Origin of the sequence: Actinoplanes missouriensis 431, assembly GCF_000284295.1 — a bacterium.
GTDB classification, from domain to species: Bacteria; Actinomycetota; Actinomycetes; order Mycobacteriales; family Micromonosporaceae; genus Actinoplanes; species Actinoplanes missouriensis.
Map to the genome: position 1 here is coordinate 1136356 of NC_017093.1, position 56314 is coordinate 1192669.

The 56314-nt window shown below is 70.8% G+C and carries 55 protein-coding genes and 3 tRNA genes (2 of these 58 running past the window's edge); 36 read left to right on the forward strand and 22 right to left on the reverse strand.

The features are described from left to right. On the reverse strand, positions 1-1122 hold the 5' portion of the coding sequence (gene serA / locus AMIS_RS05370; RefSeq protein ID WP_014441184.1) for a phosphoglycerate dehydrogenase. Its footprint begins 108 nt before the window's first position; 1122 of the gene's 1230 nt are visible here — the first part of the coding sequence; its start codon is at positions 1120-1122; the stop codon falls past the left edge of the window. A gap of 149 nt (positions 1123-1271) precedes the next feature. Beyond that, positions 1272-2216 (reverse strand): phosphotransferase, encoded by a 945-nt coding sequence (locus tag AMIS_RS05375; RefSeq protein ID WP_014441185.1) that lies wholly within the window; start codon positions 2214-2216, stop codon positions 1272-1274. 120 nt (positions 2217-2336) lie between these two features. Between AMIS_RS05375 and AMIS_RS05380 the strand changes: the two genes are divergently transcribed. Beyond that, positions 2337-3287 carry a DMT family transporter gene (locus tag AMIS_RS05380; protein WP_014441186.1) on the forward strand — a complete coding sequence of 317 codons (951 nt, stop codon included), beginning with the start codon at positions 2337-2339 and terminating at the stop codon, positions 3285-3287. Between the two features lie 571 nt (positions 3288-3858). Here AMIS_RS05380 and AMIS_RS05385 read toward each other — a convergent pair. Together AMIS_RS05385 and AMIS_RS05390 are read right to left on the reverse strand one after the other, a co-directional pair. Further along, a tRNA-Arg gene (locus tag AMIS_RS05385) sits at positions 3859-3931 on the reverse strand. 13 nt (positions 3932-3944) lie between these two features. Continuing rightward, on the reverse strand, positions 3945-5027 hold the full coding sequence (locus AMIS_RS05390) for an alpha/beta hydrolase (protein WP_083888786.1): 1083 nt from the start codon (positions 5025-5027) through the stop codon (positions 3945-3947). Between the two features lie 177 nt (positions 5028-5204). Here AMIS_RS05390 and AMIS_RS05395 point away from each other — a divergent pair, with 177 nt between their 5' ends. The 3 genes from AMIS_RS05395 to AMIS_RS05405 all read left to right on the forward strand — a co-directional run bounded on the left by AMIS_RS05395 (position 5205) and on the right by AMIS_RS05405 (position 7621). After that, complete coding sequence (locus tag AMIS_RS05395; protein ID WP_014441188.1) at positions 5205-5840, forward strand: single-stranded DNA-binding protein; 636 nt, start codon at positions 5205-5207, stop codon at positions 5838-5840. A 258-nt stretch (positions 5841-6098) separates the two neighbouring features. Beyond that, the gene (locus tag AMIS_RS05400; protein ID WP_231859239.1) at positions 6099-6563 is read left to right on the forward strand and encodes a hypothetical protein; all 465 of its coding nucleotides are present in this window, start codon (positions 6099-6101) and stop codon (positions 6561-6563) included. After that, a complete protein-coding gene (locus AMIS_RS05405) occupies positions 6560-7621 on the forward strand; it encodes a cobalamin biosynthesis protein (RefSeq protein WP_014441190.1) in 1062 nt (353 codons plus the stop codon). The genes AMIS_RS05400 and AMIS_RS05405 overlap by 4 nt, the downstream gene beginning before the upstream one ends. On the opposite strand, the gene AMIS_RS05410 is transcribed toward AMIS_RS05405, so the two are convergent. Next, on the reverse strand, positions 7618-8400 hold the full coding sequence (locus AMIS_RS05410; RefSeq protein WP_231859240.1) for an ArsR/SmtB family transcription factor: 783 nt from the start codon (positions 8398-8400) through the stop codon (positions 7618-7620). The genes AMIS_RS05405 and AMIS_RS05410 overlap by 4 nt on opposite strands. 59 nt (positions 8401-8459) lie before the next feature. Between AMIS_RS05410 and AMIS_RS05415 the strand changes: the two genes are divergently transcribed. The 6 genes from AMIS_RS05415 to AMIS_RS05440 all read left to right on the forward strand — a co-directional run bounded on the left by AMIS_RS05415 (position 8460) and on the right by AMIS_RS05440 (position 15939). Continuing rightward, a complete protein-coding gene (locus tag AMIS_RS05415; protein WP_014441192.1) occupies positions 8460-9995 on the forward strand; it encodes a cobyric acid synthase in 1536 nt (511 codons plus the stop codon). Positions 9996-10091: 96 nt separating this feature from the next. After that, on the forward strand, positions 10092-11210 hold the full coding sequence (locus tag AMIS_RS05420) for a M48 family metallopeptidase (protein WP_014441193.1): 1119 nt from the start codon (positions 10092-10094) through the stop codon (positions 11208-11210). 51 nt (positions 11211-11261) lie between these two features. Continuing rightward, positions 11262-12617, forward strand: a complete 1356-nt coding sequence (locus tag AMIS_RS05425) for a dipeptidase (protein WP_014441194.1) — start codon at positions 11262-11264, stop codon at positions 12615-12617. 13 nt (positions 12618-12630) lie between these two features. Then, entirely contained in the window at positions 12631-14085 is a 1455-nt protein-coding gene (locus tag AMIS_RS05430; protein WP_014441195.1) for an FAD-dependent monooxygenase, read from the forward strand. A gap of 47 nt (positions 14086-14132) precedes the next feature. After that, positions 14133-14429, forward strand: a complete 297-nt coding sequence (locus AMIS_RS05435) for a hypothetical protein (RefSeq protein WP_014441196.1) — start codon at positions 14133-14135, stop codon at positions 14427-14429. Positions 14430-14439: 10 nt separating this feature from the next. Beyond that, positions 14440-15939, forward strand: coding sequence for an ATP-dependent DNA ligase (locus tag AMIS_RS05440; RefSeq protein ID WP_014441197.1), 1500 nt, complete (start codon positions 14440-14442; stop codon positions 15937-15939). Here AMIS_RS05440 and AMIS_RS05445 read toward each other — a convergent pair. Together AMIS_RS05445 and AMIS_RS05450 are read right to left on the reverse strand one after the other, a co-directional pair. Further along, positions 15936-16292, reverse strand: a complete 357-nt coding sequence (locus AMIS_RS05445) for a hypothetical protein (RefSeq protein WP_014441198.1) — start codon at positions 16290-16292, stop codon at positions 15936-15938. The two genes, AMIS_RS05440 and AMIS_RS05445, sit on opposite strands and share 4 nt — an antisense overlap. Then, complete coding sequence (locus AMIS_RS05450) at positions 16289-17224, reverse strand: SURF1 family cytochrome oxidase biogenesis protein (protein ID WP_014441199.1); 936 nt, start codon at positions 17222-17224, stop codon at positions 16289-16291. The genes AMIS_RS05445 and AMIS_RS05450 overlap by 4 nt, the downstream gene beginning before the upstream one ends. Before the next feature lie 133 nt (positions 17225-17357). On the opposite strand from AMIS_RS05450, the gene AMIS_RS43915 reads away from it, so the two are divergent. After that, positions 17358-19553, forward strand: a complete 2196-nt coding sequence (locus AMIS_RS43915) for a cobyrinate a,c-diamide synthase (RefSeq protein WP_014441200.1) — start codon at positions 17358-17360, stop codon at positions 19551-19553. Between the two features lie 136 nt (positions 19554-19689). Then, the gene (locus AMIS_RS05460; RefSeq protein WP_014441201.1) at positions 19690-20298 is read left to right on the forward strand and encodes a TIGR03086 family metal-binding protein; all 609 of its coding nucleotides are present in this window, start codon (positions 19690-19692) and stop codon (positions 20296-20298) included. Between the two features lie 118 nt (positions 20299-20416). Here AMIS_RS05460 and AMIS_RS05465 read toward each other — a convergent pair whose 3' ends face one another. After that, on the reverse strand, positions 20417-22561 hold the full coding sequence (locus tag AMIS_RS05465; protein ID WP_014441202.1) for a transglycosylase domain-containing protein: 2145 nt from the start codon (positions 22559-22561) through the stop codon (positions 20417-20419). 106 nt (positions 22562-22667) lie between these two features. Between AMIS_RS05465 and cobC the strand changes: the two genes are divergently transcribed. From cobC to cobA, 3 genes are read left to right on the forward strand one after another with little or no spacing between them, the layout of a single operon-like run. Continuing rightward, on the forward strand, positions 22668-23720 hold the full coding sequence (gene cobC, locus AMIS_RS05470) for an Rv2231c family pyridoxal phosphate-dependent protein CobC (protein WP_157434742.1): 1053 nt from the start codon (positions 22668-22670) through the stop codon (positions 23718-23720). Between the two features lie 13 nt (positions 23721-23733). Next, positions 23734-24786 (forward strand): nicotinate-nucleotide--dimethylbenzimidazole phosphoribosyltransferase, encoded by a 1053-nt coding sequence (gene cobT / locus AMIS_RS05475; RefSeq protein WP_014441204.1) that lies wholly within the window; start codon positions 23734-23736, stop codon positions 24784-24786. Next, positions 24783-25991, forward strand: coding sequence for a uroporphyrinogen-III C-methyltransferase (cobA, locus tag AMIS_RS05480; protein WP_014441205.1), 1209 nt, complete (start codon positions 24783-24785; stop codon positions 25989-25991). The genes cobT and cobA overlap by 4 nt, the downstream gene beginning before the upstream one ends. 177 nt (positions 25992-26168) lie before the next feature. Here the strand turns inward: cobA and AMIS_RS05485 are convergent, their stop codons facing one another. Further along, positions 26169-27581: an alpha,alpha-trehalose-phosphate synthase (UDP-forming) gene (locus AMIS_RS05485; protein ID WP_014441206.1), complete on the reverse strand. Its 1413-nt coding sequence runs from the start codon at positions 27579-27581 to the stop codon at positions 26169-26171. Positions 27582-27695: 114 nt separating this feature from the next. Between AMIS_RS05485 and AMIS_RS05490 the strand changes: the two genes are divergently transcribed. The 5 genes from AMIS_RS05490 (at position 27696) to AMIS_RS05510 (ending at position 31763) form a co-directional block, all read left to right on the forward strand. After that, positions 27696-28211, forward strand: coding sequence for a hypothetical protein (locus AMIS_RS05490; protein ID WP_231859241.1), 516 nt, complete (start codon positions 27696-27698; stop codon positions 28209-28211). Positions 28212-28316: 105 nt separating this feature from the next. Further along, on the forward strand, positions 28317-29993 hold the full coding sequence (ettA, locus tag AMIS_RS05495; protein ID WP_014441208.1) for an energy-dependent translational throttle protein EttA: 1677 nt from the start codon (positions 28317-28319) through the stop codon (positions 29991-29993). After that, positions 29986-30396, forward strand: a complete 411-nt coding sequence (locus AMIS_RS05500; protein ID WP_041829569.1) for an acyl-CoA thioesterase — start codon at positions 29986-29988, stop codon at positions 30394-30396. The genes ettA and AMIS_RS05500 overlap by 8 nt, the downstream gene beginning before the upstream one ends. Next, positions 30393-31052 carry a hypothetical protein gene (locus AMIS_RS05505; RefSeq protein WP_014441210.1) on the forward strand — a complete coding sequence of 220 codons (660 nt, stop codon included), beginning with the start codon at positions 30393-30395 and terminating at the stop codon, positions 31050-31052. Before AMIS_RS05500 ends, AMIS_RS05505 begins: the two co-directional genes overlap by 4 nt. A gap of 129 nt (positions 31053-31181) precedes the next feature. Then, positions 31182-31763 carry a type III secretion system chaperone family protein gene (locus tag AMIS_RS05510; protein ID WP_014441211.1) on the forward strand — a complete coding sequence of 194 codons (582 nt, stop codon included), beginning with the start codon at positions 31182-31184 and terminating at the stop codon, positions 31761-31763. A gap of 124 nt (positions 31764-31887) precedes the next feature. Here the strand turns inward: AMIS_RS05510 and AMIS_RS05515 are convergent, their stop codons facing one another. From AMIS_RS05515 to AMIS_RS05530, 4 genes are all read right to left on the reverse strand, one after another. Continuing rightward, on the reverse strand, positions 31888-33153 hold the full coding sequence (locus AMIS_RS05515; protein WP_014441212.1) for a delta-60 repeat domain-containing protein: 1266 nt from the start codon (positions 33151-33153) through the stop codon (positions 31888-31890). A gap of 70 nt (positions 33154-33223) precedes the next feature. Beyond that, positions 33224-33625, reverse strand: a complete 402-nt coding sequence (locus AMIS_RS05520; RefSeq protein ID WP_014441213.1) for a globin — start codon at positions 33623-33625, stop codon at positions 33224-33226. Positions 33626-33645: 20 nt separating this feature from the next. Further along, the gene (locus AMIS_RS05525; protein WP_014441214.1) at positions 33646-34941 is read right to left on the reverse strand and encodes an MFS transporter; all 1296 of its coding nucleotides are present in this window, start codon (positions 34939-34941) and stop codon (positions 33646-33648) included. 239 nt (positions 34942-35180) lie between these two features. Then, complete coding sequence (locus AMIS_RS05530; protein WP_014441215.1) at positions 35181-36206, reverse strand: mechanosensitive ion channel family protein; 1026 nt, start codon at positions 36204-36206, stop codon at positions 35181-35183. A gap of 255 nt (positions 36207-36461) precedes the next feature. On the opposite strand from AMIS_RS05530, the gene AMIS_RS05535 reads away from it, so the two are divergent. Next, on the forward strand, positions 36462-37013 hold the full coding sequence (locus AMIS_RS05535) for an HNH endonuclease (protein WP_014441216.1): 552 nt from the start codon (positions 36462-36464) through the stop codon (positions 37011-37013). Positions 37014-37097: 84 nt separating this feature from the next. Here the strand turns inward: AMIS_RS05535 and AMIS_RS05540 are convergent, their stop codons facing one another. Continuing rightward, positions 37098-37919 (reverse strand): class F sortase, encoded by an 822-nt coding sequence (locus tag AMIS_RS05540; protein WP_014441217.1) that lies wholly within the window; start codon positions 37917-37919, stop codon positions 37098-37100. A 7-nt stretch (positions 37920-37926) separates the two neighbouring features. Continuing rightward, positions 37927-38424, reverse strand: coding sequence for a hypothetical protein (locus AMIS_RS05545; RefSeq protein ID WP_014441218.1), 498 nt, complete (start codon positions 38422-38424; stop codon positions 37927-37929). A 202-nt stretch (positions 38425-38626) separates the two neighbouring features. On the opposite strand from AMIS_RS05545, the gene ctaJ reads away from it, so the two are divergent. Continuing rightward, positions 38627-38932, forward strand: a complete 306-nt coding sequence (gene ctaJ, locus AMIS_RS05550) for an aa3-type cytochrome oxidase subunit CtaJ (RefSeq protein ID WP_041829570.1) — start codon at positions 38627-38629, stop codon at positions 38930-38932. Then, positions 38919-39314 (forward strand): DUF5130 family protein, encoded by a 396-nt coding sequence (locus AMIS_RS05555; protein WP_014441220.1) that lies wholly within the window; start codon positions 38919-38921, stop codon positions 39312-39314. Before ctaJ ends, AMIS_RS05555 begins: the two co-directional genes overlap by 14 nt. Here the strand turns inward: AMIS_RS05555 and AMIS_RS05560 are convergent. Both AMIS_RS05560 and pepN read right to left on the reverse strand, forming a co-directional pair. After that, positions 39311-39850: a Uma2 family endonuclease gene (locus AMIS_RS05560; RefSeq protein WP_157435255.1), complete on the reverse strand. Its 540-nt coding sequence runs from the start codon at positions 39848-39850 to the stop codon at positions 39311-39313. The genes AMIS_RS05555 and AMIS_RS05560 overlap by 4 nt on opposite strands. A 117-nt stretch (positions 39851-39967) precedes the next feature. Further along, positions 39968-42526 carry an aminopeptidase N gene (gene pepN, locus AMIS_RS05565; RefSeq protein ID WP_041830540.1) on the reverse strand — a complete coding sequence of 853 codons (2559 nt, stop codon included), beginning with the start codon at positions 42524-42526 and terminating at the stop codon, positions 39968-39970. A 113-nt stretch (positions 42527-42639) separates the two neighbouring features. Between pepN and AMIS_RS05570 the strand changes: the two genes are divergently transcribed. The 4 genes from AMIS_RS05570 (at position 42640) to AMIS_RS05585 (ending at position 46224) form a co-directional block, all read left to right on the forward strand. Further along, positions 42640-43272 (forward strand): DsbA family protein, encoded by a 633-nt coding sequence (locus AMIS_RS05570; protein WP_014441223.1) that lies wholly within the window; start codon positions 42640-42642, stop codon positions 43270-43272. A 305-nt stretch (positions 43273-43577) separates the two neighbouring features. Next, positions 43578-44774, forward strand: coding sequence for a DUF1015 family protein (locus tag AMIS_RS05575; RefSeq protein ID WP_014441225.1), 1197 nt, complete (start codon positions 43578-43580; stop codon positions 44772-44774). Positions 44775-44782: 8 nt separating this feature from the next. Further along, entirely contained in the window at positions 44783-45700 is a 918-nt protein-coding gene (locus tag AMIS_RS05580) for an alpha/beta hydrolase (RefSeq protein ID WP_014441226.1), read from the forward strand. A gap of 56 nt (positions 45701-45756) precedes the next feature. Continuing rightward, positions 45757-46224, forward strand: a complete 468-nt coding sequence (locus AMIS_RS05585; protein ID WP_014441227.1) for a ribose-5-phosphate isomerase — start codon at positions 45757-45759, stop codon at positions 46222-46224. A gap of 12 nt (positions 46225-46236) precedes the next feature. Here AMIS_RS05585 and AMIS_RS05590 read toward each other — a convergent pair whose 3' ends face one another. After that, on the reverse strand, positions 46237-46497 hold the full coding sequence (locus AMIS_RS05590; protein ID WP_014441228.1) for a hypothetical protein: 261 nt from the start codon (positions 46495-46497) through the stop codon (positions 46237-46239). Between the two features lie 372 nt (positions 46498-46869). After that, a complete protein-coding gene (locus tag AMIS_RS05595) occupies positions 46870-48084 on the reverse strand; it encodes a GNAT family N-acetyltransferase (protein ID WP_014441230.1) in 1215 nt (404 codons plus the stop codon). Positions 48085-48185: 101 nt separating this feature from the next. Between AMIS_RS05595 and AMIS_RS05600 the strand changes: the two genes are divergently transcribed. Beyond that, the gene (locus tag AMIS_RS05600; protein ID WP_014441231.1) at positions 48186-48962 is read left to right on the forward strand and encodes a paraquat-inducible protein A; all 777 of its coding nucleotides are present in this window, start codon (positions 48186-48188) and stop codon (positions 48960-48962) included. On the opposite strand, the gene AMIS_RS05605 is transcribed toward AMIS_RS05600, so the two are convergent. Further along, a complete protein-coding gene (locus AMIS_RS05605) occupies positions 48955-49827 on the reverse strand; it encodes an SDR family oxidoreductase (RefSeq protein ID WP_014441232.1) in 873 nt (290 codons plus the stop codon). The two genes, AMIS_RS05600 and AMIS_RS05605, sit on opposite strands and share 8 nt — an antisense overlap. An 83-nt stretch (positions 49828-49910) precedes the next feature. Between AMIS_RS05605 and AMIS_RS05610 the strand changes: the two genes are divergently transcribed. Next, a complete protein-coding gene (locus AMIS_RS05610; protein ID WP_014441233.1) occupies positions 49911-50807 on the forward strand; it encodes a glycosyltransferase family 2 protein in 897 nt (298 codons plus the stop codon). A 753-nt stretch (positions 50808-51560) separates the two neighbouring features. Here the strand turns inward: AMIS_RS05610 and AMIS_RS05615 are convergent. After that, positions 51561-52250, reverse strand: coding sequence for a helix-turn-helix domain-containing protein (locus AMIS_RS05615; protein WP_014441234.1), 690 nt, complete (start codon positions 52248-52250; stop codon positions 51561-51563). A 78-nt stretch (positions 52251-52328) separates the two neighbouring features. Between AMIS_RS05615 and AMIS_RS05620 the strand changes: the two genes are divergently transcribed. Genes AMIS_RS05620 through AMIS_RS42295 form a run of 4 tightly spaced genes read left to right on the forward strand, consistent with a single transcriptional unit; the run spans position 52329 to position 53869 of the window. Beyond that, the gene (locus tag AMIS_RS05620; protein ID WP_041830542.1) at positions 52329-52829 is read left to right on the forward strand and encodes a hypothetical protein; all 501 of its coding nucleotides are present in this window, start codon (positions 52329-52331) and stop codon (positions 52827-52829) included. A 32-nt stretch (positions 52830-52861) separates the two neighbouring features. Continuing rightward, the gene (locus AMIS_RS05625; protein WP_014441236.1) at positions 52862-53182 is read left to right on the forward strand and encodes an ArsR/SmtB family transcription factor; all 321 of its coding nucleotides are present in this window, start codon (positions 52862-52864) and stop codon (positions 53180-53182) included. Next, positions 53179-53682 (forward strand): SRPBCC domain-containing protein, encoded by a 504-nt coding sequence (locus tag AMIS_RS05630; protein ID WP_014441237.1) that lies wholly within the window; start codon positions 53179-53181, stop codon positions 53680-53682. The genes AMIS_RS05625 and AMIS_RS05630 overlap by 4 nt, the downstream gene beginning before the upstream one ends. Before the next feature lie 37 nt (positions 53683-53719). Next, complete coding sequence (locus AMIS_RS42295) at positions 53720-53869, forward strand: hypothetical protein (RefSeq protein WP_014441238.1); 150 nt, start codon at positions 53720-53722, stop codon at positions 53867-53869. 312 nt (positions 53870-54181) lie between these two features. On the opposite strand, the gene AMIS_RS05635 is transcribed toward AMIS_RS42295, so the two are convergent. Beyond that, a tRNA-Gly gene (locus AMIS_RS05635) sits at positions 54182-54255 on the reverse strand. A 132-nt stretch (positions 54256-54387) separates the two neighbouring features. Here AMIS_RS05635 and AMIS_RS05640 point away from each other — a divergent pair. The 3 genes from AMIS_RS05640 to AMIS_RS05650 form a co-directional block, all read left to right on the forward strand. Further along, a tRNA-Pro gene (locus AMIS_RS05640) sits at positions 54388-54461 on the forward strand. 37 nt (positions 54462-54498) lie between these two features. Then, positions 54499-55848 (forward strand): trigger factor, encoded by a 1350-nt coding sequence (gene tig / locus AMIS_RS05645; RefSeq protein ID WP_014441239.1) that lies wholly within the window; start codon positions 54499-54501, stop codon positions 55846-55848. Between the two features lie 206 nt (positions 55849-56054). Beyond that, a protein-coding gene (locus AMIS_RS05650; RefSeq protein ID WP_014441240.1) for a ClpP family protease crosses the window boundary here: on the forward strand, positions 56055-56314 show its 5' portion. The gene runs 373 nt beyond the window's last position; 260 of the gene's 633 nt are visible here — the first part of the coding sequence; it begins with the start codon at positions 56055-56057; its stop codon lies beyond the right edge, outside the window.

A 56314-nucleotide genomic window follows, 5' to 3' on the forward strand; every position in this document is an offset into this window, starting at 1 on the left:
GCGGGTGCTGAGCAGCTGACCCTCGACGTTGACGTTGTGCTCGGCCATTATCCGGTTGACCTGGGCGAGCACGCCCGGCGTGTTGACGTGGACGTGCACGATGCGGTGCAGTCCGGGGCTCTCCGGGAGGGCGACGCCGGGCAGGTTCACGCTGAGCGTGGTGTTGCCCTCGGTCACGAACTTCGCCAGCTTGTTCGCCACGAAACCGCCGATGTCGGACTGCGCCTCCTCGGTGGAGCCACCGATGTGCGGCGTGAGGATCACGTTCGGCAGGCCGCGCAGCTCGGAGACGAACTCGTCGCCTCGGCCCTTCGGCTCCTTCGGGAAGACGTCGATCGCGGCGCCGGCCAGGTGGCCGCTCTTCAGCGCGTCACGCAGGGCCAGGTGGTCGACCACGATGCCGCGGGACAGGTTGAGGAAGAGGCTGCCGGGGCGCATCTTCGCGAACTGCTCGGCGCCGAAGAAACCGGCGTTGCCGGGGCGGCCGTCCACGTGCATCGTGACGACGTCGCTGGTCTCCAGCAGCTCGTCCAGGCTGGCGCAGCGGTGGGCGTTGCTCAGGGCCAGCTTGTCGGCGGTGTCGTAGAACGAGACCGACATGCCGAGGTTCTCCGCGAGCACCGACAGCTGGGTGCCGATGTTGCCGTAACCGATGATGCCGAGCCGGCGGCCGCGGATCTCGTGCGAGCCGTCCGCCGACTTGTCCCACACGCCGTTGTGCATCAGCGAGTTCTTCTCGGTGAGCCGGCGGGTCAGCGCGATGATCTCGGCGATCGCGAGCTCGACGACCGAGCGGGTGTTGGAGAACGGCGCGTTGAAGACGGCCACACCGGTGGAGGTCGCGCTGGTCAGGTTGATCTGGTCGGTCCCGATGCAGAACGCGCCGATCGCGACGAGCTGGTCGGCAGCAGCCAGGACCTTCTCGGTGACCTGGGTCTTGGATCGGATGCCGAGCAGGTGCACGCCGGAAATGCGCTCGATCAGCTCGGACTCGTCGAGAGCGTTACGGAGGGACTCGACTGCGAAGCCGTCCTCCTCGAGCCGGGAAACCGCGTCGGGATGGATGCTTTCCAGAAGCAGGACTCGCACCTTGGCCTGGTCGATCATCATCTTCCGTTCCATGTTTCGGTGGGCTGCCCGGGCCGCCACGCCGAAGCCCAGTTCACAGCGGTCAAGCCTAGTCCTGGCGGTGTGGCGGTCCCGAACGGTGTGCTGGAGGTCCCACCTGCCGGTCAATGCGGTAACTGTTACGAGCCGCCGGCGGGTGTGGTTCAGACGGTTTTTGTGATGTGGCGTCGCAGCCACGGGATCAGCGCGTCTCCTTGGAAACGCTGGAACGCGCGCACGGTCGGCAGACTCGGCGGCGGTGGCTGCCGGCACCACCACTGGAAATAACCGGTGAATCCGGCGATCACCCCGACCGCGGAGTCGTGATCGACATCGGTCAGGAGACGACTGGCGTCGCCGCCGTGGACGAGCACGTTGATGGACAGGAGCACGGTGTCCAGCCACGCCGGGCCCACCGCTCCCCACGGCCAGTCCACCACGATGATGCGGCCGTCCGGGCGTACCAGAAGGTTGTCGGCCCGAATGTCGCAGTGCGTGAGCGTCTCGCCCTCGGAGATCGCGGCGAGGCCGCGGTCGGCGGCCGCGCCCAGCGCGCCGAGATTCCGCGCCAACCAGGGGTCAAGATCTGCTGGGGTTCGCTCGGCGAGCCATCCCCAGCAGGCGAAATCGTCGGCGATGTAATCGGGCACCCGGGGCAGATCAACCGCGGGCGCCGGCGTGAGTGCCTGGGCAAGGTCGGTCAGCGCGGCCGCGGCCGCGTCGATCTCGCTCTCCACCCACGGGGTACGGGGGTGAGCGCCCTCCACATCCTCGAGAACCAGCACGACCCACTCGTTGCCGTCGTCCTCCGTCTCCTCGAACCAGCCCAGCAACCGCGGCGCCGGCGCGTCCCGCGGCAGCAGGGTGGCGATCCGGACCTCCCGGCGGGCCATCACCGTGGACACCACGTTGAGCTCGGAGGAGACCGCCTTGACGAAGGCCCGTCGCCCGTCGGCTGTGCGAACTCGGTCAGCAGTGCCAGGCGAGAAACCACCGGACTGGGACCGGGCCTCCACCACCGGGCCGCCGCCGATGATCTGCTCGACCCGCTCCCGGATCCGGCCGGGCAGATCCGCCCAGCCGATGCGCACACCACTCGCCGCCACCATGCGGCGATGCTGGCAGGTTGCCGACAGTCGCGAAACACAATTACGAATGGGTGTTTTGGGGGTAATACTGCGCTCCACGCTCGGTATGTTCGATGGAACGGGGTTCGGGAGGCGGGTGCGATGGGGTCGCTGGGATGGGCCGTCGGGCTCTCCCTGCTCTCTGCCGCCAGTTACGCGACTGCCGCCGTCGCGCAGGAGCGCCTCGCCGAGCACGGCCATCGCGGGTTGTCCCGGTGGGCGGTCGCGCTGCTGCTCACCGGCGCCGGAGTCGTCCTGCACGTGATCGCGCTCAACTTCGGGACCGTCGCCGTGGTCCAGGCGCTCGGCACGCTGACCCTGCTCTTCGCGCTGCCGATCCAGGTGATGCGGTACCGGACGCCGATGAGTCGCGCCGCCTGGCTGGACGCCGGGCTGACCGTTGTCGGACTCGCGCTGATCCTGTCGCTCTCCGTGGAGGACCCCCGGCCGGCCCTGCTCGGCGAGCCGGGCGTACGCGGCCTCGCCATGATCACCGCCGGGGTGGTGTTCGTCTGCGCGCTGGCCGCCCGATGGGCCGGGCCGCGGGTGCGGGCGATGCTGCTGGCGACCGCGGCGGGTGTCGCGTTCGGGATCGCGTCGGTGCTGTCCAAGGCGGTGCTGGCGTCGTTCACCACCGGCGGCGCGGGCGCGGTGTCCGGGCTGGCGGTGGCGATGGTGCTGGCGTTCTCGGTCAGCGGCTATCTGATCGGCCAGTTGTCGTACCGGGGCGCCGGGCTGGCGGTGCCGCTCGCGACGGTGAGCGTGTCGAACCCGCTGGTGGCGGCGCTGGCGGGAGTCGTGCTGTTCGACGAGCGGGTGCGGTTCGGGGCAGTGGGGCTGGTGGCGGCCGGGGTGGCGGCGCTGGTGATGGGGTGGGGCGTGGTCGGGCTGGCCCGGCACACCACGGGCGGGTCGGCGCAGCGGGGAGCGGGGCCTGGGGCGGGGCCCGGAGCGACGCCCGGAGCGGGGTCCGGTGCGGGGTCCGGGGCGAGGGCTCGGCCGGGCGAGGGTGCGGTCGAGAGCGGCTCGGGGTCGGCGGTCCAGCCCGGGTGAGGGAACCCTCGTCCATGCCCGGGCGGGGCTGACGCGCTCCCCGGGGGCGGCCACGACCTTCACGGTGCCCGATACGGCGCCATGGTCGCACGATGTCCGCTCATCCATATAGGAGCGTCCGGTCGCCTCCTGCTCCAGCAGCGCCAGCAGCAACAAGCGTCCGGTTCAGGGTGAGCGGGGTGCGGCGATCGCGACCGGCCCGGTCGGCGACACCCCGGTCTACCGCTTAGACCAGCTCCCGGAGGGCGATCCGAACGGCCTGGCCGACACTGTAGACCGGCCGGTCCGGCTGGCTCGCAGCGCTGTCCGAGCATGCTGCTGACAGCACTGTTGACCAGCTCGTCTCGCTCGGCTGGTCACCAGTGCTGCCGGGCGCCCGGTTTGTCCGCACTGGGCGCCAGCCGGCAGCGGCGTTTCCAAGATCTGCAAGCCGTCGATCGTGACCGGTCTGACTCCCCGCTCATGGCCGGCGGTCGCGCTGCGGCCTTGGGTTGCGCCTGGTGGCGGGAAGGGGTGGGCAGGAGAGTGCCACTGCTTTGCGGGAGCAGTGGCCCCGTACCCGAAATGTTTGCGCGCCCGGCAGGATTCGAACCTGCGACCGACGGATTAGAAGTCCGTTGCTCTATCCGCTGAGCTACGAGCGCTGGCCTGCACATACTAGGCGGTCGTGCCGGATCTGTCGTCTGCCTCGTCGCTGGTGGCGTGCTCGACTGCTGCCTCGGCAGCCTCCAGGACCATGGCGGCGTCCGCACTGTCCTCCGGCGCGGGGGGCACCTCGACGTCGGGCGTGCCGGGGGCGGGCAGGAAGGCGTCGGTCCAGCGGCCCAGCTCACGGAACACTTCGGTGCGCACCTCCTTGCCGGAGAGGGTGAGGTCGTGCATGCCGCCGTCGAAGCGGGCGATCGTCACCCGGGGGCCGAGGCCGGGCGACCAGCGGGTGATGTGATCCACGTCGAGGACGGCGTCGGCCATCCTGGCGTCCTCGTGCCATTCGCGGCCGCGGAACGTGCGTTCCGAGCAGGCGACCAGGACCGGGACGTCTATCGCCAGGCCGGCGCGGAGGCGGCGCTGGCCGCGGCGTATCGCATCGAGCCAGCCCATCCGGACCGGGAAACCGAGTATCGGCTTCCAGGCCAGGTCGTAGGTCCATTCCCCATGGTGCTCGCTGTGCAGGCTCTGGCCGTAGAGGCCCAGGGAGGCGGTGGGCATTTTCCGGTACGGGGATCGGCCGTTCACCGCGAGCACCAATGACATCAGCGGGCGCCGGATCAGCCACGGCAGGTTGAAGTCGAAGAACGGGCTGTTCAGGAACAGTCCGTCGATCAGGTCCTGGCCGGAGCGCGCGTGCGCCCAGAGTGACGTGATCAGGCCGCCCGTCGAGTGGCCGGTGACCAGCAGCTGGTTGTGGCCGTCGTCCTCGCGGATGATCCGGGCGGCCTCGTCGAGCTCGGGGAAGTACTCGGTGAGGCTGCGGGTGAAGTTCGGTGTCTGGTGGGGGAGCAGGCTGCGGCCGTACTTGCGCAGGTCGAGGGCGTAGAAATCCCAGCCTCGCTCGACGAAGAAGTCGGCCATGTGGGTCTGGAAGAAGTAGTCCACGAAACCGTGGACGTGCAGCACGGCCCGCCGGGAGGGCCGGTCGGCCCGGCGCCGGACCAGGGTGGCCACGACCGGGCCCTCGTCGTCGTTACCCAGGTCGATGGTGTGCCGCTCGTACGGCGCGCCCAGAACATCGGTCTCCACGATCACAGGCTACCCACGAGTAGGCGTCAGCGCGCCATAACAGATCGACCGCTGTGCCGGAATGCCATCCACACTCCGGGGTCCTCCACAGGGCTGAACCGCAAGATCCGCAGGCCGGGGCCGGGCGCGGCCAAGCTGGCCGCCGACCGATGCGTTCGACGTCCTGAGGAGGAAATCGTGTTCGAGACCAGCATCGTGATGGTCGGCAACGTGCTCACCGCGCCGGAGTGGCGGCGGATCGAGAGCAGTCAGCATCTGGTGGCGAAGTTCCGGGTGGCATCCACGGCCCGTCGCTGGGACCGGGAGAACAACTGCTGGGTCGACGGCGACACCATGCGGCTGCGGGTCACCGCCTGGCGCAAGCTCGCCGAAGGGGTGGCGTCGTCGATCGGCGTCGGCGACCCGGTGATCGTCTACGGACGGATCTACACCCGTGACTGGACCGACGACCAGGGACAGAAACGCCTTTCGTACGAGATGGAGGCGTTCTCGATCGGCCACGACCTGAGCCGGGGCCGGGGCCGGTTCTTCCGCAACCGGCCGGCCCCGGCGCTGGCGGTCGTCGAGGACGCGGAGGCCGACGCCCTGGTGCGTGGTGAGCCGTCGGTCGCCGTCGACGAGTCGGAGGCGCCGGTGCGGTTCGGCGACGGCGTCGGCGAGCCGGTTCCCGGCGAGATGGAGCCCAGCTTCCTCGAAGTGGTGGCCGGGCTGTCCGACGAGCCGGAGCCGGAAGAGGAGGAGGAAGAAAAGGAGGAGGAGACCGCACCGCGGCGTTCCCGGCGTGGCGCCAAGCGCGAGCCCGTCGCGGCCTGAGGCATTGCTCCGCCGCCGCCCGGAGGCATTCTCCCGGTGAACTCCGGCGCGGTGGCGCCCGGCGGTCCGGCTCGGTAGGGGTCACCGGGCCGGACCGCCGGTTGCCCGACATGCCCTCGGGGAGGGGGTGCGTGTGCCGACTTTGCGCACGTGGACATGTTCCTACGAACAGGATGGGCCGATCGTGCCGATGCTTCCGGCCGCCAGTCGGAGCGGCCCGGGTGGGTGTCCGGGGCCGCGACCCGGCAAACTGGACGCGTGCTGCTTAAGGACATCCGCGCCATCGTGAGCGAGCCGGTGGTGCTCTCGCCGGAGGACCCGTCGGCTGAGAACGCGAACACGAACTGGTTCGGGGCTCCACCGCACGAGCGCATGGGCCTCTCCGCGGACGAGGTGGTGGCCACGCTGGAGGAGACCGCCTTCGTGCTCCGCGAGCAGGTGGCCGGGGCCGGGCACCAGGGGTCCGCCACGTTCTACGTGTGGCACGACGCGGTGGCCGGGCAGCTGCGGTGCTCGGCGGGCACGTGCAAGCCGAGCGATCTGCCGTTCGAGACGCCCTACCAGGTGACCGACGATCTGCGGGCCATCGTCGTCGAGTTCCTGGAGGATCGGGCGCCGGGTTCGATCGCCTGGGGCCAGATGGAGCCGGTGCCGTACCCGGAGGAGACCGACGAGGCCGGCCTGGCGGTGTGGGCGTTCGACCTGACGCCGTTCGGCCGGTGAAGCCGAGCAAACTGGTCAAGCTGGTGAAGCCGAACAAACTGGTCAGGCCGATGAAGCTGGGCACACCGGTCAAGCTGGTCAAACCGGGAAAGCTGGTGACGCCGGTGGGCGCCGCCGACGCGGCGGGACTGATCGCGGGATACTTGCTCGACGCCGCACTCGGCGATCCCCACCGGTTCCACCCGGTCGCCGGGTTCGGCACCGTAGCGGGCGCTCTGGAGCGGCGGATCCATCGGCCGAACCGGACCGCGGGCGCCGCCTTCACCGCGATCGCGGTCGGTGTTCCGGCGCTGGCCGGGCTCGCGGCGGCGCGGCTGACCCGGCGGCATCCGGCTGCCCGGTTCGCGGTCACCGCCGCGGCGACCTGGACGGTGCTCGGCGCCCGTACCCTCCGGTGGGAGAGCCGGACGATGGCCCGGCACCTGACCGCCGGAGATCTGCCGGCCGCCCGGGGCCGGCTCGGTCACCTCTGTGGCCGTGATCCGTCGGCGCTGGACGAGCCGGAACTCGCCCGGGCGACGGTGGAGTCGGTCGCGGAGAACACGTCCGACGCGGTGGTCGCGCCGCTCTTCTGGGGTGCGCTGCTCGGGCCGGCCGGGCTGCTCGGTTACCGGGCCGCCAACACGCTCGACGCGATGGTCGGGCACCGGTCGCCGCGGTACGCCCGGTTCGGGACGCCGTCGGCCCGGCTCGACGACGTGCTGAACCTGGCGCCGTCCCGGCTCACCGGCCTGCTCACGGTCGCGGTGGCGCCGGTGGCGGGCGGAACGCCCGCGGAGACGCTGCGGGTGTGGCGTCGCGATCGCAACGATCATCCGTCGCCGAACGCGGGCCAGTGCGAGTCGGCGATGGCCGGTGCGCTCGGGGTGCGCCTCGGCGGGCGCAACGTCTATTTCGGGCGGAGTGAGGTGCGGCCGTTCCTCGGCGACGGCCCGCGCCCGAAGGCCGTGCATCTGCGGCGGGCCGCGCGGGTGTCCGGCGCGGTCGGCGCGGCCGCTGCCCTGCTGGCGGCGGCAGTCGCCGCGGCCAGAGGATCCACTTCCCGGGGTACGCCCTAAGCCCGCTCGCCGGCGTGCATCTCCCAGGGCGCCTGCGGGAGCACCCGCCCGGTCTCCAGCAGTGATTTCAGGTTCGCCATCACCGCGGGCCAACCGGCCGAGACCAGGTCGGCGTCCTCGGCGCTCGGGAGGTTCTCGTGGGTGACGGTCAGCCGGACGATCTCGTGGTGCGGCTCGACCAGGAACGTCACCGTCGACGCGTCCGGCCCCGCTCCGGAACCGGCCTCTCCGAACGTCATCACCAGGCGGGTCGGTGGATCCGCCTCGAGGACCACGCCGCCGCCGTCGGCGATGCCGGAGCCGTCGGTGCGCCGATGCTCCCAGGGCGAGCCGGGCTGCCAGTCGGAGACGTTGCTGTGCCCCCAGAAGTCGCCGGTCAGGTCGGCCGAGGTGAGCGCCTCCCAGACCCGCTCGGGGGTGGCGTGGATGTAGGTCACGTACACGAAGCTGGGTTTCATCGGTGGCTCCTCCGCGTGTCGGCGGATCGCGTCGAGGGTCCGCAGCCGGGGCTCCTCGAACGGGCTGATCCATCGCTGCTGCAACTCGTGGATCGGAACCGGGTTGAGGTAGTGCCATCTCTCCCGGCCCCGCCGGACGGTGCTGATCAGGTTCGCTTCCGCCAGCACGTCGAGGTGCTGGGTGACGGACTGCCGGGTCATGTCGAGGCGGGAGCAGAGCCGGCCGAGCGTCTGACCGTTCTCCTCGCGCAGGCTGTCGAGCAGCCGGCGCCGGCTCGGATCGGCGAGCGCCTTGAACACCCTGTCCATCTCACCGGCCATGACCTGCATTGTGCAGGCAAATGACTGCATGTTTCAAGGGGAAGTAGAGTGACACGCTTGTGAGAGCGAAGAGCGGTGGCCTTCTGATCGCCGGCACCACGTCGGACGCGGGTAAGAGCGTCGTCACCGCCGGTGTCTGCCGCTGGCTGCAGCGCAACGGTGTGCGGGTGGCGCCGTTCAAGGCGCAGAACATGTCGAACAACTCGGTGGTCGTGCTCGGCGCCGACGGGCGGGCCGGTGAGATCGGCCGGGCGCAGGCGATGCAGGCGGCGGCCTGCGGCATCGAGCCCGACCTGCGGTTCAACCCGGTGCTGCTGAAACCGGGCAGCGACAGGTCCAGCCAGGTGATCCTGATGGGCGAGGCGGTGGACACCGCGACGGCCGCCAACTACCGGTCGCTGAAGCCGAAGCTGGCCGAGACCGCCTACGCCGCGCTGGAGGAGCTGCGTGCCGAGTACGACGCGGTGATCTGTGAGGGCGCGGGCAGTCCCACCGAGATCAACCTGCGCGACAACGACTTCGTCAACATGGGCCTGGCCCGGCGGTTCGATCTGCCCACGCTCGTGGTCGGCGACATCGACCGGGGTGGTGTGTTCGCGGCGTTCTTCGGGACGCTCGCGCTGCTGTCGGCCGAGGATCAGCGGCTGGTCGCGGGCTTTGTGATCAACAAATTCCGGGGCGACCTCGATCTGCTCCGGCCCGGCCTCGACATGATCGGTTCGGCGACCGGGCGGCCGGTGCACGGCGTGCTGCCGTTCCATCTCGACGTCTGGCTGGACGCCGAGGACTCGCTCGCCTACGGGCGGGTTCTCGGGCGGCCGGGCCCGCCGCGCGGCGCCGATTGGCTGCGGGTCGCGGTGATCCGGCTGCCCCGGATCTCGAACGCCACCGACGCCGAGGCGCTCGCCGCCGAACCGGGCGTCCAGGTGCGGCTCACCATCGAACCCGGTGAGATCGCCGACGCCGATCTGGTGGTGCTGCCCGGCTCGAAGGCGACCGTCAGTGATCTGGAGTGGCTGCGCACCACCGGGCTGGCCGGCGCGGTGCGGGCACACGCCGCCGCCGGCAAGCCGCTGCTCGGCGTCTGCGGCGGTTTCCAGATGCTCGGCGAGCGCATCCACGACGAGGTGGAGAGCGGCCGCGGCTCGGTTCCCGGCCTGGGCCTGCTCCCGATCGAGGTGACGTTTGCGGCGCGCAAGACGCTGGCGCGCTCGGCGGGCGCCGGCCTGGGCGCGCCGGTGCGCGGTTACGAGATCCACCACGGGTACGTGTCGGCGGGCGCCCCCGAACCGCTGCTGCACGACGACGGCGGCCGGCCGGAGGGCGCGATGTCCGCGAACGTCTACGGCACGCACTGGCACGGGGCATTCGAGTCGGACGAGTTCCGCCGCCGCTTCCTGACCCGCGCCGCGGCACAGGCCGGCCGGACCGGTTTCACCGTCGCCCCGGACACCCGGTACGCCGCGATCCGCGAGCGGGCCCTCGACGTGCTCGGTGACCTGGTCGCCGAGCATCTCGACACCGACGCCCTGTGGCGGCTGATCGAGAACGGCCCACCAGCCGGCCTGCCGTTCGTCCCGCCGGGCGCCCCGTAGGGGTTCGTCCCTGACGACAGGGTTGCGTCTCGCGCGTACGTTGGTCCCGGACGCAGCCATGACTGCCGCGCTGGCGGCGGGGATCGGGGTGAACCCATGACGACTTCCGATGATGCCAACCCGCCGGTGCGACGCCGGGTGACCCTGACCGGGATCAGCTCGCGGGCCTGGGAGCACCCGGCCGACCGGGGCGCCCTCTCCGCGCTGCGTGAGCTGCGCGGTTTCGACGACGTGGTGAAGACCTTCTTCGGCATGTGGAACGAGCGCGGTTTCCGGCTCGCCTTCCTGGCCGGCTCGATCCGTGTCGACCACCGGCAGTACCCACGGGTCTACCAGCGCTTCACCGAGGCCGCCGCCACGCTCGACGTGCCGAGCCTCCCGGAGCTCTACGTCACGCAGAACCCGATCATCACGGGTCAGGCGATCGGTCTGGACAAGCCGTTCATCGTGATCAGCACGGGCGCGGTGGAGCGGCTCGACGACGACGAGCTGCGCGCCCTGCTCGGGCACGAGCTGGGCCACGTGGGCAGCGGCCACGCCGTCTACAAGACCATCATGTCGATCCTGACCAGCTGGGCGGCGAACCTGAGCTGGCTGCCGATCGGCGCGATCGCGCTGCGGGCGATCATCGCGGCGATGCTGGAGTGGTGGCGCAAGGCCGAGCTCTCCGCCGACCGGGCCGGGCTGCTCGCCGGTCAGGACCCGGCGGCCTCGTTGCGCCTGCTGATGAAACTGGCCGGCGGCGGCGACCTCTCGCAGATCGACACCGCGGCGTTCCTGGAGCAGGCCGGGGAGTACGAGGGCGGCGGCGATCTGCGCGACAGTCTCCACAAGCTGGGCATGGTCGCGTGGAGTACCCACCCGGTTCCCGTGGCCCGCGCCTCCGAGCTGCGCAAATGGATCGACTCGGGGGAGTACGCGCGAATCATCGGCGGCGACTACCCGCGCCGCGACTCGGACGGCGACGCGTCGGTCTCCGAGGACGTCAAGGAGGCCGCGAAGGCGTACCGCAAGGACTTCGCCGAGTCGCAGGACCCGCTGGTCGGGCTGCTGCGCCGGGTCGGCGGCGGCGCGTCCGACATGGCGGGCATGGCCGCCGGCCGGGCGATGAACTGGGCGGCCGACGCCCGGCGCCGCAGCCGCGGCCCGGACGGCGGGACGAACGGCGACGCCAACGGCGGGACGAACGGGAGCGACAGCACCCCGGAGGCTTGATCCGCCGATGCGGGCCGGTGCGGGCCACCGCACAGGCCTACGATCGGCGGCATGAGCCTGAGTGAATCCGATCTGCGCGCTGCGATCCAGCGCGAGCTGCCCGGTGTCCGCGCCGACCTGGAACGGTTGGTGCGGATCCCGGGCATCGCTTTTGAAGGTTTCGACCACTCGCACGTCGAGCGTTCCGCCGAGGCGGTCGCCGAGCTGTTGCGCGGGTGCGGGCTCGACACCGAGATCGTCCGGCACGGCGGCCAGCCCGCCGTGATCGGCCGTAAGGCGGCACCGGCCGGCGCGCCGACCGTGCTGCTCTACGCGCACCACGACGTCCAGCCGGCCGGTGACCCCGCACTCTGGACGAGCGACCCGTTCGAGCCGGTGGAGCGGGACGGCCGCCTCTACGGCCGCGGCGCCGCCGACGACAAGGCGGGGGTGATGGCGCACGTCGCGGCACTGCGCGCGTTCGGTGACCAGCTGCCGGTCGGCGTGGTGGTCTTCGTCGAGGGCGAGGAGGAGTACGGCTCCGACTCCCTGGACACGATCATCCACGAGCACCTGGAGGAGCTGCGGTCCGATGTCATCGTGATCGCCGACTCCGGCAACTGGGACATCGGGCAGCCCGCGCTGACCACCTCTCTGCGCGGTCTGGTCAACATGTTCGCCGAGGTCCGTGTGCTGAAGAGCGCGGTGCACAGCGGCATGTTCGGCGGCCCTGTCCCGGACGCGCTGATCACCCTGGTCCGGCTGCTGGCGACGCTGCACGACGACACCGGCGAGGTCGCCGTCGAGGGCCTGGTCGGCCGGGAGGGCGCGAGCGTCGACTATCCGGCGGACCGGTTCCGCCACGAGGCCGGGATGCTCGACGGGGTCGAGTTCATCGGCAAGGGGACGATCACCGACCGGATCTGGACCAAGCCGGCGATCGCGGTGCTCGGCATCGACGCGCCGCGCACGCTGGAGGCGGCGAACGCGCTGCAGCCGTCCGCCCGCGCCAAGATCAGCATCCGGCTGGCGCCCGGTGAGGACCCGGCGTCCGCCTTCACCGCCGTCTCCGAGCACCTGAAGCGGAACGTCCCGTGGGGCGCTCAGCTGACCCTGGAGCTGGAGAGCGACGGCCAGCCGTGCGTGATCGACGCGACCGGGCCGGCCTACGAAGCGGCCCGCGCCGCGTTCCGGGCCGCCTGGGACGGCACCGAGCCGGTCGACATGGGTGTCGGCGGCTCGATCCCGTTCATCGCCACGTTCCAGGAGCTCTTCCCGGACGCGGCGATCCTCGTGACCGGCGTGGAGGACCCGTACTCGAGCGCGCACGGACCCGACGAGAGCCTGCACCTCGGTGAGTTCGAGCGCGTCTGCGTCGCCGAGGCCCTGCTCCTCAAGAACGTCGCGGAGACCCTGACCGGAAACTGAAACGGAGTGGCCGATGGCCGAGTTGTCGTGTGAGGTCCTGGTGGTGGGCGCCGGTCCGACCGGCCTGATGCTCGCCAACTGGCTGACCCGTCTCGGGGTGCACGTGATGATCACGGACACCAAGGACGGGCCGACCAGGGAGTCCCGGGCACTCGTGGTGCAGGCGCGCAGCCTGGAGATTTACGACCAGCTCGGCATCGGCGACCAGGTGCTCGACGCGGCCCGGCGGGCCGAGGCGCTCGCGCCGGGTTTCGGCCCGCGCGCGTTCGGCCGGATCCCGCTGGGACCGCTCGGCACCCGGGTCACGCCGTACCCGTACATCGAGGTTCTCGAGCAGAGCCGCAACGAGGAGATCCTCTACGACAACCTGCGCAAACTCGGGTGCGAGGTGTTCTGGGAGACGCCGGCCACCACGGTCGTGCAGACCGAGCAGGGCATCGAGGCGAAGGTCGGCAACGACACGGTACGGGCCCGGTTCTGCGTGGGTTGCGACGGAGCCAATTCGATGGTCCGCAAGGCACGGCGGATCGGGTTCGACGGGGTCACCAACGCGCATCGCTTCTTCGTGCTGGACGCGGTGAACGCCCGCGGGCTCGTGGAGAAGGCGATAAACGTCCGGCCGAACCGGGCCGACTTCATGCTCGCCTTCCCGATGCGCGGGGAGGGGAACTGGCGGCTGATCGGCGTGGTGCGCGAGCACGAGCTGGACGAGGACGACGCGCGTCTGCGGTTACAGCGGATCTTCGGGGTCACCTACGAGAGATCGCGCTGGTTCGCGACGTACCGGGTTCACCACCGGGTCGCGGCGGCGTTCCGGGACGGCCCGTTCTTCCTCGCCGGGGACGCCGCGCACGTGCACTCGCCGGTCGGTGGCCAGGGCATGAACACCGGTCTGCAGGACGCGCACAATCTCGCCTTCAAACTGGCCGACGTGCTGCACGGCACGGCCCGCGACGGCTGGCTCGACAGGTACGAGGCCGAGCGCCGGCCGGTCGCCCGCAAGCTCGTCGCCACCACGGATCGGCTCTTCGGCGTGATCACGTCCGGCCGGCTGCCGGCCCGGACCCTGCGCCGCCTCGTCATCCCGCTGGTCGCGCCGGTCGGGGTGCGCGTGCTGCCCCGCTCGTCGGCGGGATCCCGGCTGTTCCAGTACGTCTCGCAGACCCGGATCCACTATCGGATGACCCCGGACGAGGGACGCCGGGACGCCGTCGTGGGCCGCCGGCTGCCGTGGACCGGTGGCAATCACACGGTGCTGCGAGCGGCGGAGTGGCAGGTGCACGCCTACGGTGGCGTGGAGGCGTCGGACGTACCCGATCTGGGTGTTGCCGTGCATCTTTTCCCGCCTGCGCCGGGGACCGCGTTGCGTCCGGGACTGCTCTACCTGGTCCGTCCGGACGGGTTCGTGGCGGCCAAGGCCGAGCCCGCCGAGGCGGAACCACGCTTCCGGTACGCCCTGGCGCGGTGACCTCACACACCTGGATCGGGAACGATCAATCCTGTTAGGATTCGAACATGCGTTCGAATGCTGCGCCTGCGCCGACCAGCCGCGTGGTCCGGGCTCTGCCCGCCGGCCCGCGGGACACGCTCGATCGCCTGCGGATCCGCGATCGGATCGAGTCGATCGCCCGGTTGCGCGCCGCCGCCCGCGCGCTGGGCGACGTCGATGTCTCCGGGTGGGACGACGACACGCTCAACGATCATCTGGAGGATCTCTCCCAGGTGCTCTGTGCGCTCGACGCCGAGCTCAGCCGGGTGGCCGACTCGGTGCGCGCCCGGGGCTTCCGCGTCAGCGAACCGAAAGCGGCGTGATCCTGCCAGGATGGGTCACGTGCGGTTCATCGACATAGCTGCCACATCGGCGGCCGTCAGCTCGACCTCGGGGCGCAAAGCCAAGATCGAGCTGCTGGCCGACGCCCTGCGCCGCCTGGGTCCGGAAGAGATCACGGCCGGTGCGGCGTTCCTCGCCGGCGAGCTGCGTCAGCGGCAGACCGGTGTGGGGTACGCCGGGCTGCGCGACCTGCCACCACCGGCGGCCGAGGCGAGCCTCACGGTCGCCGGGGTGGACGCCGCGATCGCCGAGATCGCGGTGGTCGCCGGCGCCGGATCGCAGGCCCGCCGGCGCGAGCTGATCGGCGCGCTCTTCGGCGCTGCCACCGCCGACGAGCAGCGGCTGCTGGTCGGCCTCTTCGGTGGCGAGCTGCGCCAGGGCGCGCAGGCCGGGCTGCTGGCCGAGGCGGTCGCCTCGGCCGCCGCAGTGCCGGTCACCGCGGTCCGCCGCGCGTTGCTGCTCTGCGGTGACCTGAAACAGGTCGCCGTCGCGGCGCTGACCGGCGGCGCACCCGCCCTCGCCGAGATCAGTCTGCGGGTCGGCACCCCGCTGAGCCCGATGCTGGCGAGCAGCGCGCCCGACGTCGGCGCGGCCCTGCTCGCCACCGGCACGCCGGCGGTGATCGACACCAAGCTGGACGGCATCCGCATCCAGGTGCACCGGTCCGGCGACGACGTGGCGATCTTCAGTCGCAGCCTCGACGACATCACCGCCCGGCTGCCCGGGGTGGTAGAGGCCGTCCGTGCCCTGCCGCTGCGCGAGGCGGTGCTGGACGGGGAGGCGATGGCGCTCGGCGCCGACGGCCGGCCCCGCCCGTTCCAGGAGACCGTGACCAAGGGCGTCACCCTGGTGCCGTACTTCTTCGACCTGCTCCACCTCGACGGGACGGATCTGCTCGACGAGCCTGGCCGGGTGCGCTGGGCGGCGCTGGCCGACGCGGTGCCGGGGGAGCTGGCGGTCGGCCGGTCCACCGCCGAGACCGAGGAGGAGGCCGCCGCCGTCTTCGCCGCCGCGCTGGCCGCCGGGCAGGAGGGCGTCGTCGTCAAGTCGCCCGACGCGGCGTACGACGTGGGCCGGCGCGGCGCCGCGTGGGTCAAGGTGAAACCACGGCACACGCTCGACCTGGTGGTCCTCGCCGTCGAGTGGGGAAACGGCCGCCGCAAGGGCTGGCTGTCCAACCTGCATCTCGGCGCCCGTGACCCGTCCACCGGCGAGTTCGTCATGCTCGGCAAGACGTTCAAGGGGCTCACCGACGAGCTGCTGCGCTGGCAGACCGAGCGGTTCAAGGAGCTGGCCGTCTCCGACGACGGCTGGGTGGTGCGGGTGCGGCCGGAGCAGGTGGTCGAGATCGCCTTCGACGGCGTGCAGACCTCACCGCGCTATCCGGGCGGTGTGGCGCTGCGGTTCGCCCGGGTCCTGCGGTACCGCGACGACAAACGGGCCGCCGAGGCGGACACCATCGACGCGGTTCGCGCCCTTCACGTCGCCTAGAGGGCGGCCAGGCTCCGGACGTAATTCACCTGCTGGTTGATGGCGGCGGCGTCGGACTCGCGACGGATCGGGACACGGGCGACGTACTGCCGGGTGCCGCTGGTGACCGTGACATGGACCGTACCCTGGGGAATCTGCTCTTTGTAGAGCAGGAGGAACAGGCTCAGGCCGGCGGTCACGCAGATGCCGACGACCGCGAGGACCTTCGCCCAGGCGGGCGTGCTGCGCTGCGCGAACCAGTGATCGGTGACCTGCCAGATCGAGCCGGACAGCGGGAAGTCACCGACCGGCGTGCGGACCAGCGACGAGGTGACCTCGATCTCGGCGATCTGCACGATCACCGGGCCGGTCATGCCCGTTCCCCGGACTTCTCCGCGCGCCGCTGATCGGCGGCCGCGACGCGATCCAGGGGCTTCTCCGCTTTCGGTACGGGTTTGACCCGCTCAGCGGGCTTCCGTTGACCGTCCGCGTTCCTCTGCTCGCCGTCCGCGTTCTTCCGCTCGCCGTCCGCGTTCCTCTGCTCGCCGTCCGCGTCGAAGCCGTGAGCCTCGCGCCGGGCCTGCCAGCCGAACAGCACGAAGGCCATCACCGCGAACAGCCACCACTGAACCGCATAGCCGCCGTTCTGCCAGGCGTCCTCGTGCGAGATGGGAATCGGGGCGAACGCCGGGTCTGCCGCCGGCGTCTGCTCACGCAGCAGGACGTAGGCGCCGTAGACCGGGAACGGGAGCTCGCCCGCCAGGCGCGGGATGCTCAGCCGCCGGGTGTCCAACCGGCCGTCCCGGCGTTCCACCACGGCGGGTCGGCTTTCCGACAGGTGAAGTTGGCCCACGACCGTGACCTGCCCGGACGGTGCGGCCGGCGCCACCGGGGCGGCGAGCGCGCCACCCTCACCGGCGGGCACCCAGCCGCGGTCCACGAGAACCGCCGTGCCGTCGTCCAGGATCAGCGGCGTGACGATCTCGAAGCCCACCTCGCCGTCGACCGTGCGGCCCCGGGCCTGGATCTCGTGGCTCGGGTCGAAGCGGCCGGTGACGGTCACCTTTGTCCAGGCCAGAGACTTGCCCGGGGCGGCGCCGGGAGTGCCGGCGGCGGCCGGTGCGGCGAGGATCGAGGTGATCGGGACGGCCTGGACCGAGTTCGCCGAGTCGATCCGGTTATTGATGTCGGTGCGTTCGTGGTACCGCCGGAGCTGCCAGTTGCCGAGCATCACCATGACCACCGCAGCGACGACGGTCAGCGCGAAGGCGGCCAGCCAGCGGGGCGTCAGCAGGAACCGGTACACCCCACGAGGCTACCTGGCGCGACGGTGAAGCCCGCCGCAGCCAGGTAGTCTGCGACATCCGGCAGTCGTCACCACGCGGCCGCCGACTGCGGAATCCTCGGGGGAGACATTGATCACCCAGCCTCGTCTGGTCGTGAGCGCGCCGGCGTCCGGCCATGGCAAGACAGCCATCGCTGTCGGGCTGCTCGCCGCCATCGCGGCGCGTGGCATCCCGGCCGCGGGCTTCAAGGTCGGCCCGGATCACACCGACGCGGCGTACCTCGGTCTGGCCGCCGGCCGCCCCGGCCGCAACCTCGACCCCCGCCTGGTCGGCGCCCAGCGTGTCGGTCCGCTCTTCGCGCACGGCGCGGCCGGGACCCAGCTGGCCGTCGTCGAGGGCGCGATGGGCCTCTTCGACAGCCTCACCGGCCAGCCCGAGGTCGACGGCACGGCGGCGGTCGCGGCAGCGCTGCGCGCCCCGGTCGTCCTGGTGGTCGACGTGGCCGCGATGGGTCACTCGCTCGCCGCGCTGGTGCACGGATTCCGGATGTTCGACGAGATGGTCCACCTGGGCGGCGTCATCCTGAACCGGGTGGCCTCCGCCCGGCACGAGCAGATGCTGCGCAGCGCCATGGACGACATCGGCATGCCGGTGCTCGGCGCCCTGCACCGCGGCGAGCTGCCCAACGTCCTGCCGGCCCGCGCCCACGGCCTGGTGCCGGTCGCGCACCGCACGGTCGAGGCCGGCCGGGCGGTCCGCCGCCTCGGCGAGGCCGTCGCGACGATGCTCGACATGGACCGGCTGATGGCCCTCGCCGGGTCCGCGCCGGCCCTGCCCGGCCCGATCTGGACGCCCTCCGAGGCGGTCGGCGCGCTCGACGGCTCCGACCAGCGGCCGATCATCGCCCTGGCCGGGGGCCAGGGCGCCCCCTATACGTATGTGGAGACCGCCGAGCTGCTCGCCGCCGCCGGCGCCGACGTGGCGGTGGTGGACCCGCTGCGCGACGAGTCACTCCCGCCGGGCACGCGCGGGCTGATCGTCGGTGCGGGCCTCCCCGAGGGGTACGCGGAGGAGCTCTCCGCCAATCATCGGCTCAGCGCCGCCGTCGCGCAGTTCGCCCGGGACGGCTGGCCGGTCGTGGCCGAGGGCATCGCCTTCCCGTGGCTCACCCGCGAACTCGACGGCCGGCCGATGTGCGGCGTCCTGGACGCGACCGCGGCCACCGGGGAGCAGACCGTCGCGGGCTACCGCGAGGCCACCGCGCCGGGCACGTCGGTGCTGGCGCCGGCCGGTGCGCGGATCACCGGGTACAAGCAGCACCGGGCGATCGTGGCGCCGCGCGCCGGATCCGTGCCGGCCTGGACCTGGTCCGGCGGGAACCCGGAAGGCTTCGTCTGGCGTCAGGTGCACGCCTCGCAGCTGGGGTTGCACTGGGCCGCGGCGCCGGAGATCGCTCGGCGGGTGGTGGCGGCGGCGCTGGCCGGGCCGGGGCAGCCGGGTGGGCCGGCGGGGTCGGCGCCGCCGATGCCTTCTGCGCCGCAGGCCATGTCGTCGAGCTCGTCGCAGCCCCTGCCGGCGGGGTCGTCGCCGTCGGGGCCGCCCCAGTCCATGCCGTCCGGTCCGCCTCAGCCCATGCCGTCCGGTCCGCCCCAGCCCATGCCGTCGGGGCCGCCCCAGCCCATGCCGTCGGGGCCGCCCCAGCCCATGCCTTCCGGGCCCTCTGGGCCACCTCAGCCCATGCCTTCGAATCCGGCGCAGCCCATGCCGCAGGGGCCGTCCCATTCGATGCCGCCGGGTGGGGGACAGCCGATGCAGCCGGTGGGCTCGCAGGGCATGCCGCCGATGGGGCCGCCGCCGGGCAACGGGCCGACCGGGCCGGTGCCACCCATGCCGCCTGTTCCGATGCCGCCGGTGCCCGTGCCACCCGGTCCGATGCCGTCCGGTCCGATGCCAGCTGGTCCGATGCCGCCGGGGCCGATGATGCCGGGTCCTCTGCCGACCGGCGCGGGGCCGGCGATGCAGCACAGTCCGGGTCCGGTCATGCATCCCGGCTCCGGTCCGGGGATGGCCGTTCCGCAGACGTCGGGTCCGGGGATGGGTGTCCCGCAGACCTCCGGTCCGGGAATGCCCGGCTCGCACATGCATGGCCCGCACATGGCCGGTCAGCAGATGGCCGGTCAGCAGATGGCCGGTCAGCAGATGACGGGTCAGCAGATGGTCGGGCCGGGAATGGCGCCGCCGCCGAATCAGGGGCCCCACCAAGGGCCGCACCCGACGCCCAACCAGGGGCCGGGAGCGCCCTCGAACCCCGAGAACCGGCTTACCGCCGACATTCCGATCCACTCCTGAACGAGCGTCCGGGCCGGCCCGCCGGACTGCCCCGGAAGCCGGAAACCGCCCAGCGTGCGAAAGCTGATCGCCGTGCCCGGAAGTTGTCGTACCGCCCTCGTACCGTGAGGCATACGGCAAACCCGAGGAGGGCATCGTGGCCGATCGTGTGCCGCTGGATTTCGATCCACAGGTTCGTCAGATCAGGGCTCTGCTGCTCGGCATCGACGAGAACGACCTGACCGGGCCCACGCCGTGCCCCGGCTGGCCGGTCGCGGCTCTTCTGGATCATCTGATGGGGTTGTCCTACGCGTTCGCCCAGGGCGCCCGTAAGCGTGACGGCGGGCCGGCGTCGGAGCCGTCCGCCGATCACCTGTCGCGGCATTGGCGCAGCCGGCTCCCGGTGCTGCTGGAGGAGCTGTCGGTCGCGTGGCGCGACCCGGCGGCCTGGGCCGGCACGGCCACCGTCGGCGGCGTGACCCTGCCCGCCACCGACATGGGCATCTTCGGGATGAACGAGCTGGTCATCCACGGGTGGGATCTGGCTCGGGCGACCGGGCAGGACTACGCGGCGGATCCGCGGGCGCTGGAGGTGCTGATCGACTTTCTCTCGCAGGGGCCGGCCGACGGCACACCGGGTCTGTTCGGCCCGTTCGTGCCGGTCGACTCCGAGGACGACGCGCTGCTCCAGGCGGTCGGCCTGACCGGCCGCGACCCGGCCTGGCGCCCTCCCCGCCGAAAAGCCCCGGTCGCCCAGCGCCGCTGACCCCGGCCCGGTCGGGGTCCCGCGCCGGCTGCGAGGTCCGGCCCATCGGTGGGACGCCGCCTGGCAGCCGGACCTTGCGGGCGGCAGCGCGGGCCTCAACCCCGGCGCGAGCGCCGGGTCACCAGACGAGCTTGTCGGACGGGGGTGTGAACTTCAGCTTCGGTTCGCCCTTCAGGGCGTCCCTCAGCGTCTGGGCGACGGTGAACTTGGACATGGTTCCGCGGCCGCTGCCGACCAGGTGTTCCGGGTTGTCCGGGTCGGCCACGAAGGCGGAGGCGGCCAGCTGCGGGGTGTAACCGCTGAACCACGCGGTCTTGTTGCCGTCGGTCGTGCCGCTCTTGCCGGCGACCGGGCGGCCCAGCACGGCGTGCACCATCTCCGACGTACCCCAGCTTCCGCAGCTGCCGCGCGCGGCGCCGTAACCGGTGACGCAGCGGGCCGCGTCGGTGGCGGCGCGGGCGACGTTCGTGCTCAGCTCGCGGTGGCAGCGGGGCGCGCCGGTCAGCTTGCCGGCGTGGACGGCGTGCGAGCCGTCCGGGTTGCGGATCGACAGGACCGGCAGCGGCTCGCAGTACATGCCTTCCGCGGCGAGCGTGGCGAAGACGTTCGCGATCTCGACCGGGGTGGCGTCGCTGACCCCCAGCGTGAACGCTCCCCAGCCGGCGGCGTGCTCCGGGGTGGCGAGCTTCCTGTCGACCGGGGTGCGCCAGCGCAGGCCGAGCCGCTCGGCCATCTTGATCGCCTTGTCCGCGCCGACCTGTTCCTCGAGCTGCACGAAGTACGTGTTCACCGACTTGCCGAAGCCGGTCCACATGGTCTGCCGTCCGGTCATCGACTTGTTGGAGTTCTTCGGGCACCAGTGGGTTCCGCAGGTCGCCGGGCCGGGCGCGGTGATGTACTGCGAGTAGTACCGCTCCGGCGAGTAGAACGACGTGCTGAGCGGCATCTTGGCCTCCAGCGCCGCCAGCATCGTGAAGATCTTGAAGGTGGAGCCGGCCTGGTACCCGGCCATGTTGCCGCCGCCGAGCAGCGGGTTCACGGTGTTCGGATAGTTGCCCTTGGTGTCACGGTCCTGCCGCCAGTCGCTGTGCCGCCCGTTGTCCTCCTGGTCCAGGGAGTACCGCCGGTTGACGGCCATGCTCAGCACCCGGCCCGTGCCGGGCTGGATCACGACCTGCCCGTGCGCGAAGGGGCTGGTGCGCCGTTCCTTGTCCAGGACGTGTTCCATGGCGTACCCCTGGATCTTGGGGTCGATCGAGGTGACGATGCGGTAACCGCCGCGGCGCAGGTTCTCCTCGCGCTCCTGCGGGTTGCGGCCGAACGCCGGCTGCTCACGCCACCAGCTCTTGAAGTAGTCGCAGAAGAAGCCCCAGTCGTTGTGGGTGCGCGACACCGAGACGCAGTCGTTCGGCGGCACGGTCAGCTTCAGCTTGATCTTCGCCTTCTTGGCGGCGACGGCCTGTGCCCGGGTGACCGCGCCCATTTTGAGCATCTGGTCGATGACGTAGTTGCGGCGCTGCCGGGCGGCGCGCTGGTCCTTCGTCGCCGGGTCGTAGGCGGACGGCGCCTTGACCAGCCCGGCGAGCAGCGCCGCCTCGGTGAGGGTGAGGTTTTTCGGCGACTTGGAGAAGAACACCTGGGAGGCCGCGAAGATCCCGTACGCCCGGTGGCCGAAGTACGCGGCGTTGAGGTAGCGCTCGAGGATCTGGCCCTTGCTGAGCCGCTGTTCGACCTCGATGGCGAGCCGCATCTCGCGCAGTTTCCGGGTGGCGGTCTGCTCGGTGGCCTCGAGGGCCTCCTTCGGCGTTCTCGCGCTGTCCCGCAGGGCCATCCGGACGTACTGCATGGTCAGCGTCGACGCGCCCTGGGAGACGCCGCCGGCCTGCTGGTTGGCGACGAAAGCGCGGGCCACGCCCTTGGCGTCGACGCCGTTGTGCTCGTAGAAGCGGGCGTCCTCGGAGGCGACGATCGCCTTCGTGATGTACGGCGACATCTGTTTGAGCGCGACCTGCTTGCGATGCTCCTCGTAGAAGAGGGTGAGCAGGGTCTTGCCGTCGTTGGCGTACACATAGGTGGTCTGTGCTGTCGGCACCTCGGTGAGCTCTTCCGGCATGGCCTCCAGCGCGTCGGTGCCGGCCTTGATCCCCATTCCGCCGAGGGCGGCGAGGGGATAGGACAGACCGGCGAGGACCAGGCCGGCGATGAGCCCGGCTCGGATCAGGAGGGCGACTCTTCCGACTACGGTGAGGGGTCGACTCGTCACACCTCGACACTAAGACAAAAGGGTTCATGTTCCCCCTAAAGGCCCGGACTGAGACGCCCGAACGGCCGAAGTGAGCCCCGCTCAGGCGTCCGGCATGCTGAGGAGCATGACGTTCGACCTCGATCATCACGGTGACGCCGAGGTGGGGGCGGGCCTGGTCGATCTCGCGGTCAACGTGCGGCACCAGGCCATGCCCTCCTGGCTGGCCGATCCGATCGCGGCATCGCTGGGCCGGCTCTCCGCGTACCCGGATGCCCGCGCCGCCACCGCCGCGGTCGCGGCCCGGCACCGCCGCGACCCGGCCGAGGTGCTGCTGACCGCCGGTGCGGCCCAGGGATTCGTGCTGCTCGCGCAGGCGCTGCGCGGCGCCCGCCGCCCGGTCGTGGTGCACCCGCAGTTCACCGAGCCGGAGGCCGCGCTGATCAACGCCGGGCACCGGGTGGACCGGGTGCTGCTGCGCGCGGAGGACGGATTCCGGCTGGACCCGACGCTGGTGCCGGAGGAGTCCGACCTGGTCTTCGTCGGCAACCCCACCAATCCGACCTCGGTGCTGCACCCCGCCGCCGACGTGGCGAAACTGGCCCGCCCGGGCCGGGTGCTGGTGGTCGACGAGGCGTTCGCTGACACCACCTACCTGCCCGGCCGGGACGGCGAGCCGGAGTCGCTGGCGGGGGAGACCGCACTCCCCGGACTCGTGGTGCTGCGCAGCCTCACCAAGACCTGGGGCCTGGCCGGCCTGCGGATCGGGTACCTGCTCGGATCGGCCGATCTGGTGCGCAGGCTCAAGCCGGCCCTGCCGCTCTGGGCGGTCTCCACGCCGGCGCTCGCCGCCGCCACGGCCTGCGCGTCACCGGTCGCCGTCGCCGCCGAGCGGGAGATCGCGGCGGAGATGGCGAGGGAGCGCGCCCACCTGGTGGACAGGCTGCGGCACGTGCCGAGCGTCACCATCGCCGGCGAGCCGGCCAGCGCGTTCGTGACCATCCATCTGCCGCATGCCGATCAGGTCCGGCTGGAGCTGCGGGAACGCGGGTACGCCGTGCGCCGCGGCGACACCTTCCCGGGGCTGGGCGGGGACTGGTTACGGATTGCGGTGCGCGACACTGCCACCACTGACGGATTCGTGCAGACTCTGACCGACGTGATCGAGGAGCGACCGTGACCCAGGAGCGATCGTGACGCTGGAGACCACCCTGGCGGCTATCCGGCCCGCCGACGAGCAGGCCATCGCCGCCGCGCGCGAGCTGCAGACCCGGCTCACCAAGCCGGCTGGGTCGCTGGGCACGCTGGAGGGGCTCGCGGTACGGCTGGCCGGCCTCGCCGGAGTCTGCCCGCCGCCGATGCCGTCGCCGGCCACTGTCGCGGTCTTCGCCGGCGACCACGGCGTGCACGCGCAGGGCGTGAGCCCGTGGCCGCAGGAGGTCACCGCGCAGATGGTGGCGAACTTCGTGGCCGGCGGCGCGGTGGTCAACGCGTTCGCCCGGCAGGCCGGCGCGGACGTCATGGTGATCGACGCCGGGGTGGCGATCCCGCTGCACGGCGGACCGAACCTGCTCGACGCGAACGTACGGCGCGGCACCCGGGACATGACCGTCGAGCCGGCGCTGACCCGCGAGGAGGCCCTCGCCGCCGTCGAGCTCGGCATCGCGGTCGCCGGCCAGCTCGTCGCCTCGGGCGCGAAATGCCTGCTCACCGGCGACATGGGGATCGCCAACACGACACCGGCTGCGGCTCTCATCGCGGTCTTCACCGGCGCCGGCCCGGCCGCGGTGACCGGCCGGGGGACCGGCATCGACGACGCGATGCTGGCGCACAAGACCGAGGTGATCGCCGCGGCGCTGGCCCGGCACACGCCGGATCCGGCGGATCCGCTCGGCGTGCTGGCCACGGTCGGCGGTCTGGAGCACGCCGCGCTGACCGGTTTCATCCTGGGCGCTGCCGCACACCGGGTGCCGGTGATCATCGATGGCGTGATCGCGGCCTCGGCGGCCCTCGCGGCGGCCGCGTTCGCCCCGGACTCGGTGGCCGCGATGGTCGCCGGGCACCGTTCTGCCGAGCCGGGCGCGACGGTCGCGCTCGCCCGTCTCGGTCTGGAACCGCTGCTCGACCTCGGCATGCGCCTGGGCGAGGGGAGCGGAGCGGCGCTGGCCCTGCCGGTCGTGTCGGCCGCGGTCCGCGTGCTGCACGAGGTAGCGACGTTCGACAGTGCGGGAGTGTCCGAGAAATGAGCCTTTATCCGCTGGCCCTGCGGCTGACCGGCCGCCGCGTCCTGGTGGTCGGCGGTGGCAGTGTCGCCACCCGCCGCGTCCCGGCCCTGATCGCCGCGGGCGCGCAGATCGAGATCGTGGCCCCCGAGCTCACCCCGGCCCTGCGTTCGCACGTCGACGCCGGGCGGGCGGTCTGGACGCCGCGGCGCTTCGCACCCGGCGACGTCGAGGGTGCGTGGCTGGTCCATGTGGCGATCGACGACCCGCACGCTGCCGCCGAGGTGAGCGCGGCGGCGGAGGCTTCCCGCATCTTCTGCGTACGGGCGGACGACCGTGACGCCGCGACCGCGTGGACACCGGCCGTCACCCGCCACGGCCAAGTGACCGTGGCGGTGACCGACGGTGGCGACCGCCGCCGTGCGATGGCGGTGCGTGACCTGGTCGCGCACGCTCTCGAGGCGGCGCCACCGGCCGCGGCCGAGTACAAGGGCGTGGCCCTGGTCGGCGGCGGCCCGGGCGACCCCGAGCTGATCACGGTGAAGGGCCGCCGGCTGCTCGCCGCGGCGGACGTGGTGGTCGCTGACCGGCTGGTGCCCGGCGTGCTCCTCGGCGAGCTGCGTCCCGAGGTCGAACTGATCGACGCCGCCAAGATCCCGTACGGGCCGTCGGCCGCCCAGGAGGAGATCAACCGGATCCTGGTGGACCGCGCCCAGCAGGGCAAGTTCGTGGTCCGGCTCAAGGGCGGCGACAACTTCGTCTTCGGCCGGGGCGGCGAGGAGGCTCTGGCCTGCGCCGAGGCCGGTGTGCCGGTGGTCGTGGTGCCCGGTGTGACGAGCTCGATCGCGGCGCCCGCGCTGGCCGGCATCCCGGTCACGCACCGCGGGGTGGCGCACGAGTTCACCGTGGTCTCCGGTCACATCCCGCCGGATCACGCGGATTCGCTCGTCGACTGGCCGGCGCTGGCCCGGCTGCGCGGCACCCTCGTGGTGCTGATGGGCCTGAAGAACCTGCCGAAGATCGCCGAGCGGCTGATCGCCGAGGGCCGGTCGCCGGAGACGCCCGTCGCGGTGGTGCAGGAGGGGTCGACCGCGCACCAGCGCTCGCTGCGCAGCACGCTCGGCGCGGTGACCGCCGACGTGGCCGGGGCGGGCATCCGTCCGCCGGCCGTCGTGGTGATCGGTGAGGTCGTAGAGGTGGCCGACGAGTTCACTCCGGCGACCAGTTGACGGTAGCGATTCGCCGCCGCTGAGATGCGGCTCGATTTACCGACGCCCGCGGGGTTTGCGGGTGGCGGGAAATCGACCCGCATCTCAGCGTTTACCAGGCGAATCGCAGCGGAGCGAAGCGGAGCCAGCAAGCTGAGCGCCGGGCCGAAGACGGCCCGGCGCCGAAAAGCAGAGTTTCTAGGCCTCTTCGACGTCCTTGCTCTCGCCCACGCCGAGCTCGTCCAGGAACGTCTTCGCCCAGCGTGCGACGTCGTGTGTGCGCAGATGGCGCTGCATGACACGCATCCGGCGCTTGAGCTCGGCCGGCTCGGCGCCGACCGCACGCAGCAACGCGTCCTTCACGCCGTCCGGGTCGTGCGGGTTGCAGAGGAACGCCTGGCGCAGCTCGGTCGCCGCACCGGCGAACTCGCTGAGCACCAGCGCGCCGCCGGTGTCGCCCCGGCAGGCGATGTACTCCTTGGCGACCAGGTTCATGCCGTCGCGCAGCGGGGTCACCATCATGACGTCGGCCGCCGCGTACATCGCGGCGAGTTCCTGCTTGCTGACCGACTGATGCAGGTAGTGCACGGCGGGCGTGCCGACCTTGCCGAACTCGCCGTTGATCCGGCCGACCTCGCGCTCGACCTTCACCCGCAGCGTCTGGTAGTGCTCGACCCGCTCCCGGCTGGGCGTCGCCACCTGGATCATCACCGCGTCGCCGACGTTGAGCTTGCCGTCGGCGAGCAGCTCGCGGAACGCCTTGAGGCGCAGCTCGATGCCCTTGGTGTAGTCCAGGCGGTCGACCCCGAGGATCACCGTCTCCGGGTCGCCCAGCTCGGCGCGGATCTGCTTGGCCCGGGCCTGCACCTCTTCAGTGGCGGCGAGGCGTTCCATGTCCTTGGTGTCGATGCTGATCGGGAACGCGCCGGCCTTGACGCTGCGCCCGTCCACCTTGATCGACTGGCCCTCGTAGCGCAGGCCGAGAAGGTGCCGGGCGAGCCGCACGAAGTTCTGCGCGGCGAGCCGCTGCTGGAAACCGACCAGGTCGGCGCCGAGCAGGCCACGCAGGATCTCGGCGCGGAACGGCATCTGCATGAACAGCTCGATCGGCGGGAACGGGATGTGCAGGAAGAACCCGATCCGCAGGTCCGGCCGCATCTCCCGGAGCAGGGCGGGCACCAGCTGCAGCTGGTAGTCCTGCACCCAGACGGTCGCGCCCTCGGCGGCGACCTCGGCGGCCGCCTCGGCGAACCGCTGGTTGACGATCCGGTACGTCTCACGCCAGCGACGCTTGTACACCGGGGTTTCGACCGCGTCGTGGTACAGCGGCCAGATCGTGGCGTTGGACTGACCCTCGTAGTAACGCTCCAGCTCTTCGGCACTGAGCGGGACCGGATGGATGTGGATGCCTTCGAGGTCGAACGGCTCGGGCGCCGGGCCTGAGCCACCCGCCCAGCCGATCCAGGTGCCCTGGTGCTCGGTCAGCACCGGGTGCAGCGCCGTGACCAGCCCGCCGGGGCTTGGGCGCCACTGTTTCTCACCGTCCGGCGTGGTGATCTCGTCCACTGGCAAACGGTTGGCGACGACGACGAAGGAACTTCGTTCGGCCACGCTGAGTACACCTCCGAGTGGTTTCTGTTCCCAAGGCGAGCCTACTGTGCGTAAGCTGCCGCGGTTCACCGCCTGGCGATGGACCGGTTGGAACCGGGGTGCCATCCTGAGCCGGTGGCTCCCCTCGATGATCATTCCCAGCAGCGGCGTCCGTTGTTCTTCCCTGTGGTGATCGCCACGGTGCTGCTGACGATTATCGGGATGATCGGTGGATACCTCCTCGGAGAGGAACGAAACCGGAAGAGCGCCACACCTTCTTCCTCGTCCGCGCCGGCGCTGGATCTCGTCGATGGTCCGCCGTGCCCGGAACAGACCCAGAAGGCGGGTGCGATCCAGGGCGCCAGCGGCGAGCTGATCCAGGTGCTGCGGGTGCGAACTGCCCGCAAGACGGTGGTCTGGATCTGCCAGGACCGGGCCGGGGCGCTCTACTACCACGCCAACAAGGGCGGCACCGATGCCGAATGGGTCGAGAACAAGACCGCGCTCTTCCTGGCCGGGGTGTGGCGGGACAGCAACGGCGCCTACGTGGCGACGGCCGTCGACGGCGCGGTCTTCGCGGTCGACCGGGAGCGGTTGCGGATCACCCATGCGGACGGCCGGGAGGAGACTCAGAAGGTGGTCGGGGAGTAAACCTGCCGGGGTTGTCGTTCGTAGTCACGGGAGTACCTGGAAAGATTGCCCCTTGATCCCTGGCTAGCTCCCCGATAATTCGCGATCTTGGAGGTAGGGCACACCGTGGCCCAATACATCTACGTCCTGGAAAAGGCGCGCAAGGCGCACGGCGACAAGGTCGTGCTCGACAACGTGACGCTGAGCTTCCTGCCGGGCGCCAAGATCGGTGTGGTCGGCCCGAACGGCGCCGGTAAGTCCAGCCTGCTGAAGATCATGGCTGGCCTCGACAAGACGAGCAACGGCGAGGCCCGGCTCATGCCCGGCTACACCGTCGGCATGCTCGCGCAGGAACCGCCGCTGAACGACGAGAAGACCGTCCTCGGCAACATCGAGGAAGCCGTCGCGGAGACCAAGGCCAAGCTCGACCGGTTCAACTCGATCGCCGAGCAGATGGCCACCGACTACTCCGACGAGCTGATGGAGGAGATGGGCAAGCTCCAGGAGGAGCTCGACCACCTCGACGCGTGGGACGTCGACTCGAAGCTCGAGCTGGCGATGGACGCTCTGCGCTGCCCGCCGCCGGACGCCGACGTCACGCAGCTCTCCGGTGGCGAGCGCCGCCGGGTCGCGCTCTGCAAGCTGCTGCTCGAGGCGCCCGACCTGCTGCTGCTCGACGAGCCCACCAACCACCTCGACGCGGAGAGCGTGAGCTGGCTGGAGCAGCACCTGGCAAAGTACGCCGGCACCGTCCTGGCGATCACCCACGACCGGTACTTCCTGGACAACGTGGCCGGCTGGATCCTCGAGCTGGACCGCGGCCGGGCGATCGGCTACGAGGGCAACTACTCCACGTACCTGGAGAAGAAGGCGGCGCGTCTCTCCGTCGAGGGCCGCAAGGACGCCAAGATGAAGAAGCGCCTCTCCGAGGAGCTCGAGTGGGTCCGGTCGAACGCCAAGGCGCGCCAGACCAAGAGCAAGTCCCGTCTCGACCGCTACGAGGAGATGGCCGCCGAGGCGGAGAAGACCCGGAAACTGGACTTCGAGGAGATCCAGATCCCGCCGGGCCCGCGTCTGGGCAACACGGTCATCGAGGCCAGCGGCCTGACCAAGGGCTTCGAGGGCCGCACGCTCATCGACCACCTGTCGTTCTCGCTGCCGCGTAACGGCATCGTCGGCATCATCGGCCCGAACGGCGTCGGCAAGACCACGCTGTTCAAGACCATCGTCGGGCTGGAGCAGCCGGACGAGGGCACGGTCCGGATCGGTGAGACGGTCAAGCTGTCGTACGTCGACCAGAGCCGCGCCGGCCTGGACCCCGCGAAGACCGTGTGGGAGGTCGTCTCCGACGGGCTCGACCACATGATGGTCGGCAAGGTCGAGATGCCGTCCCGGGCGTACGTCGCGGCGTTCGGCTTCAAGGGCCCGGACCAGCAGAAGCCGACGAAGGTGCTCTCCGGCGGCGAGCGCAACCGGCTCAACCTCGCGATGACGCTGAAGATCGGCGGCAACGTGATCCTGCTCGACGAGCCGACCAACGACCTGGACGTCGAGACGCTCTCCAGCCTGGAGAACGCGCTGCTGGAGTTCCCCGGCTGCGCCGTGGTCATCTCCCACGACCGGATGTTCCTGGACCGGGTCGCCACGCACATGCTGGCCTGGGAGGGCACGGACGAGGACCCGGACAAGTGGTTCTGGTTCGAGGGCAACTTCGAGGCGTACGAGAAGAACAAGATCGACCGACTCGGCGCCGAGGCGGCCCGTCCGCACCGGGTGACGTACCGCAAGCTAACCCGTGACTGATCGATTTGTGTATGACGTGCCCGTGCGCTGGTCCGACATGGACGCGTACGGGCACGTCAACAACGCGCGCTTCCTCACCCTCTACGAGGAGGCGCGCGTGGCGATGTTCTTCGTCGGCGCCCGCGCGCACGGGCTCGGCTCCTTCGAGGAGGGCATCGTGATCGCCCGGCACGAGATCGACTACCTGCGTCCGGTGGACTTCGGCGATCCGGTACGGGTGGAGATGTGGATCTCCGCTCTCAAGACGGCCTCGTTCACGGTGGACTACGAGCTCTACGACGACGGCGTCCTGGCCTCCAAGGCGCGGTCGGTCTGCGTGCCGTACAACCTGGCCGAGGGGCATCCTCGGCGGCTCTCCGCCGAGGAGAAGGACTTCCTGACGCCCTATTGGATCCGGTCATGAGTGGGCACGGCCTGCTCGGGGTTCCCGACGCAGGCGCGTTCCTGGCCCGGCTCACCCGCCTGGACCCGGCCGCTCCGGTGCGTCTGCGCTCGTCCGGCGGGCGGACCGCCCTCTGGGCCCGGCTTCCCTGGGACGTGCTGGTCACTCGCGAGGTGGCCGGTCCCGGACCGGGCGACGCCACGGTCTCCGCCGCCGAGCTGCTCGCGGTGCTGGCGGCCGGCGGCGATCGCCTGCCGGAGCGGCGTGACGTGCTGTGGCGCTGGCCGCTTCCGCCGGCCGCGTCGCGATCGGTGGAGTCGGTGGCCGGTTCCGAACTGGAGCGGCTGGCCAGCGCGGCGGCCGGGACCCTGCGGGAGATCGCCGCCGGCGGCATGTCCGGGCGGTCGGTCGGTCAGCGGGCGGTCCGGGACGCGTTGCTCGACCACATCGCTCTGGTCGTCACGCCGGACGACGGCGCGCCGGTCCAGGTCTCTCAGCGGCTCGTGCAGGCGGTCGCCCGGATGGGTTTCCTCGGTCCGCTGGGCGGCGACCGTCCTGAGGCGAGGGTCCGTCTGGCCGGTAGCTGGGTGGGAATTTCTGCACCATATGGAGTAGCGTGGCGACAGAGCGTGCATAAATTGACCGTTACTCCGATGTCAAGTCACCCGAAAGGGTGACACCACATCGTTCTTATGGATCCGCCCTCCGGTTGGGGGGATGACCTTCAGGAACTGTACGGGTACCGTCGGCCCTCGGATCCCCTGCAACGTCCGGCAGCGGGTCTGTTGGGGAGCGAGGTGCACACGATGCCGTGGTGGTCATGGCGTCCGGGATCGGCGTCGTCTAACGAGCCGGACACCGGTGGCGAAGTGGCGGTGCAGAGCACCGTTCGCGTCGGAGTCCCAGCCCAGCGCGAGCCATCCCGAACCGCAGTTCCAGCCGACCTGTCGTCGACCGGATCGTCCGACGTGGTCGAGCCGGTGACGCTGACGCGCATCGGGAAGGCGCTCGACCTGCTCGACATAAGGTTCCTCGCCGACGGCGGCGGCAGCCTGCTGGCCATGTGGGAGCGGCACGCCGTGCTGTTCACCCTGGAGGGGCCGGACGACGAGATCCTGGTGATGCGGGCCCGTCCGCACGCGACGGTGCCGCCGGACTGGGCGGACCGGGCATATCGGGTGGTCAACGAGTGGAACCACACGCGGCGCTTCTGCAAGGCCTACGTGGGTGACCCGACCGAGCGCGGTCAGCTGCCTATCTATGCGGAGCTGCAGGTGCCGCTCGCGGCCGGCGCGCACGACACCCTCCTGGTCGAGATGCTGGACTGCGGAGCAGCCGTCGCCACGTCATTCGTCGACTGGCTCCACGACGAAGGAGCCCTGCTGTAGCTCGCGATTGCCGCCGATGACTTGGCCTGCGGTTTTCTGACGCCCGCGGGGTTTGCGGGTGGCAGAAAACCGCGAGTCAAGTCATCGGTTACAAGGCAATCGCCGCGGAGCGAAGCGGAGCCAGTTAGCTCGGGAAGAGGCCTACTCGGCCGTGGTATTCGCGGCCCAGCTGGTCGGTGTCGGAGCCGACCAGAAGGCCCTGCTCGGTCACCAGGAACGCGCGGACGCCGACCCCTCGTGAGCGGGTCGGGTTCCACGGGAGCGCCTTGCCGGTGTTCGGGCTGACCGCCCCGATCCCCGGGCGGGACACCGCACCCGGCCCCGGACCGTTGCCGTCGGTGCCGTAAGGGTTGTCGAACCAGCGCTGATGCCCACCGAGGTAAACGGCCGGCCCGGTGACCGCCACCGCGTACAGGGAATCGCCGCCGGTGCGCTGCACCCAGGTCGGGTTGTGCCGCCCGGCGCTGCCGGTCTCGAACCGCGCCGCCGAGTCGCACAGCTTCTGCGCCGACGAGGCCCGCCCGGTCGCGGCGACCACGGCGTAGGAGCCGTCCGGCGCGAATTTCACCTGCCTGAGGTACGTGTCGAAGCCCTTCATGCACGGTGGCTTGTACGCGTCGGTGTACCAGCCGGACAGCACCGCTCCCGGCCCGCCCACGTCGAAGAGCGCGATCTGCGTCCGGTCCGCGCCGGCCGCCTTGAGGAACGCCCCGACCGCGATCAGTTTCCGTCCGTCGGGGGAGACGTCGAAGTGCTCCACCCGGGTCCGTTTCAGTCCCGGGCCGGTCAGCCGGGCGTCGAATCCCTGGTCGACCGCGCCGGTGTTCGCGTTCAGCCGGGCCAGGCCGACCCGGCCCACCCCGTTGACGGCGGAGAACGTGCCGCCCATGTAGAGCCGGTCGCCGCGGGTCGCGAGCGCGCGCACGTCACCCCAGTTGAGCCGGGTGGAGAAGGAGCCGAGCCGCTCGCCGGTGTTCACCGAGACCCGGGCCACGCCGCGCTGGCTCGTCCCGTTCACCGACTTGAACGCCCCACCGAGGTACACCGTGTGGTCGCCGCCGGCCGCGAGCGAGTAGACCGCGCCGTCGACCTGTGGGGCGAACGTGCGGATCTGCCCGTCGTGCAGCCCGAAGGCGAAGACGTTCTTGCGGTTCAGCGTGGTCTGGCGCCGGGCGTCGGCCACTTTCGTGAACGCGCCGCCGACCACCACGGTGTCGCCGACCAGGGCCAGGGCCCAGACCGTGCCGTCCAGCACGTGCGGCGTCCAGTCGACCGGATCGGTGGAGACCACGGCCGGGAGGGCACGATCGGCCATGGCCGGGAGAGCCCCGGCGAGCACGGGCACGACGACGGACGCCGCGGCTGCGGCAGCGAGCAGGCGACGTCGCATGACGAGGCTCCTGGAAATCGGTCACGACTTGTCAACCGATCAACGAGTCACCCGTCTATAGCGACACGCGTCAGACCGCGGGCGCCGCCGGATCCATGGTGTTCACCATGAAATAAGCCGCGCGCTCCAGGTAGTCCCAAAGAGCGGCATGCTGCGGCTCGGGCAGTCCGAGCGAGTCGACCGCCACCCGCATGTGGTGCAGCCAGGCGTCCCGTGCGGCCGCGTCGACCCGGAACGGCGCGTGCCGCATCCGCAGCCGCGGATGACCCCGGCTGGCCGAGTACGTGTTCGGGCCGCCCCAGTACTGCATGAGGAAGAGCGTCAGCCGGTCCGCGGCCGGGCCCAGATCCTCCTCGGGGTACATCGGTCGCAGCAGGGGGTCCTCGGCGACGCCCTCGTAGAACTTGTCCACGAGGCGCCTGAACGTGGGCTCGCCACCGATGGCGTCGAAGAAGGATTCGGGTGCGCTCACCGTTCCATCCTGCCAGCAGGTCAGGACGGCTTGCGTGTGACGCTCGTCGTGGGCTCCCGGGCCGGCGGCGCCGCACCGGGCTGGTCGGCGGCGGCGGCCCGGTCGGCCGCCTCGGCGAACTCCACCGGGCGGGGCCAGAAGATCGCGGCGAGCAGCATCACGACGGTGCCGCCGATGCTCCACAGGCCCACCACGAGCGGGAGCCGGAAGTGGTCGGCGAGCCAGCCGGTGACCATCACCGCGCTGAACTGGGCCAGCTGCATCCCGCTGTTGACCACGCCGAAACCCCGGGCCCGGAAGCTCTGCGGCAGGGCCAGCACGAACGTCGCGTTCAGCGTCGGCAGGAGCGCGCCCTGGGCCAGGCCGCCCAGCATCACGAGCAGCCCCACGATCACGGCCGGCGGGCTGACGACCGTCGGCACCAGCAGCAGGGGGACGATCACGGCCAGCACCGGGATCAGCCGGACCCGCCGGGCCGCCGGCACGAACCGGTTGAACAGGATGCCGCCGATGACGAATCCGAGCGGGCCGGCCGCCATGATCATGCCCTGGTCGAACGCCTGGGCCTCCGGGTTGGGCGTGCCCTCGGCGGCCCACGCGGCGGCCAGGCCCTCGGGAACGATCGCGAAGACGGTGACGGTGTAGACCACGATCGTGATCGAGCGCAGCACCCGGTCGCCGAAGACGGCCTGGAACCCCTCGGAGGTCTCGCGCAGCAGGTGAGTCCGCTCGGAGCGGGCCACCGTGGTGGGCCGGCGCCGGATCCCGAACGCCACCAGCGCGGCGGAGAGCGCGAACGTGAGGACGTCGATGCCGAGCGCGATCCGGGGGGTCAGCGCGACCGCGAGGGTCGCCCCGGCCATGTACCCGATGACCTGTGCGGCCTGGTTGCTGGTCTGGTTGGTGGCCACCGCGAGGGCGACCCCGTCCCGGCCGACGAGCAGGGGCAGCAGGGCGGAGCGCGCCGACCGGGCCGGTGGCGCGGCCAGCCCGGCCACGAAGAGCAGCACGAGGATGACGGCGGTCGGCAGTCCGGGCACCAGCAGGACGGCGATCAGCACCATCCGGACCAGGTCCGAGGCGATCATGGTCAGCCGGTACGGGTACCGGTCGGCGAGCGCGGAGAGCAGCGGCCCGAAGAGCCAGGGCACGTACGTGATCGCGAACGACGCCGCGGAGAGCAGGACCGACTGGCTCTGCTGATAGACCAGCGCGGTGACGGCAGCCCGGGAGAGGTAGTCACCGATGATGTTGACCAGGCCGGAGAGGTAGAGCGCCCGGAACTCCGGCAACGAAAAGATATCTCGGAAAGTCACCGGGCCATCGCGGTGCGTAACCGCGTCGGCCGCAGTGGCGGGCCGTGCGGGTTGATCGGACACCAAGCCCTCCATCGCGGTCGACGATCACCGAGGGCTGCCCGGGCGCGAACGTGCTCGTTGTGAAGCGGGATCTTCAGCGGATTCTGCCCGATCGTCCGAGTCGACGCTAGGGCGGTTGCGTCAAAAATCGGCCAAAAGGTCTAGGGTCAGTCCCGCCTCGATGGCGTATGCGCTGGTCAGGGCGCGCCACCCGGCCGTTCGTCTTTCATTGAAGATGAAGAATTCTCCGGGGCGACGAGCCAGGACGGCGGGATCGCGCTGCGCGGACCGAGCCGGGAGGCGGCGATCCGCTCCGAGATGCCGGCCGCGTCCAGCGCGTCGGTCAGCGCCCGGCGCAGCACGCCCTGCAGGACCGGCTGCGCGTCGGCAGTGGTCTTCGCGATCGTCCGGATCACCGCGCCGTCCACGGTCAGCTGCTCGACGCCGACCACGTCCGGCTTCTCCAGGAATTCGGTCTGGTGCTCCGGCTCGGCGGCGACCGCCTCGGCGGCGGTCCGCATCACCGACACGGCCTCCTCCGCGTTCACGAAGCCGATCGGAATGTCGATCACGACCATCGCCCAGCCCTGGCTCTTGTTGCCGACCCGGACGATCTCGCCGTTGCGGATGTACCAGAGCACACCCCGGGCGTCGCGAACCGTGGTGATCCGCAGCCCGACGCTCTCCACCACGCCTGTCGCCTCGCCGACGTCGACCGTGTCGCCCACGCCGTACTGATCCTCCAGCAGCATGAACAGGCCGGCGATCAGGTCCTTGACCAGGCTTTGCGCGCCGAAGCCGATGGCCACGCCGACGATGCCGGCGCTGGCCAGCAGCGGCGCCAGGTTGAAGCCGAACTCACCGAGGACCAGCAGCCCGGCGATGGTGAAGACCAGCGCGCTGACGAAACTGCGCAGCACCGAGCCGATCGCCTCGGCCCGCTGGCGGCGCCGCTCGGGTATGAACTGGCCCTCCTCGGCGGTGACCGACACCTTCTCCTTGAGCGGCTTCAGCAGCGCCGGCATCGAGGCCCGCGAGGTGCTCTGCGCCAGGCGGTCGATCGCCCGGTGCAGCAGCCAGCGGATCAGCATGGCGATCACGATGATGCCGATGACGCGCAGCGGCTTGATGAACAGCACGTAACTGCTGGAGGCGAGCCACTGGATACCGGTCAGATCCAAGACCTGCTGGCAGAGAACGTCGGCGTCGCAGGCCGCGGACACGTCCGGCAGCCCGCTCGGCCAGACGGAACCGGACGGAGTCGGGGTGGGGGGAGCTAGGAGAACCACGGGGAGTCAAAGTACCGGGTCCGACTGTGCGGAGACCTCAGACGTTTACCGGCTGGCCACAGATTCCGCTGGTAATTGGGTCATCCATCAGGGACTATTGGCGCACGGGACTTCGACTTCGAGGCCCACATCACACACGCATGGGCTATGGGAGCGGTTAAAAGCAGCTGACACCGGAGGGTGATCGCGATGCCTGACATACGACCCACAGTGGGCTCTTCCGCGTTAGTGCTGAACGCTACCTACGAGCCGCTGTGCGTCGTATCGGTGCGTCGAGCAACCATCCTCCTGCTGACCGCCAAGGCGGAGTGCGTCTCCGACGGTGACGGCATGTTGCACAGCGCGCACCAGACACTCCCGGTCCCCTCGGTCGTCCGTCTCACCAGGTATGTGAAGGTGCCGTACCGGACCCATGTCGGACTTTCCCGCCGGGCCATCTTCGCCCGTGACGGTGGCCGCTGCGCCTACTGCCGGGGGTCCGCCGAGACCATCGACCACGTCTTCCCGCGCAGCCGCGGCGGCCTGCACGCCTGGGAGAACGTGGTGGCCGCCTGCGCCAAGTGCAACCACAGCAAGGGTGACAAGACGCCGGCCGAGCTCGGCTGGCGGTTGCACTCGCCGCCGGCCGCCCCGCGCGGCGTCGCCTGGCGGGTGCTCGGGCACCGCACGCCGGATCCCCGATGGCGGGACTGGCTCGACCTGCCCGCCATCCCTGTCGAGACGGCAGAGGCAGCGGCCTGAGAGCCCACCGAGACGGCAGAGGCAGCGGCCTGAGAACCGCCGAGACGGCAGAAGCCGCAGCCTGAGAAGCAATCCTGAGGCGGCTCAATCCGCCCGGGAATCGACGAGCGACGCGAAGACGACGATGTTGTCGGCGTAACCACCGCGCTTGTCACCCAGCCAGTCCCCGCCGCAGGTCATCAACCGCAGCGAGGGCCGGGTGTAATCGCCGTACACCCGCTGGAGCGGAAGCTCGTCCTTGTCGAACTTCTCCACCGAGTTCACCTCGAAGATCGCGATCGTGCCGTCGGCACGGCTCACCGTGATCTCCTGTCCCGCCTTCATCCGGTGAAGATCATGGAAAACCGAGGGCCCGGTACGGGTATCCGCGTGCCCCACGATCAGCGCCGGCCCGAACTGTCCCGGTGTCGGCCCGCCGTCGAACCATCCGGCCTCGTTGTGCCGTTTGAGCGGTGGAACACCGACCGAGCCGTCATCGGCGAGGCCCACCTCGAGGATCGGCGCGGAGACCGCGATCGACGGAATCTCCAGCTGCTCCGGCCGGCTCGGCTCCAGGACCGGGAACGCGCGGGGCGGCGGTTCACTCGATCCGCTGAACAGCGTGCCCACGTCGAAGCCGGTCGCGAACCCGAGGCCCAGCCCGACCGCGAACAGGCCCAGGAAGCAGAGGATCAGCGCGACCAGGGCGATCGGGCCGGACCGCCGGCCGGGCCGGACCCGGGGCGGCGGCCCTCCGCGCCGCGGCCGGGGCAACCGGAACGGTGACCGGCCCAGCACCGGCGGGGTGGGCGGAAGCGGCCCGGTCACCACTCCCGGCGGAGGCGCGGTGATCACCTGAGCCGGCCGTTTGCGCTGCACCGAGGCGGGCACGCGTGGCCCGCCCGGCACCCGGTCCTGACTCACCACCGCGGCCTCAGCCGATCCGGCGGCGGCGCAGCGACACGACGGCGAGCACCAGCCCGGCCGCTATCGCGGCGAACCCGCCACCGACCAGGATCGACGCGGCCGGTCCGGGCGCGGTGCCACCGCCGCCGGTGGCCGGGCCGCGGGCCGGTTCGACGTCCGCCACGACGTGCAGCGTCGCGGTGGCGTTCCCGCCGCCGTCGGGGCAGCGCAGCGCCACCGGGAAGTCGCCCGGCTCGGTGTCGGAGGGCACCCGGACGGTCGCGGTGAGGAAGCCGAACTCGGGCTGGACGGTCACCTCGCCGATCGGTTCGGCGGTGACCGTGGCGGGCTTGAGGTTGTCGTCGCAGGAGGCGCGCAGGGAGACCTCGTCGCCGGCCGGGACCGTACTCGGGTTGAGCTCGACGAACACGGCCGCCGCGGCCCGCGCGGGCGTGCCGGCGGGAACGAGAGCGGGAACGAGGGCGAAGGAAAGAGCGAGAGCTAGACGGGTGGCGGACAGGCGCATGGAATCCCCCCTCCTTGCCGTCCCCGACGGAAAAGACGTGGACGGCGCGTGAGGGTGATTTTCGCACCTCCTCGCACATTCCGCGTAGATCCCGACGGCGTGAGAACACTGTTCGAGACCCGACGGTCCGGCATGACTCGCGCTCCGCTACCGTGATTGATGTTCGGAATCCATGGGAACAGCCGCGCCTGGGGGCGTTCAGTTGTCAGTAATCAGCACCGTTCTGGTCTTCGTGATCATTCCGGCCGCAGTCATCGGGGCGGTGGCGACGCTCGTTCTCACGAGCTCTGATCGAGCCAAGCCGTCCCGCCGGTACCGTCCGGGTCAGTCCTTCGACTTCCCCGCGATGTGGTTCAGCGCCGCCCCGGAGAAGACGACAGCTCCGGAGAAGGCGACCGGCCCGGAGAAGGCTCTTCCCGCCGCTGCGACGCACGGACTGGTCATCGAGGACAGCTCCGGCGCTCCGGTCCGGCCCGGCCCGACAGGAGGCGCAAGTGACAAGTGGTGAGCTCACCCAGGTCGAGCAGCCGTCCGAGGGTCCTTTCTCGACCCGGCAGCTGCTGCGTCTCGACGAGGCGCTCCGCATCGCCGACCAGGCGACCGGCCTGAACTTCAGCATCTACCTCGGTGAGCTCGGCGACCCGACCCGCGAGGCGGCCGAGGAGCTGCACCGCCGCACCCGGACGCCGCAGCGCTCGGTGCTGATCGCGGTCTCGCCGAACCAGCGCAAGCTGGAGATCGTCACCGGCTCGGACGCCCGCAGGCGCATCTCCGACCGGGACGCGAAACTCGCCGGCCTCTCGATGGCCGCGGCGTTCGCCGGCGGTGACCTGGCGGGTGGCCTGCTGATCGGGATCGATCAGCTGGCCTCGCACGCCGGTCGTTCCTAAAGCTTCAAGCGCATCGGGTACGGGGTGTCGAGCCGCACAGGTTCGGCACCCTCGACCGTTTCCGCGGCCCGGTAACCGTCACCGTCCAGAGTGAACGTGTGCAGTTTCTGCCCGCCCTCGACCCGCCAGTAGGCCGGAATGCCGGCCGCGGCGTAGACCGCGGGCTTGAGCAGCCGGTCGTACCGGGAAGTCTCGGTTGACTCCACCTCGACCACCAGCGCCACGTCGGCCGGGTCGGCCCAGATCCGGCCGGTGGACCGGGGCCGCAGCACGGTGATGTCGGGCACCACGTTGCTCGTGCCGGTGTCGATGCCGCATCGGTCACAGACCCACCAGCCCTCCGGCGCGTCGGCCCGCAGCGCCTCGATGAGGGCGGCGACCGTCGCGTCGTGCTCGGCGCCCATCGGCGGGGTGACGTGCAGGCCACCATCGACGATCTCGTACCGATGCCCGTCCTGCGGGAAAAGGTGGAGGTCCGGCTCGGTCCATCGGCCGTCCGGTGCGCTCCACCGCGCCGGAGCGCCCTGGCTCGACATCGTCACGAGGCCCACCTCCATCGCCGGGAGTGTCAGCTTACTCACTCAGAGTTACTCGTGCCATACGAAACAACCCCCGCTCCGGCCTGCGGAGCGGGGGTTGTCCGTTGCGAACGATCAGGCGGCGGAGCGGTCCTTCGCGCGGGCCTTGAGAGCCCGCTCGATGCCGTCCCGGCCCTCGGCGACCAGGCGGCGCAGAGACGCCGGCTGACCGTCACGCTCGAGCCAGGCGGTGGTGAGCGCCACCGTCTCCTCGCTGATCTGGTACGCCGGGTACGCCAGCGTGGCGAACTCCTGCGCAGGCTCGCTGTCCGAACGGGCCCACACGTCTCCGACCACCTCGAAGAACTTCTCCGCGAACGGGGCCGTGAGCGCCACCTGACGGGTGCTCTGGAAGCCCTGCAGCAGCGACCGGTTCTTCCAGTTCGGCAGCGCCGGCTGGCCGGTCAGCTCGGCCCAGACACGGGCCTTGTTCGCAGGCGTCGGCACCAGCGCGTGCGCGATCGCGGCCTCCCGCTCACCGCTCGCGGTACGGTCCCGGCCCAGCTCCTCCTCGATCTCCTCCGGCGTGGCGGCGCCGAGCGCGGCGAGGCCCTGGAGCAGGCTCCAGCGCAGCTCGGTGTCGACCACCAGGCCCTCGGGACGGGACTCGCCGGAGAACCAGCCGCGCAGCACCGCCGCCTCCTCGGGCGTCCGGGCCGCCGTGATGAACGCCCGCGCCCAGGTGAGCTGCCAGCCGCTGCCCGGCTCGGCCGCCGCGAGCTGCTGCTGTGCCAGGTCGGCCAGCATCTTCCAGCCGGTCGGGTTCCACTCCGGGTCCGCGAAGCTGGTCAGCGCCATGCCGGCCTGCCGCAGCGTGGCCGTCGTGAGGTTGATGTCGGTCTCGGCCGGCAGACCCGCCACGACCAGCGCCACGTAGTCCCGCGCGGCCATCTCGGCGTCGCGCAGCATGTCCCACGCGGCCGCCCAGCACAGCGCCCGCGGCAGCGCCGAATCGAACCCGGCGATGTGCCCGACGAGCGTGGCGAGCGAGCGCTCGTCCAGCCGCAGCTTCGCGTACGAGAGGTCCTCGTCGTTGACCAGCAGCAGGTCCGGAGCCTTCACCCCGGTGAGCGCGGTGACCTCGGTGCGCTCGCCGGCCACGTCCGCCTCGATCAGCTCGCGGCGCACCAGCCGGTCGCCGTCCAGGTCGTACAGCCCGATGCCGATCCGGTGGGTGCGCAGCGTCGGGTAGTCGGCCGGGGCCTCCTGCCGCACGACCACGCTGGTGTAGTTGCCGTCCGCGTCGATCTCGACGACCGGGCGCAGCGTGTTGACCTGCGCGGTCTCCAGCCACTGCGCGGCGAACTTGCGCAGTTCCCGGCCGGACGCCGACTCCAGCTCGGTGAGCAGGTCGTCGAAGGTGGCGTTGCCCCACGCGTGCTTCGCGAAGTAGGCGCGCAGACCGGTGAGGAACGGGTCCAGCCCGACGTACGCGACCAGCTGCTTGATCACGCTGGCGCCCTTGGCGTACGTGATGCCGTCGAAGTTGACCTCGACGGCCTCCAGGTCCGGCATCTCGCAGTAGACCGGGTGCGTGGAGGAGAGCTGGTCCTGCCGGTAACCCCAGGCCTTGCGGATCGACAGGAACGTCGACCAGGCGTCGGTGAACCGGGTGGCGTGCGTGTTGCACCAGTGGCTCGCCCACTCGGCGAACGACTCGTTCAGCCACAGGTCGTTCCACCAGCGCATGGTGACGAGGTCGCCGAACCACATGTGGGCGAGCTCGTGCAGGATCGTGTTGGCGCGCTGTTCGTACTCGTAGTCGGTGACCTGCGAGCGGAAGATGTAGTGCGCCTCGGCGTGCGTGACGCAGCCGAAGTTCTCCATCGCGCCGGCGTTGAAGTCCGGCACCCAGAGCTGGTCGTACTTCGGCAGCGGGTAGCGCACCCCGAACTGCTCGTGGAAGAAGTCGAAGCCCTGCTTGGTGATCAGGAACAGGTCATCGGCGTCCAGGTACTGCGCCATCGAGGCCCGGCAGAAGACGCCCAGCTCGATGCCGTCGTGCGAGTCGCGCACCTCGTGGTACGGCCCCGCGCAGATCGCCGTGATGTAGGTGCTCATCCGCGGCGACGTGGTGAAGTGGACCTTCTTGGCGCCCGGGCCGGCCTCCTCCTCGGAGTCGACAGGCATGTTCGAGATGACCTTCCAGTGCGCCGGCACCGTGGCACGCCACGTGAATACGCTCTTCAGGTCGGGCTGGTCGAAGCACGCGTACGTGCGCTGCGCGTCCGCCGTCTCGAACTGGCTGTAGAGGTAGATCTCCTTGTCGACCGGGTCCAGGCTGCGCTGCAGGCCCTGGCCGCTCGCCGAGTAGTGGAAGTCGCCGTCGACGACGAGCGTGTTCTCGGCGGCCAGGCCGGTGAGCGCGAGGCCCTTCTCGGCCGTCCACGCGCTGATGTCGACGGGCTCGCCGTTCAGCGTCGCGGAGTGGATTGTCGAGGCTGCGGCCTCGATGAAGGTGTCCGCGCCGGGTTCAGCGCATCTGAATGTGATCACTGTGGTGGACCGGAACGTGTCGGAGCCGGGGTTACCGTGCCCGTCGGTCAGGTCAAGGGTGATGTCATACCCGGTCACCTCGAGCAATCGACTACGCTCCGCAGCCTCGACCTGGGTCAGGTTGTGAACACCGGCCACGTGCACTCTCCTTCGAGCTTCGAGCTGACTTTCGTTCGTTCCTCGAAGCCTATGCGTCGGCAGCGACCGATCTCACCCCGACCGGCCACCCGTTAAGGAGGAAGATCGAGGACATGACAGAACGTGCCACCGTCGACATGTGGTTCGACCCCTTGTGCCCGTGGGCCTGGATGACCTCCCGCTGGCTGCTGGAGGTGGAAAAGGTCCGTCCGCTCGACATCCGTTTCAACGTGATGAGCCTGTCCGTCCTGAACGAGGGCCGTGACGAGCTCCCGCAGATCTACCGCGACATGATGGACAAGGGCTGGGGCCCGGTCCGGGTCTGCATCGCCGCCGCCCAGGCGGCCGGCCCGCAGGTGCTGCGCGATCTCTACACCGCGCTCGGCACCCGGATCCATCTGCAGAAGTACGAGATCGACGACGAGAAGCTGTTCACCGAGGCGCTGGCCGAGGTGGGTCTCGACGCAGGCCTCGCCGCCGCCGCGCACAGCACCGACTACGACGAGGCGCTGCGGGAGAGCCACAACGCCGGGATGAAGCCGGTCGGCACCGACGTCGGGACCCCGGTGATCCACGCGCCCGGCCCGAACCCCGGCGAGACCGTCGCGTTCTTCGGCCCGGTGGTCACGCCGGCGCCCAAGGGTGAGGCGGCCGGCAAGCTCTGGGACGGCGTCGTGCTGGTCGCCGGCACCCCCGGCTTCTACGAGCTGAAGCGCAGCCGGGACCAGGACCCGATCTTCGACTGAGCGACGGCACCTTTCGTGGTTGCCATTGGGTGGCGTTCGAGCGAAATCTCGACGCTCGAACGCCATCCGGTCGTTGGATGAGGTGTCCGCCACATCGAATCCGGAGGCCGGTATGCCCGAGAGCGAGTCCACGTCGACGATCGGCGTCCAGCGCGGCGTTTGGGCTGATCTGCCCCCGGATGTGGCAGGCCTGGTGGCTCCTCCGGTGATCGTCACGGCCAATCCGCTCGTCCCCGCGTCGAGCAGGTCACCTCAGCAGATGCCGGTTGGTGGGCTGCGCGGGCACTCCGGGTAAGTTGCCCTCCATGACGGTCGTGCACCCGATCAGCCGGGCCTGGATCACCAATGGCGGTACCGGGGCCCAGAATTATGACGAGTTCGCCGACGACGCCGAAATCACCGAGATCATCAAGGCCAACGCGTCAAGCGCGCTGGCCGTCGAGATGCCGCACCTCGCGCCGGAGTCCCTCGGCAAGTCCTTCAGCGACTCCCTGCCGGACGCCGTCGTCCGCCTGGATCGTGCGAAGGCCGAGGGTAAATACCGCCCCGCCGAGAACGTGGTGGTGCTCTACCGCATCACCGGTCCCGGTGAGGCGCCCGCCTACGGCCTGTGGAGCACCGTCGAGACCTCGCAGATCTCGACGAACGCCGACGAGCCGGGCCTGGTGATCCGCAACGAGGACGTGTTCATCGCCAAGGTCCGCGAGCGGGTCGCTCTCGCCGACGCGATCGGGACGCTGCTCTCGCCCGTGCTGCTGCTCCAGACCGGCAAGGGTGAGGAGCTGCACGCGGCCCTCGCCGACGCCGTCGACGCGTCCGGCGAGCCCGACGCGACAGACGTGGACGCGACCGGCCGTACCCATGCGATCTGGGTCCTCGGACCCGGTGAGACGCAGGACCGGCTGCTCGCGCTGGCCGGCGGCGGCGAGCTGGTGGTGGCCGACGGCAACCACCGCAGCCTGGCCGCGCAGACCGGCGGGATCCCGCGCTTCCTGGCCGTCGTGACCACGCCCGCGTCGGTCGCGATCCAGCCCTACAACCGCCTGATCAGCGAGCTTCCCGCGTCCCTCGACGACCTGCTGGACCGCCTCCGCGAGGCCGGCGCGACGGTGACCGAACTGCCGCGCGTCGCGCAATTGCCCGCCAAGGGCACGATCGAGGTGTACGGCCGGGGCCGCTCGTTCGCGATCGGACTGCCCGCCGATCCGGCCGGCAGCTCGGTGGAGAACCTCGACCACGCTCTCGTGGAGCGGGTCATGCTGCGCGACGCCCTCGGCCTCGACCCGGGTGACAAGCGGATCTCCTACATCGGCGGCGACTACCCGGTCGAGTGGCTGCGCGACGAGGTCGACAGCGGCCGCGCCGAGCTCGCCGTCCTGATCGCCCCGGTGACCGTCGACGACTTCGTCGAGGTCAACCTGGAACGGCTCAAGCTCCCGCGGAAGAGCACCTGGTTCACCCCCAAGGCGCGCGGCGGTCTCGTCCTCGCCCAGCTCGGCTGAGCTCGGCGATGCTCCACCCCCAGGTGAACGCCGCCGCAGCCCTGCGGCGGCGTCCGTCGGCCGAGGAACTGGCCGCGGACCCCTACACCCGGCTGCTCGGCGCGCGAGCCGCCATGGAGGAGTCGAACGAGGCGGAGACCGGCCCGGCGCTGCCGTTGCCGGTCGTCGCCGACCTCGACGCCGACGGCGTTCCCTGCCGTCTCTACGCGACCAGGACCGGCACCCCGGTCCTGGTCTACCTGCACGGCGGCGGCTGGTGTTACGGCAGCATCGAGACCGTCGACCGGTTCTGCCGCCGGGTCGCCGACCGGTCCGGCTGCGCGGTGGTCTCGGTCGGTTACCGGCTCGCCCCGGAGCATGTCTTCCCGGCCGCCGTCGAGGACGCCGAGACCGTGCTGTCGTACCTCCGCAAGGAGGGTGGCGGCCTGGGTCTGGACACCGCCCGGCTGGCGATCGGCGGGGACAGCGCGGGCGGACAGATCGCCACGGTCACCGCACGCCGGCAGCGCGACGCCGCCACCCCGCTCGACTTCCAGGCGCTGATCTACCCGGCCCTCGACCCGCTCACCTCCGCCGAGTCCTACGACGAGGTGGGGGAGTACGGGCTGGACCGGGCCTCGATGAAGCTGGCCTGGGAGACGTACGTGCCGGATCCGGCGCTACGGCTCACCCCGGACGTGACGCCGCTCGCGGTGGCCGACCTGTCCGGGATGCCGTCCACCCTGATCATCACGGCGGAGTACGACGCGCTGCGCGACGAGGGCGCGGACTACGCCGACGCGCTGATCGCCGCCGGCGTCCCGGTGGTGCACACCCGGTACATGGGCGTGAACCACGGCTTCGCCCGCAAACTCGCCACCATCGACGCCGCCCGGGCCGCAGCGGATCAAGTGGCGTCCGCCCTGCGCTCGGCGCTGTGTTTTTGAGACGGCTTCGCCGTACTGCCTTAGAAACCCCGATGGCCTTCTGAAAGACTCTTGATATGCGTCTCTACCTGGGCTCCGACCACGCCGGCTTCGAGCTGAAGTCGCACCTCGTGAACCACCTGATCAAGCAGGGGCACGATGTGGTGGACGTCGGACCGCACGTCTACGACCCCGAGGACGACTACCCCGCGTTCTGCTTCCACACCGGCGCCAAGGTGGTGGCCGACCCGGGCTCGCTGGGCATCGTGATCGGCGGCTCCGGCAACGGCGAGCAGATCGCCGCGAACAAGGTCCCCGGCGTGCGCTCGGCGCTCGTCTGGAAGGCCGAGATCGCTCAGCTGGCCCGGCAGCACAACGACAGCAACGTGATCGCCATCGGCGCCCGGCAGCACACCCTCGACGAGGCCACCGCGTTCGTCGAGGCGTTCATCGCCACGCCGTTCTCCGGCGACGCCCGGCACGCCCGCCGGATCGCGCAGCTGGCCTCCTACGAGAAGGACCGCCGGCTCCCGGAGCTCCCCTGACCTTTTTGAGGGTCAGCGGCGGGGGAGTTCCTCGCGGGGCAGCCAGTTGCGGCGCACGATCACCAGGTCGCGCTCGGCCTCGGCGACCTGCTCGTCGCTGGGCCGGGACGCGTCACGGGCACGCAGCGCCGCACCGACGCTGACCTGTGACGACCCGGAACCGACAAGACCGCGCAGGCCACGCTCGGCCTCGCGGTCGTCGGGCGGGCCACCGCCACCCGGACCGTTGGCCGGCCGGCGGCCGAAGCCGCCCCGCGCCTTCGGCCCGGTCACGTCCGTCCCCGCACCGGGCGCACCGGCAGCGGCAGCGGGCGGCGCCGGAACCGCTGAACCGGTCGGTCGACCCGGAACGGCCGGACTCGCGGGCGGCGCCGGAACGGCTGAACCGGTCGGTCGACCCGGACCGGGTGAACCCGCCGGTGGCGCCGGAACAGGCTGGCCCGCTGGTGGGCCGGGGATCGGTGGGGCCGGCGCCGGTGGCGGGCCAGGCACCGGTGTGGCCCTCGGAACGGGGGCAGCCTCGTCGGCCGCCTCGGCGGGCGGAGAATCGGGCGTCTGCGCGGCTGAGCCCGACGAGGGGCGGATGCGGCGGCGCCGGCGTTCGGGCTGACCCATGACGCCGACGGTACCGCCGTGCCGCCCACCTCAGAAGATCTCGGTCGGACTCGGCTTCCGGTGCCACCCGAACGCGATCGACGGATCGTTCCCGGTCAGCTGCCGCACCCGGCCTGCGGCCGTCAGCGAGGCGAGCGAGGTGGCGCCGAGATAGGCCGCGCCGAGATCGGTCACGGTGCAGGACAGGTCGGCCGGATCGGTGGTGCGTGAGCAGATCGCGCCGGTCGGTCCGCCGACCAGGCGCCAGCGGCCGGTGTTCTGCTCCAGCAGCGGATCGGCGACCTCGATCACCACGTCGACGTCGGCGGCGTACCGCCGGGCGGCGAGCGCGGCCGGCAGGTCGACCAGCCGGATCCAGAGTCCGTCGCCGACCGATGCGCCGAGCCGGCGGGGCTCGTCCACCAGGTACTGCAGCGGCTCGTCCAGAGCCCCGAGCCGGTACGTCACGGTCCGGGACAGGTCGACGCCGAGCAGGAAACGCCAGAGCGCCTGGTACGTCTCCGGGTCCTCCGCGACCACCTCACGCACCTGCACGTCGCCGTTCGGCCCGTACGCGTTCCAGTCGTCCTTGACGCGCCACAACGCGTACCCGGTGGGGCCGCCCGGACCCTCGTGCACCACCGCCCGCAGCGGGGTGGCGCCGTCCCGTTTCTCCTTCAGGTCGCTCAGAACGTGCCGCCACCATCGGTCGTCCCGGCTGGACCAGCCCACCTTCGCCGGCCGCAGCTGCTCGTAGAGCTTGGTGATGACGGCGAGCAGCTCCTTCGGCTCGGCCATCCGCAGGCGACCGGACGGCGCGGCCGGCGGGGCGGGGAGACGTACCTCACGATTCATGATCGACATGGTCAGGCGGGAGCACGCCGGCCCGTACCCGAATCGGGGGTAGATCTTGGTCTCGCTGGCCCACAGCACCGCGATCGGCTCGCGACCCGCCTCGGCGATCTCGCGCAGCTGGCGTTGCATGAGCCGGGTGAGGATCCCGCGCCGGCGATGGGTGGGCAGCACACCGACGCCGGAGACGTGCGCGGCCGGAACCACCGCCCCCGGCACGGTGAGATCGCGGGTGAACGCGTCGGCGTGCCCGACCACCGTGCCACCGTCGTCGGCGACCAGGGACCGCTCGGTCTCGTAGATCTCCGCCTCGAGCTCCGGGAAGACGTCCTCGTGGAAGACCGTGCCCAGCAGCTCGCAGATCGCCGCGAAGTCGTCAGTGGTGGCGGGCCGCACCGAAAGTTCTTCGTCCATGGCATGTGTGTAACGGACTGCTGTGTGCCGAGGCGACCGATTTGTTGGCTCGTTACTCTCGAACTGACGCCGGTCGCCGACCGCACGCCGAGAGGGGAACAATGCCGGAGCAACCGCAGTGGTCCGAGCGGACGCTCGACATGCCGCCGCAGGACCCGTGGGCCGATGTGCCGACCACGCCTGTGACCCACTCGCACTCTCCGGACCAGCACACGCAGGTCCAGCACACGCAGGTCCAGCATCAGCAGGGTGACCGCACGCGGGTGCAGCACCCGGCTGCGCCGCAGTCGCCCGCGTCCGGTGGCGCGCCGCAGCACGCTTCCGGGCCGACGTCCGGCGCCGCGCCCCACCATGCCTCCGTGCCGCCGTTCGGGCCGCACGGCGCGCATCCGGCCGCTCCCGAGCAGTCACCGTTCAGCCGGGGCCGGGCCCGCGTCACGCAGCGGCCCGACCAGGAGTTCGTGACGGAGCACGAGCCCACCGGCACCGGGTGGCCCGAGGAGACCGGTCACGGGCCCGAGGAGCGCCAGCCGCTCAGCTGGCACATCCGCCGGCTGCGCCGCGGCAGCGAGTGGAGCAACGCCCCGCTGATCTTCGCGTTCGTCTCCTGGGGCATCTGGGTGCTCTCCTCAGGCGGCTCCTGGATCACCCCGATCATCGTCTTCATCACGTCGCTCTGCGTCGCCGCGGGCGTGTTCGCGCTGGCCCGGCTCGTCGGCCGGCTCGTGCTCGAGCGGCAGCTGGGCCGGCAGCGGCACACCGCCCGCGGCGCGCACATGGCCGCCGGCGTGTTCCTGATCGGCGTGGGCCTCGCTCATCTCCAGCAGACCAGCTGGGTGATGACCGCCTTCCACTGGGTCACGGGCCTCTTCAGCTGACGGGTTTGCCGCCGGTGATGCCGAGCACCTCGCCGGTGGTGTAACTCGAGTCCGAGCTCGCGAAGTAGACGTAAGCGGGAGCCAGCTCGGCCGGCTGTCCGGCCCGGCCGAGCGGGGTGTCCCCGCCGAACGACTTGACCTTCTCCGCGGGCATGGTGGCCGGGATCAGCGGCGTCCAGATCGGGCCGGGCGCCACCGCGTTGACCCGGACCCCCTTGTCCGCCAGGTCCTCGGCGAGCGCCTTGGTGAACGCCACGATGCCGCCCTTGGTGGTGGCGTAATCGAGCAGCGCGCTCGACGACAGGTACGCCTGGACCGACGCGGTGTTGATGATCGTGGAACCGGGCCGCAGGTGCGGCACGGCAGCCCGGCAGAGCCAGAACATCGCGTACAGATTGGTCTTCATCACCCGATCGAACTGCTCGTCGGTGATGTCGGTGATCCCACCGGGCTGGGCCATCTGGTACGCGGCGTTGTTCACCAGGATGTCGACGCCACCGAGGTCGGCGACCGCCCGTTCCACGATCGCCTTGCAGTGCGCCTCGTCGCGGATGTCGCCCGGCACGGTCACCGCCTTGCGCCCGGCCTTCTCGATCCAGCCGGCCGTGTCCCGGGCGTCCGACTCCTCCTCCGGCAGGTAGGAGATCAGCACGTCGGCGCCCTCCCGGGCGTACGCGATGGCAACCGCCCGCCCGATCCCGGAGTCGCCACCCGTGATGATCGCCTTGCGTCCGGTGAGCCGGCCGGTGCCGCGGTACGTCTCCTCGCCGTGATCAGGCCGATCCGGCATCTCGGTGGTGAGCCCCGGCGGTGTCAGGTCACCGCCGTCGAGTTCGGGCTTCGGGTACTGGGTGCGCGGATCCACGGTCGCCTCCTACTGGGTGAACGGTCCCGATCCGCTTTCCCGGATCAGGTGCGGATAACCGGATGTGGGGTAACCGGCCGCCCATGGGGGATTCACGGGTGGGTGTCGTGGTGATCACGTGGGAGCGGCGGGACGAGGCGCTGGCCTGCGTGGAACGGCTGCTGGAGCTGCCGGAACAGCCACATGTCGTGCTAGTCGACAACGGTTCGACGGATGGGACCGCGGACGCGGTCAGGGACCGCTTTCCCACGATCGAGGTGGTCGCCCTGAGCGAGAACCTGGGCGCCGTCGGCCGCAACATCGGGGTACGCCTACTGCGTACGCCCTACGTGGCCTTCTGTGACGACGACACCTGGTGGGGTCCCGGATCGCTCGCCGCAGCCGCCGACGCGCTCGACGCGTGCCCCGGCCTGGCACTGGTGAACGCCCGGATCGTGGTCGAGCCGTCCGGCGTCGAGGACCCGATCGTGGCCGAGCTGCGGGATTCGCCGGTCCCCGGCCCGGACTGGCTGCCCGGCCCGGCCCTCGGCAGCTTCCTGGCCGGCGCCTCGGTGCTGCGGCGGGACGCGTTCGAGCAGGCCGGCGGGTTCAGCGAGCGCCTCTGGCTGGGCGGGGAGGAGGAGCTGCTCGCCACCGACCTGCTCAGCGCCGGCTGGGAGATCTGCTACCTGGAGGAACTGACCGTCCACCACCGGGCCTCCCTGCTGCGTGACGCCACACACCGGCGGCGGGTAGGCGTGCGCAACACGCTCTGGTTCACCTGGCTGCGCCGCCCGCTCGGGCCGGCGCTGCGCCGCACCCTGTTCCTGGCCGGCAGCGTGCCGAGGGATCGCACGTCGCTGCTCGGCGCGTGGGACGCCGCCAGGGGGATCGGCTGGCTCCTGGCGAACCGCAGGCCCCGACCGGCGGAGGTGGAGGCCCGCTTGAGCGTCTTGGACGAGACCCAGAGGCGCTCGACGGCCCGCCGTTACGTGGGCTGACCGCGGAGGCTATGCCGTGACGGCGGGTGAGCGCGTAGGTCGGCGCCGCCCGTTCGCGTGACCGAAGCAGTCGTCACTGCGAGGCCGGCGCTGTGGTCCAGCTGGTGCTCGGTGCCCTGCGGCGGGCGCTGTGGTCCGGCCGGTCAGGCTGGTGCTCAGTGCTCTGCGCGGGCGCTGTGGACCAGCCGGTGCTCAGCGCTCTTCGAACACCGTGGCCAGCACTGACAGCCAGCTCGTGTCGCCCCGATGCCACTCAGCCTAAGTTGATCTCCAGTTCGGGCGGTGAACGAAAGGGCGGCTCACGGTGGGCTCGTGCGTGGGTGGCGGCTCACGGTGGGCTCGTGCCCGGGTGGCGGCACACGGTGGGCTCGTGCGTGGATGGCGGCTCACGATGGTGGCCCTGTCGCCAGGGCGGCGGCACACCGAAGCCCACGCCGGCCGCGATGAGGTCGCACGGAAACGGTCCGTGTGCCTTCATCCCGGCCCTGGCGTTGATGAGCCGCCACACAGGCGTTGCGTGTGGCCTCGTCCACGCCGCCACCGCGGGCGCCGCCGCGTCTCGGGGCCGCGCCACGCGACTGCGTCGCGGCCGGTCGACGCGACGGTCCGAACACTCCGCCCAGGCGAGCGAAGCAGCACGTCACCGAAATGATCAGCTCGAACCAAGCGGCAGAGCCAAGGTCGGCGCCCCGGACGAGACGACGCTGGCGCGCTGGGCGAACGAGGTGGTCCCGGCCGTACGGGAAACCGTGGTCAGAACGTCCGTCTGAGCAGGGACCGCCGCAGCGCGCCCGGTGGCATCCCGGTCTCCGCGGAGATCACCCGGGTCATGTGCGCCTGGTCGGCGAACCCGCTCCGGGCCGCCACCGCCGCGAGCTCATCGCCGTCGTCGATCGCGTCGAGCGCGGCCCGGACCCGCAGCCGCCTCCGGTACGTCCGCAGCGTGTCACCTGTGACCAGCCGGAACGAGCGGGACAGATGCCACGGCGACCAGCCCACCGCCGCAGCGAGCGCGGCCAGGTCGAGGGCGGGATCGGCGTGCAGCAGTTCCCGAACCTCCTCCACGAGCGGATGCGGCAGCCGGGGAACCGGCAGCAGCGCGCCCACCAGCTCGGCGATCAGTTCGTCCTGTTCCGGAACGGTCCGGAGGCGGCGATGGAGGAGATCCACGGTGCTCGTCACCCGTACCGGATGGGTCTGAAATTGATCGGCGATCTCCTCGGGCAGGTTGATCGCGGTGCAGACGTCGCCGCCGGCCGGGTGCGCCACCTGCTGGATCTCGCCGGGGCGCTGCACATATCCGGTGGTGGCGTCGGCGAGGCGGGCCTGCCCGTCCACCCGGCGCACGAAGCGGCCGTGGCGCACCAGCACCAGCGCCGGCCGGGTGACGGGCTCCTCGGCGCTCCAGCGATCCGCGCCGGCGCAGCGCACCACCGTCAGCATGCCTGCCAGCGTAATGACAAGAACGTCATGACAAGAACGTTCAAGACCGGCCCGGTGGAACCGGCGCACGCTGCCCGCATGAATCTTGCGACCGCGCTGAGCGCGACCGGGCCGGACCCGGATCGGAACATGGATCTGTACGGGCGGCTGACCGGCGTCTGGGACGTCGCGAACCGCTACCGGAACGACGACGGCGACTGGGTGGCGGGGACCGCGGTGTGGACGTTCGGCTGGGTGCTGGCCGGTCGCGCCGTCCAGGACGTCATGTGGTTCGCCGACCCCGGACCGGACGGTTTCCCGGTCGCCACGACCGGCAGCACCATGCGCCTGAAGGCGGCCGGCAGCGACGCCTGGCACGTCGTCTGGTTCTCGCCGCAGGGACGGACCGTGACCCTGACCGGCCGACCCGGCGACGGTGGCGACATCGTCCAGGAGGGCGAGCGCCAGGACGGCACCCCGGTCCGCTGGCTCTTTACCGAGGTCACCTCGACGAGTTTTCGCTGGCTGGGCTACATGCGCCCGGCCGAGGGGGAACCCTGGGAGCTGGAGCAGGAGATGCTGGCACGCCGTCGTCCTTGACAGGTGACCAAATGGTCACATAACTTTGCGTCATGACGGACGACGACCGGGTGTTCAAAGCCCTGGCCGACCCGAGCCGCCGCTTCCTGCTCGACCTCCTCTTCGCGCGCGACGGCCGCACGCTCACCGAGCTGGAGTCCGAGCTCGAGATGACGCGGTTCGGCGTTGCCAAACACCTGCGGGTGCTGGAGGAGGCGGATCTCGTCGTCGTGCGCCGCTCCGGCCGGGAGAAATTGCACTACCTCAATCCCGTGCCGATCCGGCAGATCCACGACCGGTGGATCGACAAGTACACCGAGCACCAGGTCACGGCACTGATCGACCTCAAACGACAGCTGGAGGAAGAGCCATGAGCACGACGCAGGTCTACCGCATCTGGATCAAGTCAACGCCGGAGAAGATCTGGGCCGCGATCACCGACCCGGAGTGGAACGCGCGCTACGGCTACGGCGCGCCCCAGTTCTACGAGCTGCGCAAGGGCGGGCGTTTCCACTCCACCGCCACGCAGGAGATGAAGGACTACGCGACCGCCAACAACTTCACCATGGCGGACACCATCGCCGACGGCGAGATCCTCGAGGTCGACCCGCCCCGCCGCCTGGTGCAGACCTGGCGGATGTTGATGGACCCGACGACCGCCGCCGAGCCGTTCACCACGCTCACCTACGACATCGAGGACGTCACCCACGGCGTCTGCCGCCTCACCATCACCCACGAGCTGACCGACGCCCCCGCGCACGCCGCGCTCGTCCAGGGCACCACCGAGCCGGGCGCCGAGGGCGGCGGCGGCTGGGCCTGGGTCCTCAGCGACCTGAAGTCGCTGCTGGAGACGGGTGCCAGGCTGACCGACTGACCGATTCCCGCTTGCCGCCCTCGGCTACCGTCGTTCCATGGCAGTCTTCCTGATTCTCCTGCTCGGAGCCGCAATCAGCCTCGTCACCCTGATCACCCTCCGCGACCGCCGCCGCACCCGCAGCCTGGGCGGCCTCACCGCGGACACCCACAAGGCTGGGTGGATCCAGAAAACCGAGGACATTTAGTACGGGCGACACAGAGTCCCCCGAGAGTCCGCGCGACGCCCTGCCGGGTCAGGGCCGTTGCGCGGGCTACGGCGACCGGTGCATGGTCAGGCCCGCGATCCGAGCGGCGACCCAAGGCCGCAGCGCGGCCCGCCGGCGCGGCCACACGCATCCGCCGCCACGCATGCTCCGCTCGGTGATACGACCGCTTCGCGGACGTGGGGGAGGACGGCGCCTTCGAAGGACCGCAGCCGAGAACGCCGCAAGATCCACAGGGGGCGTGAAAGTGAACGGCCCAGGTCCGAGGAGCGTGCCTCCGGCCTGGGCGTTCGGTGGAGCGGGCGACGAGAATCGAACTCGCGTAATCAGTTTGGAAGACTGAGGCTCTACCATTGAGCTACGCCCGCATGAGCCCTGGCATCCGCCGGGGCTCGGGGTACAGCTTACTGAATCAACTCCCCTCTGCGCGAACCGGATTCCCCAGCAGGTGACTCCTGCGCACACGCAGGTGAGTCGACCGCATACACTGGCCGTCGCCACGGGGTGTGGCGCAGCTTGGTAGCGCACTCGCTTTGGGAGCGAGGGGCCGTGGGTTCAAATCCCGCCACCCCGACTGAAATCAACTGTCCGCAGCAACAAGGAGTACGCCTGTGAAGAGCACCGTCGAGACTCTGAGCCCGACCCGGGTGAAGCTCGCCATCGAGGTGCCGTTCGACGAGCTCAAGCCGAGCCTGCAGAAGGCGTACCGGGAGATCGGCGCGCAGGTGCAGGTGCCCGGCTTCCGTCGCGGCAAGGTTCCGTCCGCGGTCATCGACCAGCGCGTCGGCCGCGGCGCGGTCCTCAACGAGGCCGTGCAGGAAGCCATCCCGCAGCAGATCCTTGCCGCGGTGCAGGAGCACGACGTCAAGACGCTCGGCCGTCCCGAGGTGGAGATCACCGAGTTCGCCGACAACGCGCCGCTGAAGTTCACGGCCGAGGTCGACGTCCGCCCGGAGATCACCGTCCCGGACCTCTCGACCATCAAGGTCGAGGTTCCCGCGGTCGCCATCGGCGACAACGAGATCGACGAGCAGATCAATGGCCTGCGTGAGCGCTTCGCCACCCTGAAGACCGTCGAGCGCCCGGCCGCCGAGGGTGACTACGTGCAGCTCGACCTCAACGCCACCGTCGACGGCGAGGAGGTGCCGGGCGGCTCGGCCACCAACATCTCCCACGAGGTCGGCAGCAAGCAGCTGCTCCCCGGTCTGGACGAGGTGCTCGTCGGCCTCTCCGCCGGCGAGGAGGCCACCTTCACCACCCAGCTCGTGGGCGGCGACTTCGCCGGCCGTGACGCCGAGGTGAAGGTCGTCGTGCGGACCGTCAAGGACAAGCAGCTCCCCGAGATCGACGACGACTTCGCCCAGCTGGCGAGCGAGTTCGACACCCTCGAGGAGCTCAAGGGCGACCTGCGCGAGCGCCTCACCAAGGTGAAGAAGGTCGAGCAGATCTACGCCGCGCGTGACGAGGCTCTCAAGCAGCTCGTCGAGGCCGCCGAGATCCCGGCGCCGGAGGGCGTCGTCAAGGAGGAGGTCGAGGGTCGCAAGCAGGCGATGACCGACCAGCTCGAGCGGATCGGCGCGACCCTGCAGGACTACCTCGCCTCCGAGGAGAAGACCGAGGAGCAGATCGACCAGGAGCTGACCGAGGCCGCTCAGGAGGGCGTCCGGATCCAGCTGCTGCTCGACACCGTCGCCGACGCCGAGGACGTTCAGGTCTCCGACGACGAGTTCGGCCACGAGATCGTGCACCGGGCGCAGCGCGCCCAGATGCAGCCCCAGCAGTACTACGACCAGCTGGTGCGTTCCGGCGCCGCGGCCGCCGTCTTCGGCGACGTCCGCCGGGGCAAGGCGCTGGCCTCGGTCATGGAGCAGGTCACGATGACCGACAGCGAGGGCAACGTCCTGTCCCTCGACGATCTGCGGGCCGCCGGCGAGGACGAGCACGCCGGTCACAACCACTGATCTTCGCGTCCCACCGGCCGCCGTGCAGCGCTTGCGCTGCGCGGTGGCCGGTGTCATTTCAGGGGTACGGGGTCAGGCGGGTGCGCTGTCAGCGAACACCTGCCCGAGCGGGAAGCTGATGCGCATCCGACCAGTTAGGTTGGTCGTACGACGGACAACCTGCCGGCCGGAATCTCGGCCGACACAGTCAGCTGTGAAGGGCTGCCATGACCGATCTCCACATCCCCGCCACCCCCATGGCGCGGCGGGGCGAAGCACTCAGTGGCAACCTCGACGATTCGGTCTACAACCGCCTGCTGCGTGAGCGCATCATCTTCCTCGGCAGCGAGGTGACCGACGCGGTCGCCAACCGTATCTGCGCGCAGCTACTGCTGCTCTCCGCCGAGGACCCCGAGGCCGACATCCACCTCTGGATCAACTCGCCGGGTGGCTCTGTCTACTCGGGCATGGCTATTTACGACACCAT

Excerpts from the sequence above, each read along its gene's own strand:
- AMIS_RS05375 (WP_014441185.1), bottom strand. The coding sequence starts at position 2,216 with ATGGTGGCGGCGAGTGGTGTGCGCATCGGCTGGGCGGATCTGCCCGGC.
- cobC (WP_157434742.1), top strand. The coding sequence starts at position 22,668 with ATGACGTTCGACCTCGATCATCACGGTGACGCCGAGGTGGGGGCGGGC.
- AMIS_RS05545 (WP_014441218.1), bottom strand. The coding sequence starts at position 38,424 with ATGCGCCTGTCCGCCACCCGTCTAGCTCTCGCTCTTTCCTTCGCCCTC.
- AMIS_RS05430 (WP_014441195.1), top strand. The coding sequence starts at position 12,631 with ATGGCCGAGTTGTCGTGTGAGGTCCTGGTGGTGGGCGCCGGTCCGACC.
- AMIS_RS05575 (WP_014441225.1), top strand. The coding sequence starts at position 43,578 with ATGACGGTCGTGCACCCGATCAGCCGGGCCTGGATCACCAATGGCGGT.
- AMIS_RS05445 (WP_014441198.1), bottom strand. The coding sequence starts at position 16,292 with ATGACCGGCCCGGTGATCGTGCAGATCGCCGAGATCGAGGTCACCTCG.
- AMIS_RS05410 (WP_231859240.1), bottom strand. The coding sequence starts at position 8,400 with ATGGCCGGTGAGATGGACAGGGTGTTCAAGGCGCTCGCCGATCCGAGC.
- AMIS_RS05515 (WP_014441212.1), bottom strand. The coding sequence starts at position 33,153 with ATGCGACGTCGCCTGCTCGCTGCCGCAGCCGCGGCGTCCGTCGTCGTG.
- AMIS_RS05625 (WP_014441236.1), top strand. The coding sequence starts at position 52,862 with ATGACGGACGACGACCGGGTGTTCAAAGCCCTGGCCGACCCGAGCCGC.
- AMIS_RS05595 (WP_014441230.1), bottom strand. The coding sequence starts at position 48,084 with ATGGACGAAGAACTTTCGGTGCGGCCCGCCACCACTGACGACTTCGCG.
- AMIS_RS05620 (WP_041830542.1), top strand. The coding sequence starts at position 52,329 with ATGAATCTTGCGACCGCGCTGAGCGCGACCGGGCCGGACCCGGATCGG.
- AMIS_RS05425 (WP_014441194.1), top strand. The coding sequence starts at position 11,262 with ATGAGCCTGAGTGAATCCGATCTGCGCGCTGCGATCCAGCGCGAGCTG.
- AMIS_RS05580 (WP_014441226.1), top strand. The coding sequence starts at position 44,783 with ATGCTCCACCCCCAGGTGAACGCCGCCGCAGCCCTGCGGCGGCGTCCG.
- AMIS_RS05630 (WP_014441237.1), top strand. The coding sequence starts at position 53,179 with ATGAGCACGACGCAGGTCTACCGCATCTGGATCAAGTCAACGCCGGAG.
- AMIS_RS05380 (WP_014441186.1), top strand. The coding sequence starts at position 2,337 with ATGGGGTCGCTGGGATGGGCCGTCGGGCTCTCCCTGCTCTCTGCCGCC.
- AMIS_RS05505 (WP_014441210.1), top strand. The coding sequence starts at position 30,393 with ATGAGTGGGCACGGCCTGCTCGGGGTTCCCGACGCAGGCGCGTTCCTG.
- AMIS_RS05420 (WP_014441193.1), top strand. The coding sequence starts at position 10,092 with ATGACGACTTCCGATGATGCCAACCCGCCGGTGCGACGCCGGGTGACC.
- cobA (WP_014441205.1), top strand. The coding sequence starts at position 24,783 with ATGAGCCTTTATCCGCTGGCCCTGCGGCTGACCGGCCGCCGCGTCCTG.
- AMIS_RS05585 (WP_014441227.1), top strand. The coding sequence starts at position 45,757 with ATGCGTCTCTACCTGGGCTCCGACCACGCCGGCTTCGAGCTGAAGTCG.
- AMIS_RS05600 (WP_014441231.1), top strand. The coding sequence starts at position 48,186 with ATGCCGGAGCAACCGCAGTGGTCCGAGCGGACGCTCGACATGCCGCCG.
- AMIS_RS05615 (WP_014441234.1), bottom strand. The coding sequence starts at position 52,250 with ATGCTGACGGTGGTGCGCTGCGCCGGCGCGGATCGCTGGAGCGCCGAG.
- AMIS_RS05570 (WP_014441223.1), top strand. The coding sequence starts at position 42,640 with ATGACAGAACGTGCCACCGTCGACATGTGGTTCGACCCCTTGTGCCCG.
- AMIS_RS05535 (WP_014441216.1), top strand. The coding sequence starts at position 36,462 with ATGCCTGACATACGACCCACAGTGGGCTCTTCCGCGTTAGTGCTGAAC.
- AMIS_RS05610 (WP_014441233.1), top strand. The coding sequence starts at position 49,911 with ATGGGGGATTCACGGGTGGGTGTCGTGGTGATCACGTGGGAGCGGCGG.
- AMIS_RS05440 (WP_014441197.1), top strand. The coding sequence starts at position 14,440 with ATGGGTCACGTGCGGTTCATCGACATAGCTGCCACATCGGCGGCCGTC.
- AMIS_RS05560 (WP_157435255.1), bottom strand. The coding sequence starts at position 39,850 with ATGTCGAGCCAGGGCGCTCCGGCGCGGTGGAGCGCACCGGACGGCCGA.
- AMIS_RS05510 (WP_014441211.1), top strand. The coding sequence starts at position 31,182 with ATGCCGTGGTGGTCATGGCGTCCGGGATCGGCGTCGTCTAACGAGCCG.
- AMIS_RS42295 (WP_014441238.1), top strand. The coding sequence starts at position 53,720 with ATGGCAGTCTTCCTGATTCTCCTGCTCGGAGCCGCAATCAGCCTCGTC.
- AMIS_RS05435 (WP_014441196.1), top strand. The coding sequence starts at position 14,133 with ATGCGTTCGAATGCTGCGCCTGCGCCGACCAGCCGCGTGGTCCGGGCT.